This is a genomic window from Rhodococcus daqingensis (genome assembly GCF_042665615.1).
In the GTDB taxonomy this organism is placed as follows: domain Bacteria; phylum Actinomycetota; class Actinomycetes; order Mycobacteriales; family Mycobacteriaceae; genus Rhodococcus_G; species Rhodococcus_G daqingensis.
Map to the genome: position 1 here is coordinate 111950 of NZ_JBHTCS010000002.1, position 57671 is coordinate 169620.

Below are 57671 nucleotides of genomic sequence, written 5' to 3' on the forward strand. Positions count from 1 at the left end.
CCGCGGGTGTAGCCGGCGCGCTCGCAGATCTGCTCCACCGTCGAACGACCGAAGCCCTCCTCGGCGAAGACGAGCAGCGCGGCGTCCAGCAGCCGCTCCCGCGTCTGGATGCGGCGCTTGGTCACGCGCTTGGGCACCGCGGATTCGGTCTCGTCCCCGGCTCGCATCGGCCGCCCCTTCCCGACACCGCAGAACCCATTCGATACGTTTGTGTATTCGATGCGCGATCGTATCAGGTGGAGGGGTCGCCGCGTCGGGAATCGAGGGGCGTGGGCCGCAGACGAAAGCCCCCGGAGGATCCGGGGACTTTCGCGGTTCGGATCGTCAGGTCCGTCGCGCGCTGACGAGCATCGGCTCGTGCAGGTCGAAGTACGACACCTCCCCCATCAGCCGGCCTTCCTCCTCGAACAGCGAGCGCAGGTCGTCGGGGATCTCCACCTTCTCGTGCGCACGCGCCTCGGCCTCGGACGTGAAGTAGACGGTCTCGACGTAGCCGCCCGAGCCGTCCGTCGCCAGGGTCCCGCCGACGATCTCCGGGCGCAGCTCGTGCACCTGGTCGCCCGCCTGCATCAGCAACTCCCGCATCCGCGCCTCGTCACTGGTGTGGCCCTCCATGATCTGGACGAATCCGGCGTCGTCCGAGCCACCACCGAGCCACTCGGTCACGTCCGGGCAGTCCATGAACGTGACCGGTCCGGCGAAGCAGCGCTCGGTCTCTGCCCACCACGCACCCTGCTCGGGGCGCTCGCTGTTCCGGCGTGCCGCGTCCGCGGATTCGAACCGGGCCAACACGATGAAGGTTCCGTCGTCGGTCTTGCCGCAGGTCGTACCGAGATAGCCGGCCGCCCCCGGCTGCAGTTCCTCCGTCCACCGGTCCATACACCGGCGTAGCCCAGCCTCGTCCGACACCTTTCCTTGGATTACTTGGATGAACATCTCTGCCTCCTCTACGGAGTCAATCCTTCGCCCGGCCCCCGCCGGGCGCAAGGCTCTAGGGGCCAGCGCTTCGACTCCCCGAAATCGAGTAGCGCACTACTGATGACGGCACCCCCGGACCGGGAGTTCCCTGGTCATAGCGGGGGTTCGGTGCGAACGTGCGGAGGAGCATCATGCCTGTCGTCTTCATCCACGGTGTCGCAACGCGCGCGGGCGAGCAGTACCAGCGCGGGGTCGCGGCCCGGGAGGAACTGATCCGCCGGTTGCTCGTCGACCGGATGGCCGCGTCCGATCCGCGGTGGGCGGGCATGCAGGTCGTGAGCCCCTACTGGGGCGACCTCGCGGTGCGGCACTACTGGGCGCAGGCCACCCTCCCGCCGGTCGGCACGCTCGAGGACATGGGCGTCGGCGATGACGGTGTGGCCGCAGCGGACCTCGAGGTCGCCGACCTGGTGAAGGAGATCGGCAACGATGCAACCGGCCTCGAGGCACTCGGTGCCGAGACGCCCCTACGGAACGCGTGGAGCAAGAACCCGCACCGCACGGTGGAGGCGCTCCTCGCGCCGATCGTCCACTCCGATCGGTCGGTTCTGCGGCCCCAGGACCTCGGGATCACCGAGCAGGCGAGGCCCGCGCAGGCGTTGGGGGAGATCGACGGCCGAGTCCTCGCGGCCGGCTCGCTCGCGGCCTCCGACGAGGCGGTCGGAGCGGCCATCCGCGACGCCCTATCCGACGACGCCGCGCTGACCGTGATCACCGACGCGATCGTCGCGCGGACCGAGCAGGTCGCGCCGGTCGAGGCGTCGACGGACAGCGCTCTCGAGAGCCTCGGCCCGGGATGGCTCGACACGCTGCGGGACCGGGTCGGGGAGGTCCTCAACCGGGCCAAGAGCGCACCGGCCAGGGTCGCAACCCTCGCGGCACTCGACCGTTACCGAGACGGACTGCACGGGCACCTCACGTTGTTCATGGGCGACGTGTTCGTCTATCTGCTCCGTCGCGGCGAGGCTGGGTCCCCCGGGCCCATCGTCGAACGGGTCCGCGAGGCCATTGCGGACGCGCCCCGATCGCGGGCCGACGAACCGCTGATCGTCCTCACGCACTCCATGGGCGGCAACATCTTCTACGACCTCGTCACCACCTACGAACCCTCGTTGAAGGTGGACCTGTGGGTGTCGGCGGGAGGGCAGGTCGGCCAGTTCGAGGAGATGAAGCTCTTCAAGGCCAGTACGGTCGTCGACCCGCCGGCTCCGCCGATGCCTCCCAAGGTGGCCGCCCTGGGTGGGCGGGTCCGGACCTGGCTCAACATCTACGACCCCGCCGATATCCTCAGCTTCCTGGTGGAACCGGTGTTCACCGACCCGGACGCCGGTGTCCGCATCAAGGATCTGAAGTTCAAGTCGGGTGTGTCCGCGCTCAAGGCCCACGGTGCGTACTACTCCAGGCCGACGTTCTACGAGCTGCTCGGCCGCGAGTTCGGATCTCGGCCATGACCCTGCTGGCACCCGCGCAACGTCCGCCCGGCGACCCGTCCCTCATCTTCGAGGCCCCGGGCCTGTCCGGGAAACCGGCGTTGCACGCCCTCATCGCCGGCGTGAGCGAATACGCGAACCTGCCGGGCCCCGGCGAGCACGGCACCCCGGCCGGTGCCGGTCTGGGCATGAAACGGTTGTCCTCGACCAGCCTGACCGCCTACCTCATCCTCGATTGGCTCGTGAAGGCCGCGGGCGCACAGTGTCTCCACCTGCCGCTCGGGACGGTGCGCCTGCTGCTCTCGCCCACGGCCAAGGAGGTCGCAGCGACCGCGGCACCCTCCGCGCACGGCACCATCGGCCTCCCCTCGATGACCCAGCTGCAGGTGCCGCGATGCGATCAGGACAACCTGTGTGCGGCCGCCGAGGCCTGGCGCCGGAGCGCGCGGGTCCACCGTGACGGCGCCACCTTCTTCTACTTCTCCGGGCACGGCATTCAACGCACCCGCAACGATCAACTCCTTCTCCTGGATACCTTCGGAGCCGGCGGCGCTCTGAGCAAGCACTCGGTCGACGTCAGCTCCCTGCGCAACGGGATGGCGCCGTACGGGAACAACGACGGTCGGGGAGATCCCGCCGCCGTCAGGCCCGACATCGCCCGAACCCAGTTCTATTTCGTCGACGCCTGTCGCAGCGCGCCGTCGCGGATGCTGTCCTACGAGGACTCCCGTCCGGGTGCAGTGTGGGATGTCGAGTACGCCGACATGACCGACGACCGCCGAGCACCGGTGTTCTACGCCGCCATCCCGGCCGGACTGGCCCAGGCGCTGACCGACCGGCAGTCGTTGTTCAGCATGGCCCTGCTGCGGTGTCTCTCCGGCCAAGCGGCCTACCCTCCCGACCAGTCCGCCGACGACAGACGGTCGACGAACTGGCACATCTCGTCGTTCTCCCTCAACGCCGGGCTTCCCGCGCGGCTGAAGGAGGTGAACGCCGCTCACGGCGGCAACCAGATCGGGCTCGCCGACGGATTCACGGAGGACGCTGTGCTGTGCTACGTCAAAGAGTGGCCCCTCGTACCGTTCCAGCTCGTCATCGATCCCGAAAGTGCGTTGGCCGGCACGCGCGTCCACCTCCAGGGCCAGTCCGGACGGAACCTCGGCCTCGAGCGCGAATTCCGCTCACCGGTGGACCCCTATCCGTTCACGATCTCTCTCGAGGCCGGCTACTACAAGTTCTCCGCGACGCTCGACAACCCGGCGCCGCCGCTGCGGGACTGCCCTGCCGAGCTCTACCTCGTCGACCCACTCCGCTCGCGAACCTGGAAGGCGACGATGTCCCATGGCCGATGACCCCGACTCCGCGCCCCGTACGGCGAAGTCCCGAAAAGCGTCGCGTACCCCCTCCACCGGTGCCATCCGGGTCGAAACCCAATTCGACAGCGACGAACTCAGCAACTTCGCCGTGCCGGTCGAGATCCGCGGCGACGACCTTTCCGTTGTGGCGCACACGCGCAGCGGCAACACTGTCGAGGGTCTCGAGCGCGGCCACAAGTACTTTGTGACAGGCCAGCTTCCGGGAGGCTCGGCGATGACGCGCGAGGTGACGATCCCGCGTCGCTCCACAGCACCGATCACCGTCGTGCTCGAGCCCGAGCAATCGGGGGCCTCCGCCCCCTACGTCAACGAGGTACAGCAGTTCTTCGGCAATCCCGCGGCGACGATCCTTCCCCCGGCCGACGCCGGTCAACGCCCGCGATGGACGTCGCCGACGGCCGCCATCGTCGAATCGCCGCCCGTCGCGGTCGCCGGCGCGGACGGCGCGCCCGGCGCTGCGCTGGAATCACTCGGACCGGACAACGCCACCGCCGCCGTGCTGGAGTCGCTCGGACCGGCCGGCGCCGTGGCCCCCGCTGCCGCGCCCCCCGCGACCGCCGACGATGGCGACGCCGCCATCGATGTACTCCTCGGTGACTACCTTGGGCTGCCGCAGGCTCCGCTGTCGCCCCCAACCGAGACCCCGGGGGCCGCCGAGCCGCCCGCGTCCGAGCGGACCCACCGACCGAAGGTCTCCGAGTTCACCTCGACAGGTGACGAGATCCAGGTCCGCCTCTTCCACGGAAACCCCCTCGAGTTCGATGCGACACCACAGGACGTCGGCGGGGTCGTGGTCCGCGAGTTCAACCGCACGGTCCGTCAACTCGCGATCCCTGCCTCGGCAGAGGGGCCGTGGTACCTGCAGGTATTGCAGGCCGGACACCCGGCCGTCAATGTCGCACTGCCGATCTCGCCGAGCGTCGGGTGTGAGGTCACCCTGTCGCGGGTTCCCGGTGGTACTGCTGTCGGCCGGCAGTTGGACGCGATCTCACTCGACGTTCACATGGCCAATGTGGATGCCAACGCGATGGCCAGGTACCGATCCCTCGGCCTCGCATCCGAAGCCGCGATGGGCGTCGGCCCGGGCACACACTCGCTCGACGCGGACCAGTTGATCGGCGGCGACGCGCAAGATCCCATCGCAGCCGCCGTCGGCTGTTATGCCCTGCTGCGGTTCAACCGTCTCGAGCAACTCGACGAGACGAGTGAGAACCTCCGCACCGCCGCCACCTGGCTCCCGGACGGCGCGGCGATCCGGGGCGAGCATCTGGCGCGCCTGGGTCGTCACACCGAGGCACTCGAGGCCTTCCTCGAGGTGGCCGGGCGCGGACTCCCGGTGTTCAACGAGGGACTGAGCTTCACCATGGAACGCCTCGATCTCTACCTGCGTGCACGAGAGTCCGAGTTGACACCGGCTCAGGTCGAAAGGGTTCGCGCGCTACTTCCCCTCCTTCAGCGCTATTGTGCCGTCACCGATTTCACCAAACAGCTGCTGCGGTTCCACGGCCTGACCCCCAACACGCCCGGGTCTGAACCCGCGTCGGCGCTCATATCGGACCCACCGGACCCGACGAGACTCGATCTGGCGTTCGACGACCAGGCTGCTCCACCCACGACCGTCGAATCGACGGTGGCCCCGGACAGGCCCCCGTCGGGTCCGACATCGCCGGGCCCCACGGCACCGTCGCCGTACTCGGATCCGGTGATCGCCGCGACGGAGGCAAGATTCGAGGCACGGGCGCAGCATCGAGCGGGCATCGAGCGGAAGATCGCGGCGGCCAACGCCGAGACGGGCAGCATCCTCGACATCGACGATCCTCAGCGGGTTGCGCTGCGAACCCAGCGCGCCCTCAATCAACCGATCGTGCGCGAAGCGCTGGGAGCCGACTCCGCCATGGAAACCCTCGACGTCCCCGACGGTGGTGCGCGCCTGCTCGAGCGGATCCTCATCGGCGGCAACCTACTCGGCGTGGCGTTCCTCGAACTCGGAACGTCCGTGTCGCACAGCGTGGGACTCATCCGCTTCCGCAGCCAGTTCGAGAACCTCGGCCACGGTACCGGTTTCATGGTCTCGCCACGGCTGCTCCTCACCACCAATCGGGTTCTGCCCGACCCCGAATCGGCCCGATCTGCTCGGGTGGAGTTCGACTTTCAGAACGGTATCGACGGCCTGCCCACGCCGTCACACCTGTTCGACCTCGAACCGGACGTCCTGTTCCTCACCGACACCGAACTCGACTTCACCCTCGTCTCGGTGTCGACCCGATCCTGTGCGGAGCCGCCCCGTCCGCCGGTCCCGTTGGGTCGCTTCGGCTTCAACCGAACCAGCCGCGACCAGGGCAAGATCGTTCTCGGCGAATCCATCAACATCGTGCAGCATCCTTCCGGTCGGCCGAAGCAGATCGCGCTGCAGCAGAATCAGCTGGTCGACAGGCTCGACCATTTCCTGCACTACAGCTCCGACACATCGCCGGTCTCCCCCGGCGCCCCCCTCTTCAACAACCAATGGGAGGTCGTCGGTCTACACCACTCCGGCGTCCCTGCGCGAGACGACGAGGGCAACATACTGTCCGTCGGCGGAACGCCGTGGACCAGCGATCACGGGGACTCGGAGATCCGATGCGTCGCGAACGAGGGCCTGCGAATCAGCAGCGTTCTCAACCGGATCAGCAAGGTAGAGGGATTGTCCCCGGACCAACAGAGCCTGGTCGGCGATGTCCTGAACCCTCCCGTCGCGCTGACACTCCCGCCGGTCGAGACTCCACCGCAGGCGCCCGTATCGGCAACGCCGCCCGTGAGTGCCGCCGTTGCCGCCGAGGCCACACCTGCGCCAGGGGGCGTGTCGCTGACGATCCCGCTGCACATCACGGTCCGGCTCGGTGACGTGGGGGGCGGCGACCCGAACGGGTAGGCCGGCTCACTCGGTCGCGTCATCCTCGGTCGCGTCGTCGTTCGCGCCGCCCGGGATCGGCCCCATCGGTTCAATCGGGGGATTCGAGTGCGGACCGGTGCCGAGTGCCCGGCCCCCGAAGTCCCGCGGGATACGGTCCGCCCGCACCTCGACACAGTAGATCCCGCGAGCCGGTTCCACGGGGACGACTCCGAACCCCTCGACCAGGGCGTCGAGGCCGAGGCCGAGCTGCTCCGCCGCTTCGGTCAGGTTGGGCGGATCGTCGCGCGCGACCACCGTCATCAGCACCGTGGGCTCCTCGCTCATCCGTCACCGGCCCGCACCGACGGGGTCACTCGAGGGATCGCGAGGTCACACATTCAGGCTCTGCGCCGTCGCGTCCGGATCGATGATGCCGTGCCCATAGTCTCCGTTCCACGTGGTCGCCCCGTTGACCTTGCGAGCCATGGCCAACAGTTGCTGACGCAGGTTGGCGGGCGGGAGGGTCTGCGTCGACACCTTGGATCGGATCGCGGCGACACAGCCGGCCGCGACGGGACACGCTGCGGACGTGCCGCTGTCCGGCGATCCGGTCCCCATTGCCGCTGATCCGCTGAAGTGCGTGTACGAGCTCAGGTCCGGCTTCTCCTGGAACATCCCCGATATCGAGGGGCCCTGCGAGGAGTAACCCACCCGGTCGTCGTTCACGTCGCAGCCCGCGAGCGTCAGCACGTCAGAACTCGCGTTGGCGCCCATGATGGTGCCCGTCGTCCTGTTCTGACATTTGGTGGATGCGCATTCCGCACCGCAGTTTCCCGCGGCGAACACCACATCCGCTCCGCCACGCGTGAGCACCGAAACCAGCACCTGGAACGGATGGTTGGGGTTGTCGACATAGCGGCCGGGGTGCCCCGCATTGAAATCCCAACTCGGGTGATAGATGCCCCAGCTGTTGGACACCACCAGGCTGCGATAGCGAGGCGCCCCTCCCGGAGCAAATGCGACCGACCAGAACGCGATCAATTGTGCATAGGCCTGCACGGCAACACTGAGCGTGCTTCCCGTCAAGGCCCCACCGGGCGCGGACCCCCTGAGCACCGGGAAGTCGATGAGCGTCGCCTTGGGAGCCATGATCAGCGCGTCGTAGGCACACATGGTGCCGTGACCGACCGGGTGCGCGAACGCGGCGGTCGACCGTCCGGGGGCCATCCAGGAGTTGGCCGGGTCGATGGGCGGGACGCCACCCAGCGCCGTCCTCAGGTGCGCCAGGTTGATGCCGGTGTCCACGATCGCCACCGCGACACCCGATCCGTCCAGACCCCGCTGCGCCAGCACCGACCCGTTCAGGTTCCGGCTCACGTCAGCGGCGGTACCGAGCGGGGGCGAACCCCCGCAGGTCAGGAACGGGGCGATCGGCGGATCTGCGTTGACCGGCCTTCCGTCCAGTTCGAACGGTATCGGTTCGTCCTCCTCGAGCTCGAGGAAGCCTCGGACCACGAAGTGTTCGGAAACCGCAGGACCCATCGGTTCCAACGAGAACTGATTCTGATCGCCGGTGCCGACGGGCACCGCCGGAAATGTCGTGTCGAGTTCGACACTCGACGGAACGGTGGCTTCCTCGACGGGAATTCGGGGGGGACGCCCTTCTGCCGCAGCGGTAGCCGATTCGATCAGCGGCTCCTGCGCCGGCAGATCGACGAGTACTGGGACGCGCATTTCGATCACTCCCGGTCGTGGCAGCAAATTCGATGGCACAAACGTTACGAGCGCTCCGGAAAGCCTGACAGAGTATGCGACTACTCGATTTCGGCGCGCGCAACAGTGCCAACGATCGCCGATTCGGCGCGAATGAACACGAGAACGGTTCTCACGGGTGTCGCGGTCACCGGACTAGAATCTTGCGTGTGAACCTGGCCTGGCCGGTGATCGAACGGCGAGCGGCATCGACCGCGATCGCCGAGGCCTTGGGATCGGGCGACGGGTCCCGCGGCGTCCTCGTCGAGGGCCTCGCAGGCACCGGGAAAACCACCCTCATCACCGACTACGCGTCGAGCCTTCGACGCCCGGTCCGGTGGATCACCGGCACGGCGGCCGCCCACGGCAGGCCCTTCGGGGTCGTACCCCGCCGCGTCGACACGACGTCCCCGTGGAGCCTGGCGGCGATGCTGTCGGATGCGGGCCGCAGTTTCAGCGAGGAACTGTCGGGCGGCACGATCGTCGTCGACGACGCCCACCTGCTGGACCCGCTGTCCGCGGCCCTGCTCAACCAGCTCGCGACCGGCGGCGGCCCGGCATTGGTGGTGGCGTTCCGGACCGGTGAGCCCGCGCCGGATGCGATCACCGCACTGTGGAAGGACCGGGGACTGGCCCGGTTCACCCTCGGTTGTTTCGATCGCGGCGAGACCGAGGCGGTGCTGACCGCCGCGCTCGGCGGTGCGGTGGAAAGCCGAACCGTCGATCGCATCGCCGCGACGACCCAGGGCAATCCCCTCTACCTTCGCCACCTGGTCGAGGGTTCGCTCGCCGCCGGTCACCTGCGCTGCACCGCCGGAATCTGGCAGCTACGCGGCGAGCCCGTCGTCACGCTCGAGTTGGCACTGCTTCTGCATCACCGGTGCGTTCATGCACCACCGGCCGCCCGTCGGGTCGTCGCGCTGGTCGCCTTCGGAGAACCCCTCGAACTGGCGGCCCTGGGCGACCTGGTCGGCCGGGAATCGATGCTGGCCGCCGAGCGTGCCGGGCTGGTCCGCTTCAGCACGGAGGGGTCGACGCTGATGGCGCGGTTGGCGCACCCGTTCCTCGGCGAGGTGGTCCGCAGGGGGATGGACGCTGCTGCGGCCCGCCACATCCGGGGTGAGTTGGCATCCCGGCTCGCCGGTGCCCCCGAACCCGCCGAACGCGTCCGCGCCGCGGAACTCTCCCTGCGCAGCGACCGCCGGGCCTGCGCGCGCGTCCTCACCGAGGCGGCCGCCGACGCCATCGCGTTGTGCTCCTTCACCAGCGCAGAAGTCCTGGCTCGGGCCGCGACGGCCGACGGCGGCGGTGTCCGGGCGGAACTGATCCGCGCCACCACCCTGGCGGGGACGAACCGGGCAGCGGAGGCGGAGCGTCTCCTGGCCGTACTGAACCCCGAGGGCTGGGCCGAGCGGCAACTCGTCCGGTGGGCCGTGCTGCGGTCCGGAAACCTGTTCTGGAACCTGGGTGCGGGCGAGCGCGCGACGGGCCTCCTGAGTTCTACCCGCGCGCGGGTCACGACGCCCGCGGGGCTCGAGTGCCTGGACGCCGCACGCGCGGCCATCGATCTCTGCCGCGGACACACCTGCGTCGCAGTGGAGGCGGCCAACCGGATCCGCCACGCGGACTGTGCCCCGCCGGCCGCCAGGATGTGGGCGGCAAGCGCGGGGTGTCTCGCGCTCAGCCTGATGGGCCGCGGACACGAGGTGCCGCGATGGGCCGACGAGACGGCCGGTCTGACCGAATGGGATACGTCCGCGCTGCGCTTCGCCGTCGGACACGGCGAGATTCTCGCGCTGATCTACGCCGGCCGATACGACCAGGCCGAGACCTGCGCGCGGCGGTACCTGGAGCTGGCCCGAAACAACGACGCGATGTGGTTCGGCATGAGCTCGCTGCTCGGAAAGCTCGAGCTGGCCAGGGGACGGCTGGCCGAGGCCGGAAGGCGGCTGGAGGAGGCGACCTCGGGGCCGGGGCGGTCAAACCCGCAATGGCGAGTGCTCGCCAATCTCCTTCTGGCCCAGTGCTTGGCTCTCTCTGGGCGGCGGATCGAGGCGATGGCCGCGGTCGAACGCGCGGAGGACGCGTTCGGCGAGAACACCGCGCTCTACCGGGCCGACCTCGGCATCACCCGGTCGTGGCTCGCGGCGGGGTCGGGCGACCTCGGCCGCGCGATCGGGCTGGCCCGTCGGGCCGCGGATCATGCGAGCGAACTCGGGCTGTTCGCCGTCGCGGCCGAGGCAGTGCACACCGCCGTCCGCTTCGGCGACCGTGCCTGCGGCGCACGGTTGACTGCGCTGTCGAACATGGTCGACGGCAGCCTGATCGCCCCGATGACCACGCAGGCCATTGCCGCCGAAGCGGCAGACGGCTACGGATTACTCTCTGCCGCAGCCCAGTTCGACCATCTCGGCTCGCGACTGCTGGCGGCGGACGCCTTCGCCCAGTCCGCGGCCGCCTTCCGGAGAACGGGCAATCGGCGCGCCGAACTGCGGGCATCGACCCGGGCATACACACTCGCGCGTATGTGCGGCGACGCATGCACGCCCGCGATCCTCGCGGCCGCCGGACCACTGCCGCTGACCCCGCGGGAGCACGAGGTCGCCGTCCTGGCTGCAGCCCGGCTGACGAACCACGAGATCGCCGATCGACTGGCAGTGTCGACCCGCACCGTCGAGGGGCACATCTATCACATCTACATGAAGCTCGACGTGCCCGATCGCGAGGGGTTGGCCGACATGATCCTCATGGAGACCGCCCCGTAGCGGGACCCCAGTCCTCATCACACGGCTTGCGCACCAAGGCTTCTCGATCGGCGACATCGAGTTTCGCGAGCAGTCGGTGCACGTGCCCCTCGACCGTGCGCACGGACAGGGTCAGCCGCTCCGCGATCTCGCGATTGGTCATGCCGGTGGCGACGAGGGCTGCAACGACACGTTCCCGGCTGGTCAGCGCCATCGGGTTCTCGAGCACGCTCAGCGCCGGGGTGCGCGCCCCGGCGCACACGGCGGCGAGCCGTCGCGCCATCGCCGCAGAACGCTGCTCGTCGCGACTGGCCCCGCTCCGGCGATGCGCCAACGCGGCCTGCGCCGCAGCGTCGGCGGCGAGCAGGTTCGCAGACATGGACTCGAACTCGCGTGCCACACCATCCAATCCGTGACCGTCGTGGGCCTGCCACGCCTGGGCATGAGCGGCCGCGACACGGACGAAGGGGCCGTCGACCCGGCGCGCGAGGCGGCGGAGCCGACCGGTCGCCGACCGGTCCCCGAACCGGACGGCGGTGTGCAGCGCCATCGCCTCGATACCGAACATCGAACCCGCCCGGGCGAGCGCGGCCGCCCCGCGTGCCACCCTGACCGCCTCGTGGTGTTCACCCCTCGCCGCGACGATCCAGGCCCTGGCGTGCATCAGATCCGGTCCGAACGACGCGAGATGGTCGCCGAAGGACTCCTCCGCGCAATCGAGGGCCTCGATCGCCGGATCGACCCGCCCCTGTGCACCGAGCGCCTGGGACAGCCCGATCGCGCACAGCACGACCCACATCCGCGGGCCGCCGCTGGCGGCGGCCGCTCTGCCCCGCCGGAACTGGTCCTCGGCCTCGGCCACCCGGCCCGCGGCCAGGTGCGCGAGCCCGTGGATGTAACCCTCCACCACCCACCGCGACCGCCCGGGCGGGATCGCGGTCGCATAGCGTCCGAGCAACTCATCGATCCCGGAGAGGTTGCCGGCCAGGGCGGCCGCCGACACCTCGGCCACACCGATCTGCAGGCGCCCCAGCAGGAACCCGGTGCTCGTCGCCGCCGCCACGCCGCGCGCCGCGACCTCGGTCACCTCGTCGGCGTGACCGGCCCTGGCCAGGGCGAACCCGCCGGTCGACGCGGCAAAGGCCAGGGCCGGTGCCGAACTCCCCGCGGCCCCGAACAGCGTCCGCGTCAACTCGATCGCGCGCGGCACGTTGTTCGCGAAGAAGTCGAACGTGACGTCCGCCGAGGCCAGCACGTCCAGCCCGTCGCGGCTGGTCACGTGCTGCCGCAGCCGATCCAGCTCCGCCCGGGCCGCGGCCTGCCGGTTGTCGAAGAAGTACGTGGTCGAACGCCACAGCCCCCAGGCCAGATGCTCGTATTCCGGCATCTCGCGGGGATCGAACGCCGCGAGCAGCGAATCGGCCTCCTCGGACCGGCCCTGCCAGGTCATGGCCCGCGCGAGGATCACCGCCGCCCGCAGCCCGGCGCCGCGGTCCAGGGCCGCCTGCGCCAGGCGTTCCGCCAGCGGGTAGTCGCACAGCGCGAGCGCGCGTTCGGCCGCATCGGCGAGGAGTTCCGCGTCCAGGTCTGCGTCGCCGTCGAGCGCGAGCGTCGCCATCCGAAGCTCCTCGCCGGCCGTCGGGCCCTCGGCGAGCGCGCGCACCAACCGGCCCCGCAGGCTTCGCGCGGCCAGCGGGGCGGTCCGCTCGCGGAGCACCTCGCCCACGATGGGGTGACGTAGCCGCGCGACGCGTCGGCTCCCGTCCGGACCGATCCGCAGGTGCCCGCTGCGCTGCGCCGAAACGATCGCGTCGCGGGGCGCGGCGCGGTCGAGCACCTCCACATCGAGGTCGCCCGCGAAGGCCAGGAGCCTCAGCACCTCCATCGCCGCCGGCTCCGCGGTGGGCAGTCGGGACTCGAGCAGCATGGCTAGCTCGTCGGTCACGACAGGGCGTTCCTTGAGCTGCCAGACGCCGCCGACCTGATACAGCAACCCCGAGTCCCAGGAACCCTCGAGAAGGTGCCTCAGGTACAGCGGATTTCCCTCCGACGCCTCCCACATCCACTGTGCGCTGACCCGGTCCAGGGGACCGTCCAGCGCGGACTCGAGCACCCGCCCGGCCTCGCCGCGAGTGAACGCGGCGAGATCGATGCGCTCGAGCAGCCCATCGCCGAGCATCGCGGGATCCGGACCGGTTTCGCCGCTCCCGAAGGTCACCACCAAGTGGACCTTGCCGTCCTCGACGAGCTGCCGGACCAGGGCCCCGGACAGCGGATCGAGCAGGTCGGCGTCGTCCACGACGAGGGTGATGTCGGCGCCGCGGCCGCCGAGGGCGGAGCAGGCGTTCGCTAACGCCGTCGCCGGGTCGGGGGCCGCGTCGATCTCGATCAGGTGGGCGAAGGCGCCGAGCGGAATCCGGCGAGTCGACTCGGCGCCGACGGCCCAGAGGCTCGTGGGACGTGCCCGCGAGGCGATGGTTCTCGCCAGCGTCGTCTTGCCCACCCCGGCGGGACCGACGATCACCACTCCACGCGAAGAACCTCGGGGGGAGGCACCGATCTCGTCCCCCCGCGGGATCAATGGCCACCTGAGGACCATAGGGGGATTGTAGGCGCGGCCCCTACCGGCCGGTGCGCTTGTCCGGAATCAGTGGCCGCCCGGGGAGCGGGTCGGGACGACGTGCGCTCGACCGCCGTGGTTGCCGGCGACCGCCCCGTCATCGCGGAACCCGGAGACGCTCGTGACCGGGATCTTGAACTGCAGCACGCGGTACGGCCACCCCGCGTCCGGGCCGTCGGTCTTCCACTGACTGAGCAGGATGTGGAAACCCCCGTCCAGCCTCGAGCCGGGGATGATCGACGGACCGTAGAGCTGCGCGACCGCATCGTCGCCCTCCTGGCCCCAACCGACCCCGCGGATGGGCGTGCTCTTGTGCGCCTCGTAGAGGTTGTCGGTGATGTTGCGGAAGACCCGAACGTCGATGTCGTACCCGCCGACGTTGGAGGAGTCGAAGTTGACGAACACCCATTCGCCCTGGATCCGCCGCAGGCACATCTCACCGAACTTGTCCGCCGAACCCACGCCCTCCAGCACCGGAGTGGGCTCGTTGCCCCACCCCCAGGCGCCGTCCTGCCAACCCCACCCCTCGTACGCACCCGGATCCGCGATCCGCTCGCCTCGGACGCGCCGGATGATCAGGGGCTTGTCGCGCTGAAAGCCGGTGGAGAACACGTAGACCCACCCGTCCTCGGCGATGTCCCAGGTCCACAGCTGCGCGAGCCCCCGGTGCAGGCCGGCATCGAACTTGGCGCCGGTGTGTTGCCAGGTGTTGCCGTCGTCGGTCGACTTCCAGATCTCGGTCCACACCACGTTCCCGAGGCCCTTGTTGACCATGACGTGCAGGTACATCGTGTCGCCCACGGTGATGACGTCGGAGGGCAGCACCGTGGAGAACACCGGGTTGTCGTGCGGGTAGTCCCAGAGTTGACGCGCGTATCCGGGGTCGCCGCCCGCCGCCTGGCTCCAGGAGATGCCGTCGTCCAGCTTCCTGGTGTCGGAGAACAGCCCGACGGGCGAGCGCCAGTCGCCGGCGCCGACCCGCGGTCCGCGGAAGGTGTCCCCGAACACCGCCAGGATCCGCCCCGACGGGGTGCGTGCCATGACGCCGAGATCGGTTGCCGCCATGCCGAATCGGTCGGTCAGCCCGGGTCCGGTGGCGTCCGCGATCTTCCTCGAGCGATGCACCTTCGGCCCCGGGTCGATCGGCGCCGCCGGCATCCGCGGCTGGGGCGCCGGCAACCGCCACCCGTTGCGGATGACCTCGTTCCACTCGCCCTCGTAGACGTTTCCGGTGACGGGCCAGCCCCACAGCTGCTGCATCCGGGTCGCGGCCGCCTTGGTGGCGTTGTCGAAGATGCCCGATCCGGGCACCCCGATCGCCTCCTGCCAGCGCCTGAGACCGTCCTTCGACGACTGTGGCTCGTTGCCGTAGGTGTTCGACCACGACTCGGTAGGGCCGTCGAGCGGCCCCCAGTAGTGACCGGCGGGCAGCGGGAAGCGGTCTGGATCGTCCTTGATGCCCGCGTACCGCTTCGCCTTGGCGAGCACCACGTCGTACGGGAAGGTGTCGGGCACGTCCCAGTGCGTGCCGTCCTTGTAACCCTTGAGGGCCACCGACCCGTAGGTGTAGTTGTTGTGGCTGCTCACGCCCCTGAGGTTCGCCCCGACCCCGCCGATGTCCACGCGCTCGATGGGGACGTCGTAGTCTCTGGCGACGGTGGCGATGACGAAGGCCACCATGTCGAGCTTCTTCTCGTGCGCGAGCCACTGCTCGCGGGTCTTGGGGCGCTCCTCACGATTCGGGTTCGCCCCGCTCCAGGTCTCGACGGTGCCCGAGGTGCCCACCATCGCGATCTGAACGCTCACGCGGTTGTCGCTGAGCACACCCCACGCGGTGTTCTTGGTGGTGACGGTGTTGATGATGTGTTCGTCGTCGACGAGGTAGTGGTAGCTGCCGTCCTGCTGGCGGGCCTGGTAGTCGGCGACGTTCTCGGCCCGGGTGATCCGCTCCTGATTCTCGGTGGTGTGCAGATAGATTCGCAGGTAGGCACCGTGCCCGCCGTCATACCCGGGACCGCCGTACCAGGTGATCGGGTATCCGTTCGGTGCCGCGACGGCCACCGGTTCGACCGCAGGCGCGGGGCCCGGTTCGACGGCGGGACCCGGCTCGACGGCGGGGGCCGGCTGGACCGCGGGAACCGGCACCGCTTCGGCCACCGCATCCCACTGCCCGAACGGCTCCTTGAGGATGCGGTTGCGGTCGATGCCGACCCCGCCCACCGTCTGCTGGTCGATCTCGAACTGGTGCAGGTGCGCGGCCGGATGCACGCGGCCGCCGCTGCCCCAGTTGTGCATCCAGAAGTAGCTGCCGATGCCGTCGCGCAGCGCCCAGTCGATGGTCGGATAGTTGCAGTAGACACCCATCCGGGCCTTGCCGAGACGGTCCTGCCACGCCTGCAGGTAGGGGCGCACCAGGGTGTTCCACTGGTCCTCGCTGGGCGAGGCGTCCACCGACACGTAGATCGCGGCGGCGTCGGGACCGCCGGCCTCGCGGTGCAGTGCGAGGCCGCGCTCGGCGTCTCGACGGCCCTGCTCCGCGCCGCCGAGCCAGTCGGACTTGCCGAACTGGAAGTTGGAGACCACGACCATCCCCCGGGCGCGTAGGGCGTCGGCCTCCTGCCTACGCAGGGGTTTGCCGATCATCCATCCCGCCCGCGGATCCGAGATGTAGCGGATGGCGCCGACGAACCCGCCCGACTGGATCTGTTGCGCGGTCGGGACACCGGCGGAGAAGTCCACCAGCAACTTGCCGACCAGCGAGGCCTGCCCGTCACCCGTCGTCGCCTCGCGCGGATCGACCGCATCCCTGAGCCACATCGCGTTGGGATCGAGGTCCGGCCCTCCGAATCGACCTGGTGCGCCGAACGTCTCGAAGTGCAGGTGCGGCCCGCTCGAGCCGCCCTCGCTTCCGACCACGGCGATCTTCTGGCCCGCGTGCACGATGTCCCCGAACTTCCACTGCTGCCCGGTGTCGGGGTTGATGAAAGAGGACGGGGGCGTGTGGCCGAAGGTGAAGTCCAACCCGCACTGGTCCTGGGAGTCGATGACCAGCCAGGACCCGTAACCCTGTGGGTCGTCGTTAATCCCGACGTGCGCGATGGTGCCGTCGGCGGGTGCATAGATCGGGGTGCCGGTGTCCGCGGCGATGTCCACTCCGCGATGGTCGGGCCGGTCGGGGGTGCGGTAGCCGCTGCTTTCGCCCGTGTAGCTACCCGGGGCCAAGGGGTGGTAGTGCTTCATGTCTGCCTCGCCGGTGAGGATGGAATCGAATCACGATTTCCAGCGGGCAGTGACCCGGCGGGCTCCGGTCGGGGGCACTCGCCGGGGTGCACCGCGTACCAGTCGATCCTCGCGGCTCGCACGGTCGGCGTCATGCGTAGTCGGCTACCCGAATTCCCTCCGGAATCCCGTCCAGACACCCCGCGAGCACCGCCAGGTTCATCCGCAGGATCTCCATGGCCAGCGCCGGATCCAACGTCGACAGCACGTCGCGCGCGCTGTGCACGTCGCGGTTCGCGGTGTCGTTGTCCTCGATGGTCAGCACCGCCGGAACCCCGGCGTTGATGAACGGCACGTGGTCACTGGCGAAGGGGGACATCGACGTCGACACCGCGAGCCCGGTCCAGGTGGCCGCGGCCGCCACGAGGTCGTCGATCAGCGCCCGCGACACCGGCGCACCCTCGAGCAGCACCCCGGGCTCGGCCGTGTTGCGCCTGCCGACCATGTCCATGTTGATCACCGCGATGATCCGTTCGCGCTCGCCTGCCGACAGCCCTGCCACGTGCTCGATGCTGCCGAACAGCCCCTGCTCCTCGCCCCCGAACAGGATCAGGCGCAGGTCGTGGCGCCATCCCCGGGTGGCCAGCACGCGACCGAGCTCGAGGACGCCCGCCGCGCCGCTGGCATTGTCGTCTGCCCCCGGCGCCGGCGCGCTCTCGCCGCCCTCGTGGTTGACCGAGTCCAGGTGCGCCGTCACGACAATCAGCCCACGAGTCGCTTCGCCCGAACCGACACGGTTCGCGACCACATTGCTGCCGCGGCCGGCGCCGACCGCGATGGGCACCCGCGCGACGACGTAGCCGAACGACCCCAGGTCGGCGGCTGCCTCGGCCGCCGCGTCGGCGAACCCGCTGCTCGTCGAGTGGCGAGTGGTCGGGCCGGTGATCCGCTCGAGCTGTCCCAGGTACGACGACCGCGACAGCAGCGCCAGCAGATCCGCTGTCACCGAATCGGATTCGCGGGCCGCGAGGACCGGACGGTCCACCACGACGGCATCCCGCTCCAGCGGTTCCGTTCGCCAGTTCAGCCGTTCGTCAGCCGTGGGCGCGGGCACCGCCTCGGCGTCGACGACGAGATGGCGGCCGTGGTCCACGAGCACGGTCACATCAGGATGCGCGTCCTGAAAGGACCTGCCCACCTGTGTCACCAGGGCCAGCCCGGCGGCTCGGCGCGGCGATGCCGAGTAGGGCAGCCGTCGCACCGGGTCGGGGGCATCCGCCCACACCACCACCTCGTCGGCCAGGCGCGCCCAGTGGGTCGCGCGGGTGTCGGCCCCGTCCGCCTCGAACAGACGCCCGGGCACCGTCGCGAACTCGATACCGGTCATGGCGCGCCGCCGATCTCCAGCTCGAGCCGGTCCGCCTCGTGCTGGACGATGCGCACCACGCGGTGCTCCCCCGCCTCGGTCGTCACCTCGAGGCTCTCGTTCCCTGCGCCGGACACCCAGGTGCCCTCGTGTGCTTCGTTGGCATCGCCCCGGCCGACCACCCAGTCGACGTAGGAGCCGTCCGGGCGAAACTCGATCCCGCCGCGGCCGCGCGACCGCGGGAAGTCGAACCCGGCCGGCCGGTACACCCGGATCCCGTCGTGGTCCTCCTCGAACGAATGGCCCCATCGTCCGCAGAGTTGCGTCATGGCGCCCTCCCCCATGCCTATGTGGAGGCCGACATTTCCGATGGTGCGGCCGCCACCTCGCCGTCTCCCGGGTGCCAGTCGGTGCGCGCCGCGCGCTCGGGCCTGCCGAGCGATTCCCAGCCGTGCTGGGAGGGGCGCCACCCGGAGCCGTCCCACCATTTGTGGTGAACGGCGCCGTCCGCCCCGGTCACGAACACGTCCATGCGCCCGGAAGCCGTGGAGACCACCGTCGGCTGACCGACGGCGGACACGGCGCCTGCCGCGGCCGCGGGCACCGCGGTGGCTGGGGCCTCCGCGCGGGGGACCGCCGGCTCCGGCGCGTGCGACTCGGTCCACAACTGCCTGCGCGCCCCGTCCAGGCACGCCGTCATCCGGGCGACCTGCCCCTTGGTGAACATCACCATCCCCGCGTCGTTGGTGTAGTCCATGTAGTCCATGAACAGATCCCCGTCGGGCCCGTTGTTGCAGGTGACGGTCGGGAAGGTCGGGACGCCGCCGTTGGGACCGGCCTGGTTGGGCGTGTCGTCGACCTCGTCGCTGCCGCGGCAGCCGGTGCCGTCGTCACCCCAGATGTGGAAGAGGTTGAGGTAGTGACCGATCTCGTGGGTGGTGGTGCGGCCGAGGTTGAACGGGGCCGCCGCGGTGCCCACGGTCCCGAAGCCGGTGTGCGTGACGACGACGCCGTCGGTCGCGAGCGGCCCGCCGGGGAACTGCGCGTAACCGAGCAGCCCACCGGCGAGCTGGCAGACCCAGATGTTCAGGTAGCGCTCGGCCGGCCACGCGGTGGCCCCGCCGCTCTCCACGAACTTGACGCCGTCGTCCTGGTCGAAGGCGACGACATTCGTCGACGTGCGGGTGACGCCGTTCGACGGCCGACCCAGCGGGTCGGCGGTGGCGAGGAAGAACTCGAGCCGCGCATCGCCGACCAGTTCCTCGAAGGCGGCGGGCACCGTCGACACGTCCGTGTTGGCGGCACGGAAATCCTGGTTGAGCACCTCGATCTGGCTCGCGATCTGTGCGTCGGAGATGTTCTGCTCCGGGGTGTGCGCCACCACGTGCACGACCACCGGAATCCGCGCAACGCCGCGAGCCACGGCCGCGCCCATCGACTCCAGTTCGATCGTCTGATTCTCGATCGCCGAGCGCGCGATGCGGTAGGACTCCGATTCCGTCAGTAGCCTCCGATGTACATCCATCGCTCCGCACTGGCGGCGAGTCGGCAGTGTGACACTTTCGTCGTTGCTGGTCATGACGATGAACTCCTTTGTGGGCGTTGATCTTCAGAGAATGAGATCCTGCGGACGGATCAGTTCGCGCGGCAGGGTGGTGGCCTCGATCCGCTCGAGCGGATCGGCCGCGATGTACTCGTCCAGGCCGAGTCCGGTCAACGCGGCGATCCGCCGGACCGGGACCTGGAAGGCGCGGTACGCGCCGAAGGAGAACGACTCCTCGCCCTCCGCGAACTCCTCGAGCAGCGCCGCCTGGCTGAGCAGGTACCCGGTGACGGACAGCTCACCGTTCTGCTTGACCATGGCGACCGTCTTCCAGAACTGCCTCGGCAGCGACACCCCGCGGTACCGGGGGTCGCCCGCAGCCAGCACCGGTCCCGTGACGACGCTCACCGCGATGTCGGCGTTGTCCGTGTTCTTCAGGATGTACTCCTCGAGTCCCAGCCAGAGCGTGCTGCCCGCATTGAAGTCGTGATGCTGCGGAGCGCAATTGGTGAAATGAAAGGTGTCGTCGTTCGCGGCCTTCGCCGCCGGACCCCAGGCCGGGTCGAGCCTGCGCACCAGGTGTCCGCGGTCGAGATCGTTGTCCTCGTACACCTTCTCGCCGGTCTGCTGATCGACCGGCAGCCGGGGATCGGTGATCCAGCGGTCGTCCTCGCGCGGCGGTTTCTGCGACTGCGTGCCGTCGATGTTCACCGCGGCGAACAGCGCGAGTGCCCGCGTCCGGTGCATGACGACGCTGAAGTGGTGGTAGCGCAGCTCCTGCGAGGCCGCCGCCGCCAGCGGACCGCCGGTTGCCGGCAGCGGCAGCGGCACGCGCAGGAAGCCGGGGTCGTAGCCATCGCGGTTGCGGTAGTCGGGGTCGATGGAGATCGCTTCCGGGTGGCGCCCGTCGGACTCCGGCGGCGAGCCGCCCACCACCGACGGTGGCAGGCCGCCCCCGGATGCGCGCACCCGCACGGTGATCTCGAATGGAATCTGCACGGTCACTTCACCTTCGCGGGACGTCGCACCTCGCCGCGCGGCCTCGGGCGGCGGCCGGTCCTCCACCTGCGCCCGCAGCTCCACCTGTTCGGCGGTGAAGATCTGGTCCGCGAGCGTGCGCCACGCGGGCGGCAGATCCTGCTCCCGGAGGTACTTGAGTATCCGGCTGATCCGCACCCCCTCGTTCAGGATCCCACCGAACTCGGTGTGCGCGGGTGCCCGCACGCTCGCGTGATGCAGCGCGACCACCTCCCACTGGTCGTTGAACACCGGGGATCCGGACGACCCCGGTTCGGTGTCCGCCGAGTAGTGCAGGAACCGCTCCGGGATGTCGACGATCCGGTTCTCGCGCAACGCGATCTGCTTCTTGGCGCCCCGGGGATGCTGAACGATCGTGACGAAGTCGCCGATGATCGCCTTGCCCTCCGCCTCGATCAGCCGGTTGAAGCCGAACGGGGCGAGCAGCTCGGCCCCGCCGCGAACCGCGACGAGGGCGAAGTCGCGTTCCCGGTCGGCGAGGAAGAAGCCGTCCGGATCGAGCAGGAACTCCTGTTTCGTCAGTTCCCTGCCGTCCACGCCGTCCTGATAGTTGAACTCGATCACGCTGTGACGGGCCGCGTCCCCGCTCGGCAGGACGTGATGATTGGTCAGCATCAGTGTCGGCGAGACGAGTGATCCGGTGCCGTAGCCCTGACCGACCCCGCGGGCATCGCGAATGACCACCCGGCAGATGGCCCGCGCCGCCGCCACCCCGGCATCGAGATACCTGACCCCCACGAAATCCGCAGTGTTGATGATCTTTTCGAGCACGACGTCGGCGCTGCCGTCGACGTCGACGACGTCACTGATCCGCTGCAGTGCATCCTCGACCACGATCTCCGGCGGCTCCGCCGTCGGCGCCGCGGACAGATCCTCGCCTGCGTAGTAGCGACTCAGCCGATCCAACCGCTTCGCGATCCGTTCGGGGGTGTCCGCCGCGGCGATCCCGCCGGGCGTCGAGAGCACATCCACGTGCTCACCCCGCTGCGGGGCCCTGTCCCGCGCACGCTGCGCGGCGGCCTCACTCTGTCGCTGTCGTTCTGCTGCGAAGGTCCCGGTAGGCCCGTCGCCCGCACTCGTCGCGGCGTGGTCGCTGTTCTGCTCTCCCTGCTGGCCGGGCCGAGGGGTCACGATTGTCATCACATTTCCTTTCGGCGCATACCCCGCTCGAACTGCTCCATCCCGGGGTCTGAGCCGCGACTGCGCCGAGAGCCAGACATGGTCGGCCGCCTGGAGAACGCTGATCTCCAGTTCCTCGAACGCGCGGCCCGGCGGTGACTCATCGGTCCCGGTTCCTACCGGTTCGCCGCCCGGGCCAGGACGGATCCACCGATGCCCGGCAGCAACACGACTACGTCTCTCATGGGTTCTCCGGCATGGAACGACCCGGGATCACGCGGGCCCACCACTCAGTCTCCCGACGCGGGACCGATATCACACGCGTACCCGACTACTCGATTCGGCGATCTTCCGGAGGTTGCGCCAGGCCCGGGATCGCGGTCGAATTGAGTCGTGGACCCCGAGGAGCGCTTTTCCGCGCTGGTCGACGAGTTCGCCGGCCTCGCGGGCGTGACGGTGCCCGAACATTGCACCCGGCGCGGGTTCGGGTCGGGCGCGCTCAAGGTCAACGGCTCCATCTTCGCCATGCTGACGGGCGGCCGACTCGTCGTGAAGCTGCCCCGGGTGCGGGTCGAATCCCTGGTGGGGAGCGGAATGGGCGGGACGTTCGACGCCGGCAAGGGCAGGCCGATGAAGGAATGGCTGACCGTGACCGTCGACGACGATCGGACGTGGATCTCGTTGGCCCGCGAGGCGCTGGAGTTCGTGGGAAGCAGGCGACCGGCACACCGCTAGGAGCGTCGAGAACCCCACAAAGTACTCCCCGCCGTAGACGGAGCGACAACGAGGTGGCATCCTTAGCTCGAGACCAGGGTTCTCGACCTGAGGATCCGGCTCGCAGTAACAGGAGTAATAACGTGGCACAAGGCACCGTGAAGTGGTTCAACGGCGAAAAGGGTTTCGGCTTCATCGAGCAGGACGGTGACGGACCCGACGTGTTCGTTCACTACTCCGAGATCCAGGGCAGCGGCTTCAAGTCCCTCGACGAGGGCCAGCGCGTGGAGTTCGAGATCGGCCAGGGCCAGAAGGGCCCGCAGGCCACCGGCGTTCGCACCGTCTAAAGCGACTTCGTCTCCGGGCACGCGCCGCACGGCGCGACCCGACAGACCCCGAGGGGCGTCTCCGTTCGCGGAGGCGCCCTTCGTCGTATCCGGAACCTCACGGGACCGGGCATCTGGACAAGTGTTCAATCATTTCACTCAATCCCGTAATCAAACCCACCCGGTTGTGCTCTACTCGGATCTTTGACCTCCCACTCTCCGAAAGACCGGGTCACCATGCCTCGATCCACCCTGCGCCGCTCCGTGGCGCCCGTCGGCGTCCTCGCCCTGACCGCCGGACTCGCCCTCATCGGCGGGCCCGCGCACGCCGGCACCGTCAACTTCCAGACCTCCTGCCAGGCCACGCCGTCGACCTCGCTCGCCGGTCCCCAGCATCAGGTTGTCGCGGCGTCGGCCTCGGTGACAGCGCCCGCGACCGTTGCCCCCGGCGAGACGTTCACCTACCGGATCCAGCCGGGCCCCGGCTCGTACCCGGATTCCCAGTCCGGTGGCACCACCGCCGGACTGTCACGGCTGAAGTTCGACTTCGAGATCCCCGCGAACTCGACGTTCGTGAACGCCGTCGTGGCGGCGGGCACCGGCGCCAACCTCGGCGGGGTCGCCCCGAACGTGCTTCGCGTGAACACCTCCGGCACCGTCGACGCCGCCGGCCCGATCCTGCGCCTCTCCGGCAACAACCAGACCATCGGCAACGGCCCCTCCGCGAGCGGCAACAGCGAGGGCGGCATCACCGCCCCCAAGCTGAAGAAGAACCTCGACGGCACCAACAACTCCGGCGGCAACAGCGTCTTCCAGCTGCCCGCCGTGGACGTCACGGTCGTGGCGGGAGCCGCAGGCACCATCACCCCGAAGCTGCGGGTGACCGGGAACGCCGCCTCCTACAACAGCGACGAGAACTACAGCACCTCCCTGGCGAAGGCCAGCGCCCCGTTCGTCGGCACCGTGTGGGCGCCCACCCGCTGCGTGCCCAAGGACAGCAGCGGTGGAGCGCTCAACGCCGGCGGCGGCCCGCTGGCCACCGTCAACGTCGTCGCGGCCGCCGTGGCCACCGCGACCACCCTGACCGCACCCGCCGCCGCGACCACCGGCACCGCCGTCGACCTGTCCGCGTCGGTGTCCCCGGCCCCGACCGGCGGCACCGTCCAGTTCAAGGACGGCGACACCAACATCGGCGCGCCGGTCAACCTCACCGGCGGCACCGCCACCCGCAGCCACACCTTCGGGTCCGCTGGCGCCCACTCCGTCACCGCGGTCTACAGCGGCGCGACCGGCTTCGCCGGCTCCACCTCCGCGGCCGCGACGGTGGAGGTCCAGGGACCGGCTCCCGTCGACGTCGCCACCGCCACCACCCTGACCGCACCCGCCACCGCGACCACGGGTTCCGCCGTGGGCCTGTCCGCGACGATCGCACCCGCGCCGACGGGCGGCACCGTCCAGTTCAAGGCCGACAACACCCCGATCGGCGCACCCGTCGAGGTCGTGGGCGGCGTGGCCACCCTGGCGCACACGTTCACCACCACCGGGCACCGCAACATCAGCGCCTCCTACTCCGGCAGCGCCGGATTCCTGGCATCGAACTCCGCCTCGCAGACCATCGACGTCAACGCCCCCGCTCCGACCGACGTGGCAACGGTGACCAAGGTGACCGCGCTGAGCACGGCCACCGTCAACACGCCGATCGACCTCTCCGCGACGGTCACCCCCTCCCCGTCCGGCGGCACCGTCCAGTTCATGGACGGCACCACCGCGATCGGTGGACCGGTGACCGTGGTGAACGGGACCGCGATCCTGCCGCACACCTTCACCTCCGCGGGCGAGCACGGCATCACCGCCGTCTACAGCGGGGCACCGGGCTTCGTGGCCTCCACGTCCTCGACCTTCGCGGTGACCGCCTCGGCCGCCGGAACCCCTGGCGGCAGCGGCTCGACCGGCAGCCCGTTCGGTTCCTGATCGCACCCCCCAGACCCACCCCCTCAGGAGTAGTTGTGACATCCCCCATCCCCCTGCGCCGCGGCGCGGCGGCCCTCGCGGCCGTCGGATTGACGGCAGGCGCACTGCTGTTGGCCGCACCGGCGTCGGCAGCTCCCACCACCACCGGCTTTGACGCCGCGTGCTGGGGCAAGTTCAAGAGCCTGCTGGACAACACCCACAAGTCGATCGGCACCGGCGTGACCGTCGACGCACCCGCCAGTGTCGTCACCGGCGAGACCTTCACCTACCGCCTCCAGCCCGAGACGATGACGCTGGCGCGCAACGGAGAGAACCTCCGCATCCGATCGAGCCTGTCCCGGATCAAGTTCGACTACGAGATCCCCGCGGGCGCCCAGTTCGTCTCGGCCACCGTGGTTCCCGGCACCGGGGTCAACCTGGCCGGATCGGCGCCGACGGTCACCCGGGTGGCCGAGAACGGTAGCCCCTCCGCCACCGGCACGATCCTGCGCCTGTCCGGCAACAACGAGACCGTCGGCAACGGCCCGAGCACCAACGACGGCGCCGAGGGCGGCATCGTCGTGAACGCCGCTGGCTCCGGCGACACCCCGTACCGACTGCCGGCGATCGAGGTGACGGCCGTGGCCGGCCCGGCCGGATCCGTGGTCACCCCGAAGATTCGCACCACGGGGGCGGCCGCGAACTACAAGGCCGACGAGAACTTCTTCACCTCCCTGGTCCGCGAGAAGGACCCGGTGTTCTCGGTGTCCTACTGGTCCGCCACCCGGTGCGTGCCGAAGAACGGCACGGACCCCGGCAGCGGCGTCCCGCTCAACGCGGGCGCGGGCCCGCTGGCCACGATCAACGTGACCGCCCCGCCGAACGCGGCCACGACCACCGCGGTCGCCGCGCCTGCCAGCGCGAACACCGGTGCGGCCGTTGATCTCACGGCCACCGTCAGCCCCGCCCCCGCGGGCGGCACTGTCCAGTTCAAGGACGGCGACGACAACATCGGTGGACCGGTCACCCTCAGCGGCGCCACCGCCACCCTGAGCCACACCTTCGCCACCGCGGGCGCGCACGCCATCACCGCGGTCTACAGCGGCGCACCCGGATTCGCCGGCTCGACCTCGGCGCCGCATTCGGTCGAGGTCAGCGTCCCCACCGTCGACACGACCACGGTGCTGACCACCCCGAGCCACGCGAAGACCGGGGTGTCGGTGGGCCTGGCCGCGACCGTCGCACCCGCGCCGAACGGCGGCACGGTGCAGTTCCTCGACGGCGGCGCGCCGATCGGCGCACCGGTGACCGTCGCCGGCGGTGTGGCCACGCTCGCGCACACCTTCGACTCCGCGGGCAGCCACTCGATCACCGCGTCGTTCAGCGGGGCGCCCGGCTCGGCCCCGTCGACGGCGGCGGCCAGGACCGTCACGGTCTCCGTCCCGGCACCGAACGAGGCGACCACCACCACCAGGCTGGACGCCCCGACCCCGGCCACCCAGAACCAGGCCGTGACGCTCACCGCCACCGTGGCACCGAGCCAGGCGGGCGGCACCGTGCAGTTCTTCGACGGCGTCACCGCGATCGGCGCCCCGGTGCCGGTGTCCAACGGCACCGCGACGCTCTCGCACGCGTTCGGCACCGTCGGCGCGCACGGCATCACCGCCGTCTACAGCGGCGCGGCCGGCTTCCTCGGCTCCACCTCGGACGCGCACGTGGTCAACGTGACCGCAGTCGGAACCCCCGGCGGTAGCGGCTCGGCGGGCAGCATCTTCGGCTCCTGATCGAACCGCTCGCCCCACGGCGGGTGCGTCACCGTAAGGTGACGCACCCGCCGTTTGTCGTCAGGCGAGGCCTATTCGTGGTCCGGCCCAAGCGTATTCCGGCTGCCCGCCGTGAACGTCACGGTCGTCGATCCCAGCAAAATAGCGATTTGATGCCGGGCGCGGGGCGCGTACCGTACGATACGAGGCTTCTTGGCGACCAGGTGAGGCTCCTTGGCGCTCTTCACGGCGCTCCTCGGCGCTTCTCGGCGCTTTGCGCTCCTTGGCGTTCCTTTGCGCTCCTTTGGCGCTGCCCGTCGCCCGGTGCCACGCCGAACAAACCCGAAGATTGGAGCAGAGATGCGTATCTTGCGTGCGTTTGTAGGAGCTGTCGCTTCGGCGATCATCCTGGTTCTGGCGCTCACACTTCAGTCGCCCTTGGCGACTGCCCAGACCGGGTGCATGAGAATGCCGTACTTCACGCCGTTCGGATATGCCAACTTCGATTTCCCCCAGCGAATCGTCGCGCAGCTGAACGAAAACGAGATCGCGGTCGAAGGCATCACGCCGTTCCAGGCCAAGCCCGGGAAGACCGGTCTCTATCTGCCGATCGGCTCGCACACCAACCATGTCGACGCATGCATGGGCGTGTACTACCCCGGCGGGCCGAAGTTCATCAGCAAGACCGGGAACTCTGTTTCGGTCGAGAACATCTGGCTGCGGATGGACGGCGCCTACGGGACCGCGAAGATCAACGGGGTAGCCCAGGGCGAGAGGATGGTCGCCACCTACAACATGAATGAGATGATGCCGACCCTCATGACGCCGCACGGCGGCGGGATCGGCCCCACGTACTGGCCGTTCCGCTTCACCCCCTACTTCGCGCAGGCCCTCAACGAGGCGGCCGGCGCCAACCTCTTCACGGCCGGTGAGGTGTTCGCCAACCTGGACGCCGTCGGGAAGTTTGCGCCCTGATCTGACTACGAGATCCCCGCGGGTGCCCAGTTCGTCTCGGCCACAGCGGTTCCCGGCACCGGCCGGGTCCGTGGCGACACCGAAGAACGGCGCCGACCCCGGCCGCCCGCCGTGGGACGTGCGGCACATCATTACCTGCGCTAACGTTGGGCATGTCGGAAATTGACTGCACGGTCGTCCAGTTTGCTGTGATGGGGCACACGATTGCTGGCAGACTGAGATGATGGTCGTAGCAGTCGGGGTAATCGTGTGGGCGGTGCTGTCGGTCCCCATCGCGGTCCTCATCGGGCGGATCATCGCCCGCGCTGACGCCGCAGAGGCGGCGAAGCGACGCCGAGCCGGGGCCGACGGCGGACCGCTCACCACGTCGCGCTAGCCCCGGACACGACAAAGGGCACCCACCGCGCCGATCGCGCGGGGATGCCCCTCGTCCGGGAATGGGTGCCCCGCCCCGATCAACTCTCGGCCAGCACCGGCATCTTGACGACCTGACCCGCATAGGCCAGGCCGGCGCCGAAGGCGAGCAGCAGCGTGGTGTCGCCCGGCTTGGCCTTCCCGGTGCGCAGCAGCTCCTCCATGGCCAGCGGGATCGAGGCGGCGGAGGTGTTCCCGGTCTCCGCGATGTCGTTGGACACGACCACCGACTCGGGCAGGCGCATGCCGCGCGCGATCACCTCGGTGATGCGCGCATTCGCCTGGTGCGGGATGAACGCATCAAGGTCCTCCATCGCGACCCCGGACTTGTCCAGCACCTGCTGGGCGATCTTGCCCATCTCGAAGGCCGCCCAGCGGAAGACCGAGGTGCCCTCCATCTTGATCCAGGGCCGCTCCTGGTTCGGGTTGGTCGCGAAGTCCACCCAGTCCGGGACCTGGCGGATGGCGGTGCCCTGCGACCCGTCCGAGCCCCACACGACGGGGCCGATACCGGTCTCCTCGCCGCGACCGACCACCACCGCGCCCGCTCCGTCACCGAAGATGAAACGCACCGACCGATCGGTGGGCTCGGTGGCATCGCTCATCCGCTCGACGCCGATCACCAGCACGTACCGCTCGGTGCCGACCCGGACCATGTCGGAGGCCAGGCTCAGCGCGTAGCAGAAGCCGGCACAACCCGCCGCGACGTCGATCGCGCCCGCGCCGCCGGTGCCGAGGGCGTCCGCGACCAGCGCCGAGGCAGGCGGGGTCTGCACGGGATAGGTCGAGGTGGCGACGATGACGGCACCGACCTGCGCGGCGTCGACACCGCTCGCCGCCAGCGCGCGACGACCGGCGTCGATGGACATCGCCACGACGCTCTCGTTCTCACCCGCGAACCGGCGGTTGCGGATGCCCGAACGGGACTGGATCCACTCGTCGTTCGAGTCGATGAGCTCACAGATCTCGTCGTTGCTCACTACCCGCTCGGGCCGGAACACGCCGAGTCCGAGGATCGCCGACGGACGAAGCTCCGTGGAGTTCGCGATCACTGCACCCATGGTCTGTCTCCTCTAGTAGGTTCCGCTCGGATGCTCGGGCGGAACCCACGAACTCTCCTCGTTGGACACCGTAGCGCCAAAGGAAACTGGACGGTGATCCAGCCCACAGGGTGACGGGGTCCACAGCCCCGGACCCGATGTCCGGTCAGCTGGTGTATCCCCACCGCGCCGCCACATCCGGGTGCGCGCGCACCCGGCTCTTCCATGCGTTCGCGCCATAGGTGTCGAAGATCGGGTTGTCCGGATCGGCGCTGACCCCGCGCGCCCGGCCGGCCAGGTCCGCCGGCAGCGTCAGCACCGGCACGACCGCGTCCAACGCGGGGTTGAAGAAGTACGGCACCGAGATCCGGTCCGGCGATCCGGGCGGCGAGAGCACCCGGTGCCTGGTCGCCCGCAGGTATCCGGCCGTCGCCACCTCGAGCAACTCGCCGATGTTGACGATGAACGCCCCCGGCAACGGCGGCGCGTCGATCCAGCCGCCGTCGCTACCCTCCACCTGCAGCCCGCTCGACCGCGGCTCGACCAGCAGCAGGGTCAGCACGCCGGCGTCCTTGTGGGCGCCGACACCCTGATCACTCTCGTGGCCCACCACCTCGCCGACACGATGCCCCGGATAGCGCACCACCTTGATCAGGGTCGCGGGGTCGGCCGCGAACGCCGGGTCGAACACGTCGGCCCTCGCCCCCAGCGAGACCGCCCACTCCCGCAACAGCTCGAGGCCCAGCCGCGACAGCTCGGCGTCCCAGCGGATGATGGTGTCCCTCAGCTCGGGGAGCGCCGTGGGCCAGCGGTTCGGCCCCTGCAGGTTCCAGAACCCGACCGCGCCCGGGATCGCCGATCGCTCGGGGCCGATGTCGATCTGCTCCCGCCAGTCCGTGCGCCCCTCGGTGAGCTCGCCACCGAGCCGGGTGTAGCCCCGAAAATGCGGGCTGCCAAGCATCTCGATCGACATCTTCTCGTCGACCGGCAGCGCGAAGAACCTGCGGGCTACTCCGAGCACCTCCTCGATCAGCACCCTCGGCACCCCGTGCCCGGTCAGGTAGAAGAAGCCGACCTCATGCGTCGCCTGGCGCAGCGCCAGCCGCCCCCGCGCACTGGTCAGCCCGCCGAAATCGACCACCGGCAACATGAATACAGGGTATCCCCGTGAATCCCTGCAATCCGGGCGAGGCGTCATTAGGATCGGCAAATGGCGTGCGCTTCGCGGCTCGAGCCTCGGGTGCGCCTGCATACATGGTCCAACAGTCGCGATGGAACGTCGATGGGGTGGTGTGATCGTGGGAGTTTCCAAGAGATTCGTGCAGGCATCGGCACTCGGGGCGGCGGCGCTGCTCCTGCTGGCCGGTCCTGCATCCGCAGATCCGAACACGGTGAACCCGATTCCCGGGCTCAACGGGACCAATGGATTGCCGGCGTTGAACGGCCGCTCCTCGGCCGTCGCCCAGGCGACCGGACTGCTCAGCCCGAACCGAACCCAGGACGCCAACGTCCTCGGCACCGACCTCGGCATCATGTGGGACAACGGAAACGGCGAGATACTCACCGCGTTCGGCGATTCGGCCGGGCTCGGCATCCCGAATCTCTTGAACGGAAGCCTCTGGTCGTGGCGGAGCAACACCCTCTTCCGTAGCGCCGATCGAAATCTCGCCGACGGCATGACCTTTGACAGCTCGCCTCGCGACTTCCTCGGCCAGGCCAAGGAATTGATCCCCAGCCCGAAGATCCCGTTCGTCGAGATCAGCAGGATCCCGACCGCCGGTGTCGCGGTGGACGGCGTGCAGTACATGTCGCTGATGTCGGTCAAGAACTGGGGCGAGCCGGGCCGGTGGGAAACCAACTACTCGGGGCTCGCGTTCTCCACCGACAACGGGGAGAACTGGACCCCCGCACCCGAGACGAACCGCCCCGCCACCGCAGGCAACCGGAACTTCCAGATGAGCGCCTTCGTCAAGGACGGAGGCTTCGTCTACCAGTACGGCACCCCGCCGGGCCGCGGCGGACTCGTCCACCTGGCCCGGGTGCCGGAGAAGCAGATCCGCGACCTCGGCGCCTACGAGTACTGGAACGGCCATGAGTGGAAGAAGGGCGACCCGAACGTGGCCGCGCCCATCGTGTTCGGCGGTGTCGCCGAGCTGTCGGTGCAGTTCAACCAGTTCCTCGGCCAGTACCTGATGCTCACCACCGACAACTTCAACTCGGTGGTGATGCGGCGCTCACCGTCGCCCACCGGCCCCTGGAGCCCTCCGGAGGTACTGCTCGACGCCCGGGAACTGCCCACCGCCTACGGCGCGTACATCCATCCCTGGTCCACCGGACCCGACCTGTACTACCTCACCACCGTGCACTCCAACTACAACGTCCTGTTGATGCGCACCACCCTCCATCGGTGAGCGTCGGCAGGCGGCGCACCACTACCGTCACCGCAATGGACGCACAGGACTGGGACGAGAAGTACGCAGGCACCGAGCTGGTCTGGGGCGCGCCCGCCAACGCGGTGGTGATGGAGTTCGCGACCTCCCTGCCCGCGGGACGGGCCCTGGATCTCGCCTGCGGCGAGGGCCGAAATGCGTTGTGGCTGGCCACTCGTGGCTGGCAGGTCACCGCGGTGGACTTCTCCTCGGTGGCCCTCGAGAAGGGAGCGAGGGCCGCCGCGCCACTGCCGCGGTCCGTGCGCGAACGACTCGAGTGGGTGCACGGCGATGTGACGAAGATCGAACTCCAGCCGGAGTATGACCTGGTTCTCGTCGTTTACCTGCATCTTTCGCCGAATGAGCGACCAAGAATGCTCCGCCGGGCCGCGGCCGCGCTCCGGCCCGGCGGCACGCTGCTGGTCCTCGGACACGACGCGACCAACATCTCGGAGGGCGTGGGCGGGCCGCAGGACATCGAGATCCTCTACACCCCAACGGAGCTGGTCGACGAGCTGGGCGATGCGGTGATCCCCACCGTCGCGGAGCGGCGGTACCGGCACACCGATACCGGCACCGCGATCGATGCGCTGGTCGTGGGAAGGCGGCCCTCTCTTGGCAGCTAACTGAATGCCGAGTAATATCGGCTAAGTTACCGACGAGTAGCTACTTGGGCGGTACTTGACACAGCTAGACCGCACCGTCTCAACGGGAGAAGAAGACATGGGCCATTACAAGAGCAACGTCCGTGACCTGGAGTTCAACCTCTTCGAGGTACTCGGTCTCGAGAAGCCGCTGAGCGAGGGCGCCTGGGGCGACCTGGACGCGGACACGGTCCGCACCATGCTCGGCGAGGTCGCCAAGCTGGCCGAGGGCCCGCTCGCCGAGGCATTCGCCGACGCGGACCGCAACCCGCCCGTCTTCGACCCCGAGACCCACACGCTGGCGCTGCCCGAGTCGTTCAAGGCCTCCTTCAAGGCCATGTGGGACGGCGAGTGGTACCGGATGGGCCTGCAGGAGGAGATCGGCGGCGTCGCCGCTCCCCGCACCGTGGTCTGGGCCATCGCCGAGATGCTGCTCGGTGCGCAGCCGGCCGCCTTCATGTACGCCGCGGGCCCGTCCTTCGCGGGCGTGCTGTTCGAGAACGGCACCGACGAGCAGAAGAAGTGGGCCGAGACCTGCGTCGAGCGCGGCTGGGGCGCCACCATGGTGCTGACCGAGCCGGATGCCGGCTCGGACGTCGGCGCCGGCCGCACCAAGGCCATCAAGCAGGACGACGGCAGCTGGCACATCGAGGGCGTCAAGCGGTTCATCACCTCGGCGGTCTCCGACGACCTGTTCGAGAACATCTTCCACCTGGTCCTGGCCCGCCCCGAGGGCGCAGGACCGGGCACCAAGGGCCTGAGCCTGTTCTTCGTGCCGAGCACCCACTTCGATTTCGAGAAGAACGAGATGGGCGAGCGCAACGGCGTCTTCGTCACCGGTGTCGAGCACAAGATGGGCCTCAAGGCCTCCGCGACCTGTGAGCTCACCTTCGGCGGCCACGGCATCCCCGCCAAGGGCTGGCTGGTCGGCGAGGTCCACAACGGCATCGCCCAGATGTTCGACGTCATCGAGCACGCCCGCATGATGGTCGGCACCAAGGCCATCTCCACCCTGTCGACCGGCTACCTCAACGCGCTGGCGTACGCCAAGGAGCGCGTCCAGGGTGCCGACCTGACCCAGATGACCGACAAGGCCGCGCCGCGCGTGACCATCACCCACCACCCGGACGTCCGCCGCGCGCTGGCCATGCAGAAGGCGTACGCGGAGGGCCTGCGCTCGGTGTACCTCTACACCGCCGCGCACCAGGACGAGGCGACCGCGAAGCTGGTCTCCGGCGCCGACAAGGACCTCGCGTTCCGCGTCAACGACCTGCTGCTCCCGATCGTCAAGGGCGTCGGCTCCGAGCGGGCCTATCAGTACCTGACGGACAGCCTGCAGACCCTCGGCGGCTCGGGCTTCCTGCAGGACTACCCGATCGAGCAGTACATCCGCGACGCGAAGATCGACTCGCTGTACGAGGGCACCACCGCGATCCAGGCGCAGGACTTCTTCTTCCGCAAGATCGCCCGCGACCGCGGCGTCGCCCTGGCCCACGTGGCCGGCGAGGTCAAGAAGTTCATCGAGCGCGAGGACGCCGACAACCGCCTCAAGTCGGAGCGCGCGCTGCTCGCCACCGCGCTCGAGGACGTCCAGGCGATGGCCGCGACCCTGACCGGTTTCCTGATGGGCGCGCAGGAGCAGACCACCGAGCTGTACAAGGTCGGCCTCGGCTCCGTGCGCTTCCTGATGTCCGTCGGCGACCTGCTCATCGGCTGGCGCCTGCTGGAGCAGGCCGAGATCGCCATCAAGGCGCTCGACGCCGGTGCCGCCGACAAGGACAAGTCGTTCTACGAGGGCAAGGTCGCCACCGCGTCCTTCTTCGCGAAGAACGTGCTGCCCGAGCTGACCGCGAGCCGCGGCATCGTCGCGAACACCGACAACGACATCATGGAGCTCGACGAAGCCGCGTTCTGATGCGCCGCTGAAGCGCCGCTAGGCACACAAACGCCGATGCCGCACACCCCTGTGGGTGTGCGGCATTTGCGTTTGTGCGGCTTTGCCGCAGTAGCCATTGACAACACGCGTTGTCATCCTGCATGTTGACCATGGGCCCGCCAGCGCGATCCGCGGGCACCACGTTCCCCCGAGCGAAGGGTGCATCGTGACGAAGAGTCTGACGGCGAGGACGACCAGGGCGACGGCGGGGACTGCGTCGCCCGCGCCGGAGCGGTTCATGCGGGACCCGATCTCCGCGGGCCGAGTCGCCGCTCCCCTGCGCTTGTTCCTCGGTGCGGCGCCGGATCCCACCTACGAGGAGCGCGACCGCCTCGGCCGAGCGCTCATGGAGCGCGACGAACCGGGGGACGCACTCGTCCGGGCGGTGCGCGAGGACCATGCCGTGTCCATGCCGATGTTCCGCGAGGCCCTCGAGCACGGCATCGACTCGATACCCGATGCGCCGGAACCACTCCGGGCGTTCTTCGCGGCGCTGACGCGGGTTCCCGACTGGGTGGACGAGCAGAAGTTGGCGCACGGGGCGCGCGTGCTGCGGCGCATGGGGCTCGACGCGGCCCTGGTCCTCGGATACGGCTCGCTGCTCGGCGGCTACAACAACTCGGGGCCGCTGCCGGTGCTGATGGCGTCGGGAAAACTCACCGGCGAACAGACGCTGCGCCGGATCTCCGAGACCAGCGTGTGGTGGCGGGCCGTGACCGCACCGGGTGGGCTCGACCGGGGCGGCGAGGGCTGGAAGCTCACCGTGCACGTGCGCGCCATGCACGCGTTCCTCAACTACCAGCACGAACACGACCCCGCCTGGCGCACCGACCGGCTCGGCCTGCCGATCAATCAGTTCGACCAGGCGGGCACGCTCGGGCTGTTCTCGACCACCTTCCTCATCCACACGCGCGTGCTCGGCATCCGCTACACCGAGCGCGACGCCGACGCCGCCATGCACCTGTGGTGCTACGTCGGCTGGCTGATGGGCGTGGACGAACACTGGCTGCCGTTCACCGAGGCAGGCGGACGGCGCATGATCTACCACATCGGGATCGCGTCACCGTCCGCGGATGCGAACAGCCTCGCCCTGGCGAAGTCACTGATCGACGCCCCGAAACTCATCCACCACAAGAACTTCCAGTGGATTCGCCGCACCTTCGACTACGAGCGTGGGTTGAGTCTGGCCACCACGCTGCTCGGCCCCGCGGGGGTGCTCGCGCTCGGGGTACCGATGCGACCGCCGTGGTATCCGCTGTGGCGCGCCATCGCGAACACGGTCAAGCACCGCGGCATCGCGCGACTACCCGGCGGTCAGCGGTGGGTCGATGCCCGCGCGGAACGCCAGCTCGAGCACTCCCACCGACGGCTGCTCGGCGGCGAGCGACCTCCGATCGGACAGATCGCCCACTCGGCCTGAGCCGCCCTCCCCCGAACCGCTACTCACACTTGACGATGGGCACCGGGTCGTACTTGACGGTGCGGGTGTCGCGCGAGATCTCCTGCCCGGTGGCGTGATCGGTGATCACCCTGGTGTCGCTGGTGGTGAAGCCCTTCGCGCCGCTGGAGGCGATGCAGCCCGGTCCCTTGGGCAGGGTCACCGTGTTCGGGTCGGTGGGTGCGGAGCGCTCCCCGGGGATGGACTGCACGTCCACCGTCTTGGTGCCCCAGAGCCGTACCGTCACATCGGATCCGGTCCCGAAGGCCTGGATCAGCACACCTGTCGGCGAGTCGTTCGTGAACTTCAGGTCGATCGCACCCTCGAACACGGTGGCCTCCCTGGCCGCGGGGTACCGGGAGATGTAGTAGCTGTGCTCGGTGTGGCCCGCGTCTTCCATGCCCGCGAAGTAGGCGGCGTTGTAGAGCGTGGTGGCGAGCTGGCTGATGCCACCGCCGACCGCCTTCGCGGGGCGGCCGTTGTTGATCACCCCGGACTCGACGTAGCCCTCCGCCGATCCACGCGGACCGGTATGCCCGTTGAGCGAGAACGTCTCCCCCGGCTTGACCACGGCGCCGTTGATCTCGCTCGCCGCCAACCGGATGTTGACCCCGGAGGCGTACTCGAAACCACCACTGGTGAACTCGCCGATGACCTGCCGGATGCCGAGCTTGTCCGCGGCAGCAGTGGTCAGCGCGGGCGGCTTCTGCTCGTAGATCGCGGCCGTCGTCCGCGGACCCGGCTGGGCCAGCAGCGCGGGCAACTGCTCGAGGGTCTTGCGCCACTCGATCATGTCGCCGGTCACCGCGGGCACCACCGTCGGCGCGCCCCCGGTCAGGCTGAACGTCGCGTCCTTGGGCTGGACCTCGGTGCCCGCGAGTTGCGGTGCGAGCAGCCCGATCGCCGCGTCCATGTTGTACTGCGGCGTGAGCCCGCCGTTCCCGTCGGGGGCGAAGGTGAGCACGCCGCCGATCTGGTCCCGGCGCAGCACCGCGGACTTGCCGTCGCGGCCGGTCACCACGAGATCCGTCGCCACGGCCGGGACCGCGACCTCGCTCATCGCCCGGTCCACCCCGTCCTGGCCGACCGAGACGGCCACCACGCTCACGGGCAGCTCCACGGCGTCCGCGTTCGCCCAGTTCTCGGCGAACGCGGCCTCCGCGCCCTGCCCGTCGAGGTTCTGGCCCTGCCGGGGGGTGACGGCGATCGGCGTCGCCCCCTCGAACACGACATTGCCCTCGAGCGGCGCACGATCGGTCCGCATCCGGAGGCCGTCGATCGCCTCGGTCAGCTTCACCGGATCGGTGGTGGTGACGACGCCGATCTCACGGTCGGAGAAGAACGAGGTCAGCCTGGTGATGGGGTTCAGCGGCTGGGAGCCGGCCCGATCGAGGGTGGCCGACCAGTCCACGGCGAGGCCCGCCTCGCTCGGCACGATCTCGGCCTGCACCTCGCCGGCCTGCACCGCTACGGGCTGATCCGCCCGCGGCCCGACCTGGGCGCGCAGTTCCGCCTCCGCGTCGGCGGTGCTCAGCCCGCCGATGTCGACTCCGGCGACCGTGACGCCGCGCGGGACGGAATCGCCGGACAGCGCGTAGTCGGCCCCGTAGGCGACGAGTCCGACCGCACCCAGCGCCGCGGCGCCGATCGCGATCTTGACGAGCGGGGATCGGCCCGGCGATCCGGGCTGCGGCGACGCGGGACCGGTCTGCGGGCCGAGCGGCGACGCGGTTGGCTGCGCGGCGGCCCCGGGCCCCGACGGTGGGGGCCCCGCCGGTGCGGCCTCCGAGCCGGGTACCTCGCTGTATGCCTGACCCGGAGCCGGGAAGGGCTCTGCAGGCACGTCGGTCGGGCCGTCCGATGCCACCGCGGGAAGGATCATCGTCGCGGCGTCGTCGGCCGCGGTCTGGGACGGGTCCGACTGCGCCTGATCCGGGCGCTCTATCCGCACGGTCGGCGAGTCCGGACCCGAATCCGGGTCGAGGACGACCCGGACCGCCTGGGTGTCATCGGCGTCGCCGACGGAATGGCCGGGCACCTGCCCGCCATCTTCGGGCGGCGGTGCGACATGCCCGTTCGCATGCCTACCGATCCCGCCGTCACCGTCCGTCACCCTGGCCCCTCCTACCGAATTGCCGCTGGGCCAACCGCCTGGTCTCCGGGGTTCAGCCTATCGCGACGCGTGTGGGCCTGCCGATTCGTAGTGCCGGCAGACCGCGAACCGACGGGCAGACGCCCACGCCGGCAGATGACTCGGGCTAGGACTGCCCCGACCCGTGAGCGTGCCGCACCGCGGCCGCGGCGGCGAGGTGATACCGCCGGTACCAATCGTCTTCGTCTCGGACGGGCGTCCGGTCGATTGGCCGCTGCGCCGATGCCGGCGCCCACTCGACTCCGCGACCAGGGAACGCGAGGACCGTGCCAGGACGAGCTACCCGGAGCCGATGCGCTGCGTGTCGAACCTGTACGGATTCCATGCCTGGACATCGTCCGGCCGGACTGCGGCGTTACCACGAATGATTCAGCGCCGCGGCAATTTTGGCGAAAAACTGGTCGAACGTCCGACAAGCGGGAATCCGGGCGCAGATATGGGTAGTCCCGCGCTGCAACCGGGTCGGGGGTCAGGCTGCAACGCGGGACTACACGGGTATCGACCGGCGCCGGGGGGCCGTTACACACCGGCTCCAGAATTCTTCCCACCGTCCCACAATTCGGGATCGGTGCGTGTCACCAGCAAAGATGCCGAGCCCGACCGTGGGAATGGGGCCGCGGGGCGCGCTCCGGCGCGACCGGCGTCGTTCGACGATCACCGCGCGCCGGGCCACCCCGCGGCACTGACGGAGATCAGGCCGCGGCCGGATCCCTTCTGCGCGAGCATCTTTGCCGACGAGTCCGCCGCTCGCCATTGAACGAGCGTCCAGCCGCGGAGTCCGCGCCTCGACTGCAGGTGCTACGGATGGAGAAGGACGTCCAGACCGCGCTGGAAGTCCGCCACCCGCCGAGCGAGGGCGTGGTGGCCACCATTGACGACCTCGGACACCCGAACGATGCCCGCGGAGTCGGCGACCTGATTGAGGTTCCTGGACGTCCAGTACCAGACGGCGGTGTTGAATGCGTTCTCCGGCGCCTCGAGGAGCTCGGGGTTCGCGACGAAGTCGACACCCGTGAACTGGCTCACGCTCTCGTAGTTGTGCCGGCCGGTGATCTGGATGGCGCCGCGACCCTTGAAGCGCTCCCCGTCTCCCGCCTGGGTGTTTCCGAGGTCCGCTCGACCCTCGTAGGCGCGCCCGGACGCGTACTCCTCGAAGGTCCGGAACGAGTCGGACTCGACGGCGAGCTGCGCGATGAACGCCGCCTGGCGGACGGGGTTGTCGATACCGCCGCGCGCCATCGCCGCGTTCAGTGGTGCGATGTACGCCGCGATCTTCTCCGCAGGCATACCCGGCACGATGCGGGCGAGGTCCTCAGGAGTGACGGCGAGCGGCGCCGGGGCGGGCGGCTGCGGCGCGGGCGCGGCCTCGGCGGCCGGCTCGGCGGGAGCCGCCTCCACCGCGGCGGGAGCGGCCTGCGCCGCAGGAGGAGCCTCGGCCCGCGGGGGCGCGGACGCGTCGAGGGGACCATAGAATCCGGCCGGCACGGTGGTGGCGTTGGCGGCACCACCCGGTCCGACGACTGCGGCGCCGGTGGCGATCAGGGTTGCGGCGGCGAGGGCGACACCAAAATGGCGCGAGCGTGAAACATTCAAGGGTCGTGCTCCAAGATTCGACCGAATGAGGATTCGGCCTCCGAACGGTGCCGCGGGCGCTCTCGCAGGACGTCGCCGTCCCGTCAAGTCACCGTCGCGCAGCAATTAGGTCACAACCAGGTAACGCCGCAGGTAACCCAGGTTTCAACCAATTGCGACGAGCATCACAATTGACACTTTGGCGTGTCGGGTTGACATTCTCGGACGGTGCGGGGAACGGCCAGCCGACTCGGCGCGGCGACCCCCTTCGCCGACACCTCGGCGGGCGTCGACGCTCGAAGTGAACGGGCCGGCGCCCAGCGCTTCCCAGTATCGTTATGCTGCAATGAGATTCGTCCATCGCACTGGATGGTCAGGCACGGCCGAGATGTCAGATTCCGGGCCCGCACGCCGGGCGGCGAGGTCGTTGCCGACGTCGTCACCACCCGATTCGCAGCCCGCCATCACGACCTCACCGGGGCCGACGAGGCGGTCGGTTTGTGGCCCATACAACATCGGCTCACCGGCCCGTCCGGCGCCCGCCATCGTCGCTTGGATCCATCCCCGAGCCCGTGCCCGTGACATTTCCGAGACCGCACGCCGACCCGGGCGGCGGCGCGACCGACATGCCGAGCCGTGTGCGGCCTACTCCCGGCCGGCGGACACCCACATCGGGTCCGCAGAACGCGCCCCGACGGTGATCGCGGCCAGCTCGTCGAGCCGGGCGATCCGGTCCACGGGGAGCTCGAGCGCCACCGCCTCGGCGTTCTCGGCGACCCGCCGTGCGAAACGCGTACCCGGGATCGGCACCACCGGCAGCGAGAACTCGCGCCCCTTGGCGTACAGCCAGGCGAGCGCGACCTGGGCCGCCGTCGCGTCGGACTCGCGGGCGACGGCTTCGACCACCTCGAGCACCTTCGCATTGCCGGGCAGCGCCTCGGCGTCGAACCGGGGGAACCGGCGGCGCAGGTCGGACTCGCCGAGCGCGGTCGGATCGAAGGAGCCGGCCAGGAAGCCCCGGCCGACGGGCGAGTACGGCACGAATCCGACGCCGAGTTCGGCGGCGGTGGGGACGACGCTGCGCTCGACGTCGCGGCTCCACACGCTCCACTCGCTCTGGATCGCGGCGATCGGGTGGATCGCGTGGGCTCGGCGCAGTTCGTCGCCGGTGGCCTCGGAGAGACCCAGGTGTCGCACCTTGCCCGCGGTCACCAGCTCCGCCATCGCACCGACTGTCTCCTCGATCGGGACGTTCGGATCGACGCGGTGCAGGTAGTAGAGGTCGAGGCTGTCGACGCCGAGGCGGCCCAGCGACGCCTCGAGGAACCCCGCGACGTGCTCGGGCCGCCCGTCGATGCCCCGCCGTCCCGCGGCGATGTTGCCGACGAGGCCGAACTTGGTGGCCAGCTGCACCTCGGCGCGCCGGGTGCGCAGCACCTCGCCGACGGCCCTCTCACTGGCGCCGTCCCCCTAGACGTTGGCGGTGTCGAGGAATGACAAACGCACGGTCTGGGATCAACGTGATCCCAGACCGTGCGTCGACAATCGCGTGGGCTCGGCGCCCCTTCTCGTTCGGTCAGCGCTCGATGATCGCCGTGACGCCCTGGCCGCCGGCCGCGCAGATGGAGATCAGGCCGCGACCGGATCCCTTCTCCGCGAGCATCTTTGCCAACGAGGCCACGATCCGTCCGCCCGTCGCCGCGAACGGGTGTCCGGCCGCGAGCGAGGAACCGTTGACGTTGAGCTTGCTGCGGTCGATGGACCCGAGGGCACCGTCGAGGCCGAGCCGCTCCTTGCAGTACTCGTCCGACTCGAAGGCCTGCAGCGTCGCGAGGACAACGGAGGCGAACGCCTCATGGATCTCGTAGTAGTCGAAATCCTGCAGGGTGAGGCCGTTTCGGGCGAGCAGACGCGGGATCGCGTAGGTCGGCGCCATCAGCAGTCCGTCACCGCCGTGCACGTAGTCCACCGCCGCGGTCTCGGAGTCGACCAGATGCGCGAGCACGGGCAGGTTCCGCTCCGCGGCCCACTCGTCGGTGGACAGCAGCGCCGCCGAGGCACCGTCCGTGAGCGGGGTGGAGTTGCCCGCGGTCATCGTCGCGTCACCGAGCTTGGTGCCGAACACCGGCTTGAGGGTGGCGAGCTTCTCGACCGTCGAACCGGGCCGCAGGTTGTCGTCCCGGGTCAGCCCGAGGAACGGGGTGACCAGGTCGTCGAAGAACCCGCGGTCGTAGGCGGCCGCCATGTTCTTGTGGCTGGCCGCCGCGAGCTCGTCCTGGTCCTCGCGGCGGACGCCGAACTCCTTGGCGGTGATCGCCGCGTGATCACCCATCGACAGCCCGGTGCGGGGTTCGCCGTTGCGCGGGATCTCGAGGCCCAGCATGGAGGGGCGCACGTTACCCAGCAGCTTGATCCGGTCGCCGGTGCTCTTGGCCCGGTTGATCGAGAGCAGGAACTCGCGCAGCGCGTCGTTGACACCGATCGGGGCGTCGGAGGTGGTGTCGACGCCGCCGCCGACACCCGCCTCGATCCGACCCGAGGCGATCGCATCGCCGACCGCGATGATCGACTGCAGGCCGGTGCCGCAGGCCTGCTGCAGGTCGTAGGCCGGGGTGTACGGGCTCAGCGCGCTCCCGAGGACGCTCTCGCGCATCAGGTTGAAATCGCGGCTGTGCTTGAGCACCGCGCCGCCGACCACCATGCCGAGCTGCTCCCCCTGCAGGTTGAAGCGGCTCACCAGGCCGTCGAGCGTCGCGGTGAACATGTCCTGGTTCGACGCCTGCGCGTACGCCTTGTCGGAGCGCGCGAAGGGGATGCGGTTGCCGCCGAGGATGGCGACGGGGCGGAGCTGCTTGCCGCCCGCGCTCGGGGCTGCGGCGGCCGGCTTCTTGCTGGTTCGGGCTCTGGTGGTCACGTCGGTCTCCATGTATGTGGGATCCGCCTCGGCTGAAGGGTCCGGGCCTCGACAATAAACTTACTCCAGAGTAAGTTAGATGTCGACACCGCACCCGAAAATCCGGGTGCCCCATCGCGACAAAGAAGGTGGACCGTGGCAGCCAGCAAGGGCGCTCCCGACCTCTACTCCCAGTTCCTCTCGTCCGCGCCGGGCGCGTTCATCGCCAAGCAAGCCGGACTGCCGCAGCCCGAGAAGCTGCGCCGCTACAAGGCGGGCGAGCCGGCCCTGGCCGGCCCGGTGCTGATCGGTGGCAAGGGCCGCCTCGTCGAGCCGCTGCGGAACCTGCTCTCCGACTACCCCGCCGCCGCGCCCCACGACGACCGCCTCGGCGCCCTCGTCTTCGACGCCACCGGCATCGGCCAGGTCACCGAGCTGGTCCAGCTCTTCGAGTTCTTCCAGCCGGTGATCCGCAACCTGGCGCCCAGCGCCCGGGTCGTGGTCCTCGGCACCACCCCGGAGGAGGCCGCGAGCGTCGACGAGCAGATCACCCAGCGCGCGCTCGAGGGCTTCACCCGCAGCGTCGGCAAGGAGGTCAAGCGCGGGGCGACCGCGCAGCTGGTCTACGTCTCGCCGAACGCGTCGACCGGGTTGTCCGGCGTGGAGTCCACCCTGCGCTTCCTGCTCTCCGCCAAGTCCGCGTTCGTCGACGGCCAGGTCATCCGCGTCGGCGCCGCCGACTCCGTGGCCCCGGCGTCCTGGGACCGTCCGCTCGAGGGCAAGGTCGCCGTGGTGACCGGCGCCGCCCGCGGCATCGGCGCGACCATCGCCGAGGTGCTCGCCCGCGACGGCGCCAAGGTCGTGTGCGCGGACATCCCGGCCGCGGGCGAGGCGCTGTCGGAGACCGCCAACAAGGTCGGCGGCACCGCGCTCGCCCTCGACGTCACCGCGGACGACGCAGGCGAGAAGCTGGCCGAGCACCTGCTCGAGCGCCACGGCGGCGCCGACATCATCGTGCACAACGCGGGCATCACCCGCGACAAGACGCTCGCGAACATGGACGACGCCCGCTGGAACATGGTCATCGCCGTGAACCTGCTCGCCCCGCAGCGGATCACCGACACCCTGCTCGCCAAGGGCGCGCTGAAGAACGGCGGACGTGTCGTCGACGTGTCGTCCATCGCGGGCATCGCGGGCAACCGCGGCCAGACCAACTACGGCACCTCCAAGGCGGGCGTCATCGGCCTGGTCCAGGCCACCGCCCCGGTGCTGGCCGAGAAGGACATCACCATCAACGCCGTCGCGCCGGGCTTCATCGAGACCGCGATGACCGCGGCCATCCCGTTCGCCACCCGCGAGGCCGGCCGCCGGATGAGCTCGCTGCTGCAGGGCGGCCAGACCGTGGACGTCGCCGAGCTCGTCGCGTACTTCGCCAGCCCGGCATCCAACGCCGTCACCGGCCAGGTCGTGCGGGTGTGCGGCCAGTCCCTGATCGGCGCCTGATGTCCACGCGGAATGGAGGTCTCGTGCAGCTGACGGAACAGCCCAAGGCACTCGAGATCTACGCCCGCGCGGCGCTCGGCGCCCTGCCCGTCGTCGGCAAGTCGGGCATCGGCCGCAGCCTGCCGAAGCAGACCCTCGCCCTCGAGGGGCTGCGGGTGGACCCGGACAACCTCGCCGCGTACGCGCGGGTGTGCGGGTTGCGGTTCGGCGACACCCTGCCGATCACGTATCCCTTCACCCTGGTCTTCCCGACCGTGATGAAGCTGATGGTCTCGGCCGAGTTCCCTTTCCCGGCAATCGGTTCCGTCCACACGGACAACGTGATCGAGCAGCTGCGCCCGATCTCGGTCAGCGAGCCGCTGGACCTGAAGGTGCGCGCGGAGAACCTCCGCAGGCACCCCAAGGGCACCCAGGTGGACCTCGTCAGCGAGGTGTCCGTCGGCCGCGAGCTGGTGTGGCGGCAGGTCAGCAGCTTCCTGAAGATGCACCCGACCGGGGAGCCCAAGGAGCCGAAGCAGGTGCACGCGGACGAGGTGCCGCCGCCGCCGATGCGCACGCTGCGGGTCGATCAGTCGACCATCAGCCGCTACGCCGCGGTGTCCGGTGACCGGAACCCGATCCACGTCTCGTCCCTGGGCGCCAAGGCGTTCGGGTTCCCGCGCACCATCGCGCACGGGATGTGGAGCGCCGCAGCGGTCCTCGGTGCGGTCGAGGGCCGGATCCCGGACAAGGTCACCTACAGCATCAAGTTCGGCAAGCCGATCGTGCTGCCCGCCACGGTCAACCTCTACGCCGATCAGGTCCCCGGACCGGCCGAGGGTGCCGAGTCGACCGGCACCGGCTGGGATCTGGCGTTGCGCCACCCCAAGAAGGGTTACCCGCACCTGACAGCGACCCTGCGTTAGGCGGCTCCGCCGCCTGTGCGTGGTTGACGAGTCCAGGGACTCGTCAACCGCGCACAGGCGCGCAGCGCCTACTTCTACTTCTTCTTGCCCGCCAGGCCGCGCCAGGCCAGGTTCTCGAGCAGGTCGGCAGCGGCGTCGACGGCGATCTCCCCGCCGGCGATCCGGTCCGCGACCGCCTCGCCCGCGCCGACGAGCGCGACGGCCATGATGGAGAAGTCGGTCCCCTCGTCGGGTTCTCTCGTGCTCGATTCGAGGAGCTTGGCGGTGAGCTCGATCAGCCGGTCCCGCGAGCCACGCACCTGGCCCGCGAACGCCTGCTGGCCGATCGCCTGCCGGTAGAGCACCATCCAGGACGAGCGGTTCTGATCGACGAAGCCGAGGAACCCGAGCAGGGCCGCGCGCAACTGCTCGCGCGGGGACAGGCTCGGGTCGCCCGCGGGCGTGATCGCCTCGACGAATCGCAGGCCCTCGCGGTAGATGCACGCCGCGAACAGCTCCTCCTTGGAGCCGTAGTACAGGTACAGCATCGGCTTGGAGATCTGCGCGGCGGCCGCGATGGCGTCCATCGACGTGTCGTGGAACCCGTTGACGGAGAACACCTCGACCGCGGCGTCGAGCATCTGCTGCTCGCGAACCGCTCGAGGAAGCCGTTTGGTCCCGCCAGCCATGTGCCCTCCAGAGGTAAGACCCTTTATCTTACTCTAGAGTAAGTAGATCGATTGACGTCCTACATTCTGCCCGATCCGCCCATTGTGCCTGCACGCGGCCTGCACCGGGTCAGCAGGCGACGAGGCCCTTGGCCCGCGCCACCCGCAGCACGGAGGCGTCCACCTGCTGCTGACCGAGCGCGCCGGAGGCCACCAGCCCCTCGAGGTGATCGAGGACCTCGGGCACCTCGTCCGTGGTCAGCCACAGCGCGACGTCGGCGCCCGCCGTCAGCGCGGCCGCCACCGCCCGCGGCGTGTCGAGCTTGTCGGTGATCGCCCGCATGCCGCTGAGGTCGTCGGTGAAGATCGGCCCGTCGAAGGCGGGCGCGCCGTACCCGGTCCCCGTGCGCAGCAGGTTCATCGCGGCGGGGCTGATGCTCGCGGGCACGCCGGGCGCGGTCAGCCCGGGCACCTCCAGGTGCCCGACCATCGCCCCGACACCGGTGTCCACCAGCGACCGATACGGCACCAGGTCGCGGGTCTGCAGCTCGTCCAGCGGCGGCGTGGTGACGGCGCCTGTGTGCGAATCACCCGACGCCGCACCGTGTCCCGGGAAGTGCTTGATCACCGGCAGCAGACCCGCGTCGCGCAGGCCGCGGGCGTACTCCCCGGCGTACTCGGTGACGACCTCCGGGTCGTCGCTGAACGAACGGTCCCCGATCACCGAGTTCGCGGGCTGGCTGCTGACATCCACGACGGGGGCGTAGTCGACGGTGATCCCGAGGCCCCGCAGGCCCCGCCCGCGTTCCAGTGCCATCTCGTAGGTCTGCTCGGGCGTCATCGTCGCGGCCACGGTGCGCGGCGGCGGGTCCTCGCCGAGCAGGTCCGCGACCCGCGACACCCGGCCGCCCTCCTCGTCGATGCTGACCATCAGCGGCACCTTCGCCACCGCCTCGACCTGCGGCACCTGCTTGCCCGCCAGCATCGACTCGTCGGTCCAGCTGCCGATGAAGATGCCGCCGATCTGCTCGGCCCGCACCACCTCCACCGCGTCGGCGGTCCCGGTCACGCCCACGTTGAGCAGCTGCGCCAGCTTCTGCCGCCCGGTCAGAGACGCGAGGAAGTCCGCTCCGCACGCCGGCAGGCTCGCCGAGGTGCTGACCGTGTCGACCCCGGCCGGGGTCGTCGTCGGCGCCGGGGCCGACGGGGAGGAGGCCGATTCGGTGCCGGTGGTGCCGCAGGCGGCGACCAACCCGAGTCCGAACACGAGAACGGCGGTGCGACGGATCCGAGTGATCTTCACGTGCTCGAGCGTAGGCCAGCGGCGCCGCGCCACCCAGCCCGCTCGACCGCGGGCGTGGTCGAGCCCCATTCCCGGCGCCGAGCGCCGCTGCGCCACACCGGTCAGCGGGTAGCCTGACAGGTAGATCGCCCCCGAAACGAGGAGGTCTCGATGCCCGCAGATCTGATGCTCATCGCCTACGACGGCTCCGACAACGCCAAGCGCGCAATCGAATACGCCGGCCGCTTCCTCAGCGCCGGGCGGGCCGTCGTGATCACCGCCTGGGAACCCATGGTCCGCCAGGCCGCCCGCATGTCGGGGCTGTCCGGGGTGATGCAGCCGGAATGGGTCCCCGATGCGGACTCCGAGGACATCGCGCTGACCGACGCCAAGGCCACCAACATCGAGGGCATCGATCTTGCGCGCGACGCGGGTCTCAACGCCGAGGGCCGGACCGTGGAGTGCGTCACCACCATCTGGACCACCATCGTCGAGACCGCCGACGATCTGAACGCGGACATCATCGTCACCGGGACCCGCGGCACCACCGGGCTGCGGTCGCTGTTGCAGTCCTCGGTCGCCGACCACGTGCTGCGGCACAGCCACCGACCGGTGCTGATCGTCCCGCCGGGCCGATAGGCCGCGCCGGCACCGCGGCACCGGCCGGGCAGGCCGTCGCCCGAGCGCGCGACTATCGTCGTGAACCGATGGACGGTTTCCTGCTCTCCCGCGCCGACCGGACCCTGCGCACCTCCGGGAGCCGGGACCGGTTCCACGAGATCGACGCCGCCGCCGAGGCCCTCGCAAGCCGCCGGGTGCCGCTCGTGGTCGGGGCGCTGCCGTTCGACCCCGGCGACCCCGCAGCGCTGACCGCGCCGGCGACCGCGCAGTTCACCGACGGCCCGTGGCGGCCCGAATCGCTGCCCCCGCTGCCGACCGTGCGGCTCACCGAGGAACTGCCCGAGCCCGCGGAGCACCTGCGCCGGGTGGCCCGCCTCCTCGACCGGCTCCGCGACCACGAACTGCAGAAGGTCGTCGCGGCGCGGTCGGTGGTGTTGTCGGCGCGCGACCCCATCGATCCGTGGTCGCTGCTGGCCCGGCTGGTGTCGCGGGACCACGCGGGCAACGGCTTCGGCGTCGACCTGTCGCCCGCGGGCGACGGCTACGCCGGGCACGCGCTGGTCGGGGCGAGCCCCGAACTCCTGCTGCGGCGCACCGGCCGCGACGTCGAGTGCTTCCCGCTCGCGGGGACCGCCCCGCGTCACGCCGACCCCGGCGAGGACCACGCCGAGGGGCAGCGACTGCTGGCGTCGGCGAAGAACCGGTCCGAGCACGCCTTCGTGACCGACTGGATCCGGTCCGTCCTCGATCCGGTCTGCTCCGAGCTGACCGTGCCACGATCGCCCCGACTGATCGGCACCCCCGCGGTGTGGCATCTCGGCACCCCGATCACGGGCGTGCTGCGCGACCCGTGGCCGTCGGCGCTGGAGCTGGCCCGGCTGCTGCACCCGACGCCCGCCGTCGGCGGCACCCCCACCGACGCCGCGATCGCGGCGATCCGCGAGCACGAGGAGCCGCGCCGGTTCTACGGCGGCGCGGCCGGCTGGTGTGACCACGACGGCGACGGCGAATGGGTCGTGGCCATCCGTTGCGCCGAGATCGACGCGGACGGGTTGCGCGCGCGGGCGTGGGCGGGCGGGGGCATCGTGGCCGCCTCCGACCCCGACTCCGAGCTGGCCGAGACGTCCGCGAAGCTCCGCACCCTGCTCGGGGCGCTGGGCGTCGACCCCGAGCCGGCCGTCGACGGCGCGCAATCGGTAAGCGAACCCGACCGTCTGGTTCCAGGTGATACCTTGACGCGAGACGTTTCCGGTCAGCAGTAGCAAATGGGAGATCCGAGATGAAGTTCCTTGTCCCCGGTGTGGCAAGCGCAGTGATCGGTGCGGTGCTCGGTCTGGGTGCCGTCTTCGGAGTTACCGCGGCCGCGTCGGACAACACCCGTCCGGACATCGATCGCAGCGGGAACGCCGAATCCTCCCTGCTGAACCAGGTTGAGTACGGCAGCCGCTGAGAACGCTGGAAGCGCGAGTTCCCGCACTCCTTCTGTCTTGGCGTCCGAGGCGCCGAACAACGCCCCACTGACCCGTCGGTGGCTGTTCGGCGCCTCCGCCATAGCGTTTCTTCTGGCGTTCCTGCAGGCCCCCGGTCAGCTGGTCGCCGACACCAAGTTCGACCTCACCCAGAACCCGATCGGGTTCCTCGAACGCGCCTCGCACCAATGGAGTAGCCAGGCCCCGCTGGGCCAGGTGCAGAACCAGGCCTACGGCTACTTCTTCCCGCACGGCGCGTTCTTCAGTCTCGGCGAGCTCGCACACATCCCGCCCTGGATCACCCAGCGGATCTGGTGGGCGCTGCTGCTCATCGCCGGATTCTGGGGCATCATCCGCCTCGCCGAGGCCCTCGCCATCGGCAGCCGCAGCTCGCGGATCATCGCCGCCGTCGCGTTCGCGCTCTCGCCGCGGGTCCTGACCACCCTCGGATCGATCTCCTCCGAGACCCTGCCGATGATGCTGGCGCCGTGGGTGCTGCTGCCGGTGGTGCTGGCGACCACGTCGCTCGTGAGTACTTCCGGCCCGCCTGGGGACCAGAAGTACTCACCGGCGCGGCTCGCCGCCCAGTCCGCGGTCGCGGTCGCGCTGATGGGCTCGGTCAACGCGGTGGCCACCGCGGCCGCGTGCCTCGTCGCCGCGCTGTGGTGGGCCGCGCACCGCCCGAACCGGCGGTGGTGGACCTTCACCGCATGGTGGATCCCGCTCTGCCTGGTCGCCACGGCGTGGTGGATGGTGCCGCTGCTGCTGCTCGGCAAGGTCAGCCCCCCGTTCCTGGACTACATCGAGTCGTCCGGGGTCACCACCCAGTGGACGAACCTGGCGGAGGTGCTGCGCGGCACCGACAGCTGGACACCGTTCGTATCGCCCGAGCGGATCGCGGGCGCGGTGCTGGTCACCCAGCCCGCCGCCGTCCTCGCCACCGGACTGATCGCCGCCGCCGGGATGGCCGGCCTCGCGATGCGCTCGATGCCGGCGAAGGGCAGGCTGGCACTGATCCTGTTCGTCGGGCTGGCCGGCCTGGCCGCCGGCTACGTCGGCGACCTCGGCTCCCCCATCGCCGATCAGGTCCGGGTCTTCCTCGATTCCGGCGGCGCCCCGCTGCGCAACGTGCACAAGCTCGAGCCCCTGGTCCGGCTGCCGCTGGTCCTCGGGCTCGCGCACCTGCTCGCCAGGGTGCCGCTGCCGGGTTCGGTCCCCCGCCCCCGCTGGCGGGCCGCGCTCGCGCACCCCGAACGTGAACCGATGGTCGCGCTGACCAGCCTGATCCTGGTCGCGCTCACCCTCGCGACCTCGCTGGCCTGGACGGGCAAGCTCGCGCCGCGCGGCGCCTACCCGGAGGTGCCGGAGTACTGGCATCAGGCCGCGGACTGGCTCGGCGAGCACGCGGCGGGCAGCTCGCCGGACGGGTCCGACGCGCAGCGCGCGCTGCTGGTCCCCGGCGCCCCGTTCGCCAGCCAGGTGTGGGGGCTGACCCGGGACGAGCCGATGCAGGCGCTGGCGGACACCCCGTGGGCCGTGCGCGACGCGGTGCCCCTCGTGCCGCCCGGCGCCATTCGCGCACTCGATTCCGTGCAGCGCCTCGTCGCCGACGGCAGCCCGTCCGCGGGGCTGGCGGAAACCCTGCTGGGACAGGGCATCGGCTACGTCGTGGTGCGCAACGACCTGGACCCCGAGACCTCCCGGTCCACCCGGCCGGCGCTGGTCCACCAGGCCATCGACGGGTCGCCCGGACTGGAGAAGGTCGCGCAGTTCGGCGAGGACATCGGCCCCGGCGAGGCCGACGGGCTGGTCACCGACAGCGACCTGCAGCCGCTCTACCCTGCCGTCGAGATCTACCGGGTGTCCGATCCAAACCGACCCGGCGCCATCGGCTCCGGACCGTTCACCGTGGACCTGGACGCGGCGCCGATGGTGCAGGGCGGCCCGGAGTCGTTGCAGCGCTTGGCCGCACGCCGGGGTATGGGGGACGCCGGTCTGGACCTGCCCGCCGGCCCGGTGCTGCTGGCCGCCGACGCCGAACGCGCCGGACTGCCGGTCGACTCGGTGGTCGTGACGGACACCCCGACCGACCGCGAGACCGACTACGGCCAGGTCGACAACCACAGTTCCGCGCTGCGCACTCCCGAGGACCCGCGGCGCACCCACAACCTGGTGCCGGACTACCCCGTTCCGGGCGCCCCGCTGGTCACCGGCGAATGGGACGGTGCGCGGATCACGGTGTCCAGCTCGGCCGCCGACGCCACCCAGCTCGGCGGCACGGCGCCCGGCAGCGGGCCTGCGGCCACCGTCGACGGTGACCCGGCGACCGGATGGTTCAGCAACGGCCTGGAAAGCGCCCTCGGACAATGGATCCGGCTGGACTTCGACGAGCCCGTCACCAGCGGCCTGCTGAAGCTGCGCACCAGCCCCGGCGCGCTCGGCGTCCCCGTCAAGCAACTCGAGGTGACCACGCCCAACGGCAGCACCGCCGTCCGCGTCGGCAAGCCGGGCGAGGTGATCACGGTGTCGCTGCCCACCGGGAAGACGGACTGGCTCAAGATCACCGCCACCAAGACCGAGGACGGCTCGGTGGGCACCCAGTTCGGTGTCAGCGAGGTCGCCGTCGAGGACTTCTCCGACCGCGACGCCCCGGTGCCGGTGCCGATCCGGTTCCGGACCGTGCTGCCGCCGACCCCGGCGGGCGCGGCCGTCGCCGGCTGGGACCTCGGCCAGGAGCTGCCCGGGCGGACCGGCTGCGTGGACGCCCCGGACCGGGTGCGGTGCAGCCGGGGCCTCGGACTCGCCCCGGAGGAGCCGGGCACCTTCCAGCGCACCCTGTCCGTGCCCGCCCCCACCGCGGTGACACCACAGCTGTTCGTCCGCTCCCGGCAGGGCCCCGCGCTCGAGGCGCTGCTCGCCGAGCCCGGCCGTGCCCAGGCGGTCGGGCAGGCGGCCGTCGGCGACCTGCGCGGCTCGGCCTTCGCCGCCACCGACGGCGACCTGCGCACCGCGTGGACCGCATCCGAGGAACAAGGGGGCGCGAAACCGACTCTCACGGTGCGGCTTCCGGAGCCGACGCTGGTCACCGGGCTGAACCTGACACCGAGCCTGGGCGCCCTCCCCGCCGCGCCGACCTCCGTCGCCGTCGATCTCGGCACCGGCCCTCAGGTCCGGGAGCTGACCAATGGCGACCCGATCCGTCTCGAGCCGGCCGTCACCGACCGCATCGTGCTCAGCCTGGTCGGCTGGGAGGACGTGCTCGACCAGACCGCCCTCGGATTCGCGAAGGTGCAGCCGGCCGGGCTCGCGGAGATCGGCGTGCTCACCGCAGGCCCGGACGGCACCGACCAGGTGGTGCCCGGGACCGGCGTGGAGGACGAGCCGACGGACCGGACCGTCACCGTCGCCTGCGCGGACGGGCCGGTGCTCGCCCTCGCAGGCCGGACGTTGCGCTCCTCGGTCACCGCGACCGTCGGGCAGCTGCGGTCCGGCGCCCCGGTGCCCGCGACCGTGTGCGCGGACGATGCGGGCGACGACGCCGAAACCGACAGCGCCGCAGCCGACCCCGATGCCCCGGCCGCCCTCCCGGTCCCGCTGCCCGCCGGGCGCCTGGACCTCACCGTCGAACCGGGCGACGCCTTCTTCGTCGACGGTCTGCAGCTGGTCGCCGCTCCCGCGGTCGGAACTCCCGCCGCGCCGACGGCGCAGGACGCCGTCCGTGTGCCCACCGACGGGTGGACCCCCAACGAGCGGTCGCTGCACGTGACCGCACCCGACGGCGACCGGCTGCTGGTGGTGCCGGAGTCCCACAACATCGGCTGGATCGCCACCGCACCGGACGGCGCCGAACTGACGCCGGTCGTCGTCAACGGCTGGCAGCAGGGCTGGATCGTGCCCGCGGGCACCGACGGCACCGTCGTCCTGGAGTTCCCCACCGACCGCTGGTATCGGCTCGGCATCTTCGGCGGGCTGCTACTACTGATCCCGCTCCTGTTGTTGGCGGTGCTCCCCGCCCGCAGGCGCCCCGCGCCCGGACCGGAGCCGCGGACCTGGCACGCCGTCACGGTCGGATACGTCGGGATCCTCGCGCTGGCGACCGTGATCTCCGGGCTGCCCGGCGCGATCGTCGCGGCGGTGGTGACCGGTGCGGCGCTGATCCTGCGGACGCGACGCGGACCGACGAGCGCCGCGCGCGTCCTGGTCGGGGTGGCCGGGGTAGGCACCATGCTCAGCGCCGCCGTGCTGTCCACCGGACCGTGGCGGGCGATGGACGGCTATGTCGGACACTCGGTACTCGTTCAGCTCCCGGCGCTGATCGCGGTCATCGCAGTCGGGCTGGCCACCTTGCCGCTGGAGGCCTCGGCCAAGGCCACCCGCGCGTTGCGACGACTCTCCCACTTCTTCACCGCGAGGCGGGTCGGCTCCTCGACCAGCGCGTAGCTCGCGGAGGCGACGGCCAGACTCAGGCAGACTGTCACCACGAGCACGAACACGAAACTCCCGCTGAACGGCACGATGCCGAACACGGGGAAGACGATGGACAGCACCGCGAGGTGCCAGATGAACAGGCCGTAGGACCAGCGCCCCACCGCCAGCGTGAGCGGACTGGCCAGGATCCGGTGCCGTTCGGTGTCGCCGAGCACCAGCGGCGCCAACAGCGCGAACGCCAGCACCGCACCCAACGCAATCTTCACCGAGTACTGCCACGGCTCGGCGCGGGTGAGGCCTTCCGGTCCGGCGAGGTCCGTGCACGAGAGCGCGAACGCGACGACCGCGATCGCCGCCATCACCCCGCGCCTGCGCGCCAGCCGGTGCGCCGGGGAGTCGACCAGCAGGGCGAGTTCGGCCAGCACCATGCCTGCCGCGAACCACGGCAGGTACCCGGGCAGCCAGTTGTCCGAGTGGATGGCGTCCGGGGTGGGCACGGGCACGAAGACCCAGCCCAGGCTTGCCGCGCTCGCGGCCAGGAGCACCGGGATCCGCAGTCGGGCGCTCGCCCCGCGCAGTCGGACGAACGCCAGCGCGATCAGCGGGAGCAGCGCATAGAAGGCCACCTCCACCGACAGGCTCCACATCTGGGTCAGGCCGCCGGTCAGGGTGAGCGGCACGAACACCTGGACCAGACCCAGGTTCGCCAGCCACACCTGCAGCCCGCCGCCCGCCTCCGGCAGGAACAGCAGGATCAACACGACAGCCACCCAGTAGGCGGGCAGGATGCGGGCGGCGCGGTGCATCAGATAGCGCCCGGTCGACGGGGCGGTGCCCAGTCCGCGGGCCACCGCCGCGTGCGGGCGCCACAGCAGGAACCCGGACAGCGCGAAGAACAACGCCACCGCCATGTCGAACCGCCCCCAGACGCGGCCGAGCACCGGATCGCCCGTCGCGCCGGTCTGAAAGGCCACGTGGGTGACCAGCACGCCGAGCGCGGCGAATCCCCGCATGCCCTCCAACGCGGGGATGAACCCGCGCGGCGCGGACACGACCTGCTGCGGGTCGGAAGCCTCGGTACTCATATGCCGACCAGTGTGCCCCAGCCCCGGCGTGTCGGAGGAGGACACCCGGGTACCGCGGCACCAAAATACGGCGTGCCAGCGCAATCGGAGACTGGACACTGTTACTGTCTGGCTCACTGAGTGTCGCAACCCGGACGCTCTGCGATCGGTGCCGCCCACGGCAGCACCACGGGCTGACAATGATTGACGAAGGAGATTCAGCATGGCGGGACGCTCAGGGCCGAGCAGGACACTTGCCTGCATCCTGGTGGGGCTCGGCGCTTTCCTATTGGCGGCCGCTCTCCTCATCCCGACGTACACCGTCGGCAAGCTGAAGAAGACCCCCCTCGACCTCGAGGTCACCACGGTGGCCGAGGGCGTCGGCGAGGTCCTCGACTCGAAGTCCCTCACGGCAGGCAAGGCCGTGGTCAACAACAACGTGCCGCTGGTCGCACAGCGCTACGTCACCGTCGTCGACCCGTCCGACGCCGAGAAGATCACCGTCCAGGCCGGCCAGACGCTGCGTCGCACCGACAAGCAGGGTGACACCGGTCTGCTGACCGCGACCGTCGACACCGTCACCGTGGACCGGGTCAGCTCGATGCCGATCCAGGACCCGATCGGGTCGATCCAGACCCAGGCCGACAAGCCGGCCGAAGAGGTCGAGCACACCGGCCTGCAGTACAAGTGGCCGTTCGACGCCGAGCAGAAGGCGTACCCGTACTTCGACATCAACGCCCGGAGCACCCAGGACATCAACTTCGTCGAGGAGACGGAGATCAACGGCCTGAAGGTGTACCACTACAACCAGAAGGTGGAGCCGGTCGACCTGTCCAAGGTCGTCGCGTCGCCGACGAACAAGCTGACGCTGCCCGCCGCCGTCTGGGGTGTCGAGGGTGGCGACGCCCCGGTCACCATGACCCGCTGGTACACCAACGAGCGCGACACCTGGGTCGACCCGGTCACCGGCGTCGTCGTCAAGGGCCAGGAGAAGCTGTACCAGTACTACGCCCGCACGGCCGACAAGCCCGAGGTGACCGTCCTCAAGGCCACGCTGCCGTTCAACGAGGACACCATCGAGTACCAGATCGGCCAGGCCAAGGACGGCGCGGACAAGCTCTCGATCTTCGGCCGCACCGTGCCGATCGTCGCCGGCATCCTGGGGCTGCTGTCCCTGATCGCGGGCATCTTCCTCGGCGTCCGCGGAGCCAGCGGACCCAAGACCCCCGCCGCCGCGACCGGCGCGGGCACCGCCCCGAGCGGCGCGGCGCAGGCGTACGACTCCGACAACGCCGAGACCGAGCAGTTCCCGCGTCACGACTGGACCTCGGACAAGACGGAGGAGTTCCCGGCCGTCGACACCCGCGACCAGGAACCGCCGACCACCCGCCTGTAGGCAAGCTCCGCAACGCGAAGGGCCCGCACTCATCTCGAGTGCGGGCCCTTCGCGTTGCCGGGCGTAGGTTGGGCGGTAGTCGAGAGCGCGCGCATGAGCCAGTCCCGTCACCACTGCGAGTTCCGCTTCTACGAGGAGCTGAACGAGTTCCTGGCGCCCGCGCTGCGCAAGCGCGACGTCGGGCACGACTTCGACGGCACCCCGACGGTGAAGGACCGGATCGAGTCGCTGGGGGTCCCGCACACCGAGGTCGACCTGATCCTGGTCGACGGCGACTCCGTCGGGTTCACGCACCGGCTGCGCGGCGGCGAACGGGTCGCGGTCTACCCGGTGTTCGAGCGGTTCGACCTCGACGGCCTCACCCGGCTGCGCCCACTGCCGCTGCGAGAGCCCCGGTTCGCGGCCGACGTGCACCTGGGCCGGCTCGCCTCCTACCTTCGGCTGCTCGGATTCGACTGCCTGTACCGCAACGACTTCGCGGACGACGAGCTGCTCGCGCTCTCGCTGAGCGAGCACCGGACGGTACTGACCCGCGACATCGGTCTGCTCAAACGCGCGGCCCTGCGCCGCGGCGCCTTCCTGCACGAGACCGACCCGCGTCGGCAGCTCCGCGAGGTGCTGGACCGGTTCCAGCTCGATTCGCGGATCGCGCCGCTGACCCGGTGCGCCCGCTGCAACGGGCCCGTCTCCCCGGTGCCGAGGCGGATCGCGGCGGGGCTGGTACCGGACAGCGTGGCCCACGATCAGCGCGAGTTCAGTCGCTGCGGTTCCTGCGGCCAGCTGTACTGGCCGGGCAGTCACCTGGTGCGCCTGCGTCGGCGGCTGGCCGCGGTCGGGGTGCGGCTCTGACCGCTACCGCCCCGCGCTGTCGGCGCCGCGCAGGGCCGCGACGCTCACCACGGCCGCCGCGAGCGCGGCCGTGACCACCGCGATCGTGATCAACTGCCTGATCGTCGAGGCAAAGCCCAGGATCAGCGCGACCTCCGCCGCCAGCGCGACCCAGGCCGCCAGCGCCAGCCGGGTGCGCTCGCGGGCGATCGCCGAGAGCAGCGCGCCCTGCAGCACCGCGAGACACGCCCCGTCGAGCGCGAACAGCCACAGCAGGCCCTGTACCGGCGCATATTCCTGTCCGACCAGGATCGGCGCCAGGGGCGCGACCAGCGCGGCGCCCGCGACCGTCACCGCACCTAGCCCCACCAGCACGCCGAGCGCCGAACGCACCGCCCGCGCCGAGTGCGCCGGGCTGGCCATCCGCGGGTACAGCACCACCCCGACGGCGGCGGGCAGCCAGAAGGCCGCCTTCGTCGCCACCGCGCCCAACGCGTACTGCCCGGCCTGCGACTCGTCGAGCACCACCCGGGTCAGCAACAGGTCCGCCGACGACAGCGCGATCAGGGCCAGCTGGACCTGCGAGGCGCGCAGCACCGCGGCGACCCCTACCGGGGCCGCCCGCTCGGCACCGGCGACCGCACCGTCGCGGCCGGCCAGCACGCGGGCGCCCGCGGCCACGACCGCGGTCCCGATCGCGGCCGCCGCGAGCGCCGATCCCGCCCGGCCGCCGATCGCCAGGACCGCCACCGCGGGCACGACCTTCGCGATCCCAGTGGCGGCGAGGATCACGCTCAGCTCGCCGAACCGGCCCCGGCCCTGCAGGAGTCCCTGTTCGGTGGCCAGCAGCACCAGCAGCGGCGCCGTGAGCAGCGCGGCGGCCGTCGCGCCGACCCCGGTGTCCAGTACCGCCGCGACCGGGACGACGAGCGCGGCGGCGATCACCGCGACGATCACCGCGCACCGGCGGCCGAGACCGCGCAGCGCGGCGTCGCCGTCCCCGAGGACCACCTCGCGGGCGACGACGGTCTGCAGGGCCAGCGCGGGCACCGCGAGAACCAACTGGGCGGCCAGCAGGCTCGCGAACTCGCTGTAGCCCGCCGGCCCGAGCCAGCGGCTGGCGAGCAGGGCCAGCACGTACGAGGCCAGGTTCGCGGTCATCGAACCGACCGTCACCATCGTCATCCCCGCCACCGCGGAGGTGGCGGCGGGGCGAGGTGTCATC

Annotated in this window: 40 protein-coding genes and 2 pseudogenes (1 of these 42 cut by a window edge); 22 read left to right on the top strand and 20 right to left on the bottom strand. The window is 70.3% G+C overall.

Annotation, left to right across the window (positions count from 1 at the left end; genetic code table 11):
• Window positions 1–167, bottom strand: partial view of a TetR/AcrR family transcriptional regulator gene (locus ACFQS9_RS01870; protein WP_378400983.1) — the start only. 478 nt of this gene lie to the left of the window's left edge; 167 of the gene's 645 nt are visible here — the first part of the coding sequence; its start codon is at window positions 165–167; its stop codon lies off the left edge, out of view.
• A 157-nt stretch (window positions 168–324) separates the two neighbouring features.
• Entirely contained in the window at window positions 325–936 is a 612-nt protein-coding gene (locus tag ACFQS9_RS01875; protein ID WP_378400985.1) for a hypothetical protein, read from the bottom strand.
• Window positions 937–1109: 173 nt separating this feature from the next.
• Between ACFQS9_RS01875 and ACFQS9_RS01880 the strand changes: the two genes are divergently transcribed.
• Genes ACFQS9_RS01880 through ACFQS9_RS01890 form a run of 3 tightly spaced genes read left to right on the top strand, consistent with a single transcriptional unit; the run spans window position 1110 to window position 6695 of the window.
• On the top strand, window positions 1110–2429 hold the full coding sequence (locus tag ACFQS9_RS01880) for a hypothetical protein (protein ID WP_378400987.1): 1320 nt from the start codon (window positions 1110–1112) through the stop codon (window positions 2427–2429).
• On the top strand, window positions 2426–3760 hold the full coding sequence (locus ACFQS9_RS01885; RefSeq protein ID WP_378400989.1) for a caspase family protein: 1335 nt from the start codon (window positions 2426–2428) through the stop codon (window positions 3758–3760). The genes ACFQS9_RS01880 and ACFQS9_RS01885 overlap by 4 nt, the downstream gene beginning before the upstream one ends.
• Entirely contained in the window at window positions 3750–6695 is a 2946-nt protein-coding gene (locus ACFQS9_RS01890) for a trypsin-like peptidase domain-containing protein (protein WP_378400991.1), read from the top strand. The genes ACFQS9_RS01885 and ACFQS9_RS01890 overlap by 11 nt, the downstream gene beginning before the upstream one ends.
• A 6-nt stretch (window positions 6696–6701) precedes the next feature.
• Here ACFQS9_RS01890 and ACFQS9_RS01895 read toward each other — a convergent pair whose 3' ends face one another.
• Together ACFQS9_RS01895 and ACFQS9_RS01900 are read right to left on the bottom strand one after the other, a co-directional pair.
• A complete protein-coding gene (locus ACFQS9_RS01895; protein WP_378400993.1) occupies window positions 6702–7001 on the bottom strand; it encodes a hypothetical protein in 300 nt (99 codons plus the stop codon).
• A gap of 45 nt (window positions 7002–7046) precedes the next feature.
• A complete protein-coding gene (locus ACFQS9_RS01900; protein ID WP_378400995.1) occupies window positions 7047–8390 on the bottom strand; it encodes a S8 family serine peptidase in 1344 nt (447 codons plus the stop codon).
• A gap of 188 nt (window positions 8391–8578) precedes the next feature.
• Here ACFQS9_RS01900 and ACFQS9_RS01905 point away from each other — a divergent pair, with 188 nt between their 5' ends.
• Window positions 8579–11173: a helix-turn-helix transcriptional regulator gene (locus ACFQS9_RS01905; RefSeq protein ID WP_378400997.1), complete on the top strand. Its 2595-nt coding sequence runs from the start codon at window positions 8579–8581 to the stop codon at window positions 11171–11173.
• Here the strand turns inward: ACFQS9_RS01905 and ACFQS9_RS01910 are convergent.
• The 6 genes from ACFQS9_RS01910 to ACFQS9_RS01935 form a co-directional block, all read right to left on the bottom strand.
• The gene (locus ACFQS9_RS01910) at window positions 11154–13751 is read right to left on the bottom strand and encodes a helix-turn-helix transcriptional regulator (protein ID WP_378400999.1); all 2598 of its coding nucleotides are present in this window, start codon (window positions 13749–13751) and stop codon (window positions 11154–11156) included. The two genes, ACFQS9_RS01905 and ACFQS9_RS01910, sit on opposite strands and share 20 nt — an antisense overlap.
• A gap of 48 nt (window positions 13752–13799) precedes the next feature.
• The gene (locus tag ACFQS9_RS01915; protein WP_378401001.1) at window positions 13800–17012 is read right to left on the bottom strand and encodes a DUF4185 domain-containing protein; all 3213 of its coding nucleotides are present in this window, start codon (window positions 17010–17012) and stop codon (window positions 13800–13802) included.
• A 130-nt stretch (window positions 17013–17142) separates the two neighbouring features.
• Complete coding sequence (locus ACFQS9_RS01920; protein WP_378401003.1) at window positions 17143–18378, bottom strand: M28 family metallopeptidase; 1236 nt, start codon at window positions 18376–18378, stop codon at window positions 17143–17145.
• The gene (locus ACFQS9_RS01925; protein WP_378401005.1) at window positions 18375–18686 is read right to left on the bottom strand and encodes a hypothetical protein; all 312 of its coding nucleotides are present in this window, start codon (window positions 18684–18686) and stop codon (window positions 18375–18377) included. Before ACFQS9_RS01925 ends, ACFQS9_RS01920 begins: the two co-directional genes overlap by 4 nt.
• Window positions 18687–18703: 17 nt before the next feature.
• Window positions 18704–19936 (bottom strand): zinc metalloprotease, encoded by a 1233-nt coding sequence (locus tag ACFQS9_RS01930; RefSeq protein WP_378401007.1) that lies wholly within the window; start codon window positions 19934–19936, stop codon window positions 18704–18706.
• Window positions 19937–19966: 30 nt separating this feature from the next.
• Window positions 19967–22078, bottom strand: coding sequence for a DNA/RNA non-specific endonuclease (locus tag ACFQS9_RS01935; RefSeq protein WP_378401009.1), 2112 nt, complete (start codon window positions 22076–22078; stop codon window positions 19967–19969).
• Window positions 22079–22450: 372 nt separating this feature from the next.
• On the opposite strand from ACFQS9_RS01935, the gene ACFQS9_RS01940 reads away from it, so the two are divergent.
• The 6 genes from ACFQS9_RS01940 (at window position 22451) to ACFQS9_RS01965 (ending at window position 28161) form a co-directional block, all read left to right on the top strand.
• Window positions 22451–22792, top strand: a complete 342-nt coding sequence (locus ACFQS9_RS01940; protein WP_378401011.1) for a hypothetical protein — start codon at window positions 22451–22453, stop codon at window positions 22790–22792.
• A 122-nt stretch (window positions 22793–22914) separates the two neighbouring features.
• Window positions 22915–23118, top strand: coding sequence for a cold-shock protein (locus ACFQS9_RS01945; protein WP_027502787.1), 204 nt, complete (start codon window positions 22915–22917; stop codon window positions 23116–23118).
• Window positions 23119–23334: 216 nt separating this feature from the next.
• Entirely contained in the window at window positions 23335–25068 is a 1734-nt protein-coding gene (locus tag ACFQS9_RS01950; RefSeq protein ID WP_378401014.1) for an Ig-like domain repeat protein, read from the top strand.
• 35 nt (window positions 25069–25103) lie between these two features.
• The gene (locus ACFQS9_RS01955) at window positions 25104–26831 is read left to right on the top strand and encodes an Ig-like domain-containing protein (protein ID WP_378401016.1); all 1728 of its coding nucleotides are present in this window, start codon (window positions 25104–25106) and stop codon (window positions 26829–26831) included.
• Between the two features lie 339 nt (window positions 26832–27170).
• Window positions 27171–27785, top strand: coding sequence for a hypothetical protein (locus ACFQS9_RS01960; RefSeq protein WP_378401018.1), 615 nt, complete (start codon window positions 27171–27173; stop codon window positions 27783–27785).
• A gap of 223 nt (window positions 27786–28008) precedes the next feature.
• Window positions 28009–28161: a hypothetical protein gene (locus tag ACFQS9_RS01965; RefSeq protein WP_378401020.1), complete on the top strand. Its 153-nt coding sequence runs from the start codon at window positions 28009–28011 to the stop codon at window positions 28159–28161.
• Between the two features lie 79 nt (window positions 28162–28240).
• On the opposite strand, the gene ACFQS9_RS01970 is transcribed toward ACFQS9_RS01965, so the two are convergent.
• Both ACFQS9_RS01970 and ACFQS9_RS01975 read right to left on the bottom strand, forming a co-directional pair.
• Window positions 28241–29260, bottom strand: coding sequence for a beta-ketoacyl-ACP synthase III (locus tag ACFQS9_RS01970; protein ID WP_378401022.1), 1020 nt, complete (start codon window positions 29258–29260; stop codon window positions 28241–28243).
• A 145-nt stretch (window positions 29261–29405) separates the two neighbouring features.
• Window positions 29406–30389, bottom strand: a complete 984-nt coding sequence (locus ACFQS9_RS01975) for an isopenicillin N synthase family dioxygenase (RefSeq protein ID WP_378401024.1) — start codon at window positions 30387–30389, stop codon at window positions 29406–29408.
• 121 nt (window positions 30390–30510) lie between these two features.
• Between ACFQS9_RS01975 and ACFQS9_RS01980 the strand changes: the two genes are divergently transcribed.
• The 4 genes from ACFQS9_RS01980 (at window position 30511) to ACFQS9_RS01995 (ending at window position 35668) form a co-directional block, all read left to right on the top strand.
• The gene (locus tag ACFQS9_RS01980) at window positions 30511–31650 is read left to right on the top strand and encodes a DUF4185 domain-containing protein (RefSeq protein ID WP_378401026.1); all 1140 of its coding nucleotides are present in this window, start codon (window positions 30511–30513) and stop codon (window positions 31648–31650) included.
• Between the two features lie 35 nt (window positions 31651–31685).
• The gene (locus tag ACFQS9_RS01985; RefSeq protein ID WP_378401028.1) at window positions 31686–32294 is read left to right on the top strand and encodes a class I SAM-dependent methyltransferase; all 609 of its coding nucleotides are present in this window, start codon (window positions 31686–31688) and stop codon (window positions 32292–32294) included.
• A 97-nt stretch (window positions 32295–32391) separates the two neighbouring features.
• Window positions 32392–34227 (top strand): acyl-CoA dehydrogenase, encoded by a 1836-nt coding sequence (locus ACFQS9_RS01990; protein WP_378401030.1) that lies wholly within the window; start codon window positions 32392–32394, stop codon window positions 34225–34227.
• A 187-nt stretch (window positions 34228–34414) separates the two neighbouring features.
• The gene (locus ACFQS9_RS01995; protein ID WP_378401032.1) at window positions 34415–35668 is read left to right on the top strand and encodes an oxygenase MpaB family protein; all 1254 of its coding nucleotides are present in this window, start codon (window positions 34415–34417) and stop codon (window positions 35666–35668) included.
• Between the two features lie 19 nt (window positions 35669–35687).
• Here the strand turns inward: ACFQS9_RS01995 and ACFQS9_RS02000 are convergent, their stop codons facing one another.
• From ACFQS9_RS02000 to ACFQS9_RS02015, 4 genes and pseudogenes are all read right to left on the bottom strand, one after another.
• Complete coding sequence (locus ACFQS9_RS02000) at window positions 35688–37799, bottom strand: VanW family protein (protein WP_378401034.1); 2112 nt, start codon at window positions 37797–37799, stop codon at window positions 35688–35690.
• Window positions 37800–38636: 837 nt separating this feature from the next.
• Window positions 38637–39431 (bottom strand): glycoside hydrolase family 19 protein, encoded by a 795-nt coding sequence (locus ACFQS9_RS02005; protein ID WP_378401036.1) that lies wholly within the window; start codon window positions 39429–39431, stop codon window positions 38637–38639.
• A gap of 624 nt (window positions 39432–40055) precedes the next feature.
• Window positions 40056–40904, bottom strand: a pseudogene (locus ACFQS9_RS02010) (aldo/keto reductase); the annotation flags it as partial.
• Between the two features lie 82 nt (window positions 40905–40986).
• Window positions 40987–42324, bottom strand: a complete 1338-nt coding sequence (locus tag ACFQS9_RS02015) for an acetyl-CoA C-acetyltransferase (protein ID WP_378401038.1) — start codon at window positions 42322–42324, stop codon at window positions 40987–40989.
• A 135-nt stretch (window positions 42325–42459) separates the two neighbouring features.
• Between ACFQS9_RS02015 and ACFQS9_RS02020 the strand changes: the two genes are divergently transcribed.
• Together ACFQS9_RS02020 and ACFQS9_RS02025 are read left to right on the top strand one after the other, a co-directional pair.
• Window positions 42460–43806 carry a 3-oxoacyl-ACP reductase gene (locus tag ACFQS9_RS02020; RefSeq protein ID WP_378401040.1) on the top strand — a complete coding sequence of 449 codons (1347 nt, stop codon included), beginning with the start codon at window positions 42460–42462 and terminating at the stop codon, window positions 43804–43806.
• Window positions 43806–44711 carry a MaoC/PaaZ C-terminal domain-containing protein gene (locus tag ACFQS9_RS02025; RefSeq protein WP_378401042.1) on the top strand — a complete coding sequence of 302 codons (906 nt, stop codon included), beginning with the start codon at window positions 43806–43808 and terminating at the stop codon, window positions 44709–44711. The genes ACFQS9_RS02020 and ACFQS9_RS02025 overlap by 1 nt, the downstream gene beginning before the upstream one ends.
• A 74-nt stretch (window positions 44712–44785) precedes the next feature.
• Here ACFQS9_RS02025 and ACFQS9_RS02030 read toward each other — a convergent pair whose 3' ends face one another.
• Together ACFQS9_RS02030 and ACFQS9_RS02035 are read right to left on the bottom strand one after the other, a co-directional pair.
• Entirely contained in the window at window positions 44786–45379 is a 594-nt protein-coding gene (locus ACFQS9_RS02030; RefSeq protein WP_378401044.1) for a TetR/AcrR family transcriptional regulator, read from the bottom strand.
• Between the two features lie 109 nt (window positions 45380–45488).
• Window positions 45489–46661 (bottom strand): glycoside hydrolase family 3 N-terminal domain-containing protein, encoded by a 1173-nt coding sequence (locus ACFQS9_RS02035; RefSeq protein WP_378401046.1) that lies wholly within the window; start codon window positions 46659–46661, stop codon window positions 45489–45491.
• A 150-nt stretch (window positions 46662–46811) separates the two neighbouring features.
• On the opposite strand from ACFQS9_RS02035, the gene ACFQS9_RS02040 reads away from it, so the two are divergent.
• From ACFQS9_RS02040 to ACFQS9_RS02055, 4 genes are all read left to right on the top strand, one after another.
• Complete coding sequence (locus tag ACFQS9_RS02040; protein WP_378401048.1) at window positions 46812–47279, top strand: universal stress protein; 468 nt, start codon at window positions 46812–46814, stop codon at window positions 47277–47279.
• Window positions 47280–47347: 68 nt separating this feature from the next.
• Window positions 47348–48523 (top strand): isochorismate synthase, encoded by a 1176-nt coding sequence (locus ACFQS9_RS02045; protein ID WP_378401050.1) that lies wholly within the window; start codon window positions 47348–47350, stop codon window positions 48521–48523.
• Between the two features lie 17 nt (window positions 48524–48540).
• The gene (locus ACFQS9_RS02050) at window positions 48541–48711 is read left to right on the top strand and encodes a DUF2613 domain-containing protein (RefSeq protein ID WP_378401052.1); all 171 of its coding nucleotides are present in this window, start codon (window positions 48541–48543) and stop codon (window positions 48709–48711) included.
• Window positions 48712–48748: 37 nt separating this feature from the next.
• A complete protein-coding gene (locus ACFQS9_RS02055) occupies window positions 48749–53170 on the top strand; it encodes an alpha-(1->3)-arabinofuranosyltransferase domain-containing protein (RefSeq protein WP_378401054.1) in 4422 nt (1473 codons plus the stop codon).
• A 71-nt stretch (window positions 53171–53241) separates the two neighbouring features.
• Here the strand turns inward: ACFQS9_RS02055 and ACFQS9_RS02060 are convergent.
• A pseudogene (locus tag ACFQS9_RS02060) lies at window positions 53242–54531 on the bottom strand (acyltransferase family protein); the annotation flags it as partial.
• Between ACFQS9_RS02060 and pgfA the strand changes: the two are divergent.
• Complete coding sequence (gene pgfA, locus ACFQS9_RS02065) at window positions 54446–55618, top strand: cell envelope lipid trafficking protein PgfA (protein WP_378401056.1); 1173 nt, start codon at window positions 54446–54448, stop codon at window positions 55616–55618. The pseudogene ACFQS9_RS02060 and the gene pgfA sit on opposite strands and share 86 nt — an antisense overlap.
• Before the next feature lie 93 nt (window positions 55619–55711).
• A complete protein-coding gene (locus ACFQS9_RS02070) occupies window positions 55712–56467 on the top strand; it encodes a Mut7-C RNAse domain-containing protein (protein WP_378401058.1) in 756 nt (251 codons plus the stop codon).
• Window positions 56468–56470: 3 nt separating this feature from the next.
• On the opposite strand, the gene ACFQS9_RS02075 is transcribed toward ACFQS9_RS02070, so the two are convergent.
• Window positions 56471–57670 carry a polysaccharide biosynthesis protein gene (locus ACFQS9_RS02075; RefSeq protein ID WP_378401060.1) on the bottom strand — a complete coding sequence of 400 codons (1200 nt, stop codon included), beginning with the start codon at window positions 57668–57670 and terminating at the stop codon, window positions 56471–56473.
• Window position 57671: the final 1 nt, after the last annotated feature.

Coding starts and splice junctions, on each gene's coding strand:
- ACFQS9_RS01875 (WP_378400985.1), bottom strand. CDS start 936: ATGTTCATCCAAGTAATCCAAGGAAAGGTGTCGGACGAGGCTGGGCTA.
- ACFQS9_RS01880 (WP_378400987.1), top strand. CDS start 1,110: ATGCCTGTCGTCTTCATCCACGGTGTCGCAACGCGCGCGGGCGAGCAG.
- ACFQS9_RS01885 (WP_378400989.1), top strand. CDS start 2,426: ATGACCCTGCTGGCACCCGCGCAACGTCCGCCCGGCGACCCGTCCCTC.
- ACFQS9_RS01890 (WP_378400991.1), top strand. CDS start 3,750: ATGGCCGATGACCCCGACTCCGCGCCCCGTACGGCGAAGTCCCGAAAA.
- ACFQS9_RS01895 (WP_378400993.1), bottom strand. CDS start 7,001: ATGAGCGAGGAGCCCACGGTGCTGATGACGGTGGTCGCGCGCGACGAT.
- ACFQS9_RS01900 (WP_378400995.1), bottom strand. CDS start 8,390: ATGCGCGTCCCAGTACTCGTCGATCTGCCGGCGCAGGAGCCGCTGATC.
- ACFQS9_RS01910 (WP_378400999.1), bottom strand. CDS start 13,751: ATGGTCCTCAGGTGGCCATTGATCCCGCGGGGGGACGAGATCGGTGCC.
- ACFQS9_RS01915 (WP_378401001.1), bottom strand. CDS start 17,012: ATGAAGCACTACCACCCCTTGGCCCCGGGTAGCTACACGGGCGAAAGC.
- ACFQS9_RS01920 (WP_378401003.1), bottom strand. CDS start 18,378: ATGACCGGTATCGAGTTCGCGACGGTGCCCGGGCGTCTGTTCGAGGCG.
- ACFQS9_RS01925 (WP_378401005.1), bottom strand. CDS start 18,686: ATGACGCAACTCTGCGGACGATGGGGCCATTCGTTCGAGGAGGACCAC.
- ACFQS9_RS01930 (WP_378401007.1), bottom strand. CDS start 19,936: ATGACCAGCAACGACGAAAGTGTCACACTGCCGACTCGCCGCCAGTGC.
- ACFQS9_RS01935 (WP_378401009.1), bottom strand. CDS start 22,078: ATGACAATCGTGACCCCTCGGCCCGGCCAGCAGGGAGAGCAGAACAGC.
- ACFQS9_RS01950 (WP_378401014.1), top strand. CDS start 23,335: ATGCCTCGATCCACCCTGCGCCGCTCCGTGGCGCCCGTCGGCGTCCTC.
- ACFQS9_RS01960 (WP_378401018.1), top strand. CDS start 27,171: ATGCGTATCTTGCGTGCGTTTGTAGGAGCTGTCGCTTCGGCGATCATC.
- ACFQS9_RS01965 (WP_378401020.1), top strand. CDS start 28,009: ATGGTCGTAGCAGTCGGGGTAATCGTGTGGGCGGTGCTGTCGGTCCCC.
- ACFQS9_RS01970 (WP_378401022.1), bottom strand. CDS start 29,260: ATGGGTGCAGTGATCGCGAACTCCACGGAGCTTCGTCCGTCGGCGATC.
- ACFQS9_RS01975 (WP_378401024.1), bottom strand. CDS start 30,389: ATGTTGCCGGTGGTCGATTTCGGCGGGCTGACCAGTGCGCGGGGGCGG.
- ACFQS9_RS01980 (WP_378401026.1), top strand. CDS start 30,511: ATGGAACGTCGATGGGGTGGTGTGATCGTGGGAGTTTCCAAGAGATTC.
- ACFQS9_RS01985 (WP_378401028.1), top strand. CDS start 31,686: ATGGACGCACAGGACTGGGACGAGAAGTACGCAGGCACCGAGCTGGTC.
- ACFQS9_RS01990 (WP_378401030.1), top strand. CDS start 32,392: ATGGGCCATTACAAGAGCAACGTCCGTGACCTGGAGTTCAACCTCTTC.
- ACFQS9_RS02025 (WP_378401042.1), top strand. CDS start 43,806: ATGTCCACGCGGAATGGAGGTCTCGTGCAGCTGACGGAACAGCCCAAG.
- ACFQS9_RS02030 (WP_378401044.1), bottom strand. CDS start 45,379: ATGGCTGGCGGGACCAAACGGCTTCCTCGAGCGGTTCGCGAGCAGCAG.
- ACFQS9_RS02040 (WP_378401048.1), top strand. CDS start 46,812: ATGCCCGCAGATCTGATGCTCATCGCCTACGACGGCTCCGACAACGCC.
- ACFQS9_RS02045 (WP_378401050.1), top strand. CDS start 47,348: ATGGACGGTTTCCTGCTCTCCCGCGCCGACCGGACCCTGCGCACCTCC.
- ACFQS9_RS02050 (WP_378401052.1), top strand. CDS start 48,541: ATGAAGTTCCTTGTCCCCGGTGTGGCAAGCGCAGTGATCGGTGCGGTG.
- pgfA (WP_378401056.1), top strand. CDS start 54,446: ATGGCGGGACGCTCAGGGCCGAGCAGGACACTTGCCTGCATCCTGGTG.
- ACFQS9_RS02070 (WP_378401058.1), top strand. CDS start 55,712: ATGAGCCAGTCCCGTCACCACTGCGAGTTCCGCTTCTACGAGGAGCTG.
- ACFQS9_RS02075 (WP_378401060.1), bottom strand. CDS start 57,670: ATGACACCTCGCCCCGCCGCCACCTCCGCGGTGGCGGGGATGACGATG.